The organism is Actinomadura verrucosospora (assembly GCF_039540335.1).
Classification (GTDB): domain Bacteria; phylum Actinomycetota; class Actinomycetes; order Streptosporangiales; family Streptosporangiaceae; genus Spirillospora; species Spirillospora verrucosospora.
The window spans coordinates 1-57,671 of the sequence record NZ_BAABEV010000042.1; the positions used below are offsets into that span (position 1 = coordinate 1).

Sequence of the window (57,671 nt, forward strand, 5' to 3'; positions counted from 1 at the left end):
GGCGGCGGCGTCGAAGGCGCCGCGGGCGGCGGCGGCATGGGCCCCGGCTGCGCCGGAACCAGCGGCGGCGGGGCGGGCTCGTAGACCCGGGTCCGGGGCTGCACGCCCCGCGGCGGGGACGGCGGGATCCAGGGCGGGGGCAGCGCGTCGGCCTGCCAGTTCCGGGTCAGCGCGGCGTCGACCGCGGCCTGGGCCGCGCTGGGCGAGGCCGCCCCGGGCGACGCGCCGGAGACCAGTTCGAGCAGCAGCTCCTGCGCCTCCGGACGGCGCGCCGGGTCGGGGTTCAGGGCCCGCTCGACGAGCGTCCGCAGCGGCTCGGCCAGGCCGGTCAGGTCGTGCTCGCCGTTCTCGGCGCGGGCCGCCATCGTCATGACCGTGCCCGTGCCGTGCGGGTGGCGTCCGGTCCCGGCGAAGGCCACCAGGCAGCCCCACGCGAAGACGTCGGCGGCCGTGGACACCTCGCCGAGCATCACCTGCTCGGGCGCCATCCACCCCGGCGTGCCGACGACGAACCCCGCCAGCGTGTGCCCGGAGGGCGCGTCGGCGGCCTTGGCGATACCGAAGTCGATCACCCGCGGACCCGACACCGACAGGATCACGTTGGGCGGCTTGAGGTCACGGTGGATCAGCCCGGCGGCGTGGATCGCGGTCAGCGCCGCGGCCACCCCCACCGCGACGCCGTTCAGGGTGCCGTCCGGCAGCGCCCCTCCGGTCTCCATGTAGGCGTCCAGCGGGGTGCCGTCCACGTACTCGGTGACCAGGTAGGGCCGCCCGGCCTCCTCACCGTGGTCCAGCACCTTCGCCGTGCAGAACGAGGCCACCCGGCGGGCGTTGCGCACCTCGTCGCGGAACCGGGCCCGGAATCCCTCGTCGGCCGCCAGCTCCGCGCGGATCACCTTGATCGCGACGTGTCGCCCGCCGCCGTCCCGGGCCAGGTAGACGGCGCCCATGCCGCCCTCCCCCAGCCGTCCGACCACCTCGTACTCCCCGATGGCCGGCGGGTCGCCGGGCCGGAGCGGCTCGCCACCGCTGGGCAGTCGCGTCCGCCTCGGCTGCTCCTGCACAGGGCGCACCTTTCTGGGTACTGACGATCACGTCTCGGGCAAAAGGCAAACCTATCCAAATCGCAGAGGTGGGCTTCGCGGTTTCGCTGAGCGACGCCCCTACGGCACGCCGAGCGGATTCCTTCCGGCCGGGGCGTCCGGTCGGGCGGGCGACGCGTTCGGCATGGAGGGTGATCCGGCTCGTGTCCTTCGCGAGTTCATGAGGCCATCACGCCACGTCAACCACGGGTGCCGGGCCCCGGTCTAGCGTCGCGGGAGTTGATCGGAGCACGACGGAGCGGAGGTCTCGATGTCCGTGCGCCTTGTCCTGACGAGCCTGGCCCTCGCGTCCGCGGTCGCCGCGCCGGCGCCCGCCCGCGCGGCGACCGCCGGAGGCCCCGGGGTACTTCCTCAGAAGACCCAGTTCGATCTACAGGCCCACCGTGGCGGCCTCGGCATGACGACGGAGGAGTCGCTGGAAGGGTTCGGCAAGGCGATGCGCCTGGGGGTCAGCACCCTGGAGCTCGACACCCACGTCACGAAGGACCAGAAGGTCGTCGTCAACCACGACCGGCAGATCAGCGCCCAGAAATGCCGCGACACCGGTCCGGTCGCCCCCGGCGACCCGATGTACCCCTACGTCGGCAAGTACATCAAGGATCTGACACTGGCCCAGATAAGGACGATGGACTGCGGATACCGGCAGTTGCCCGGCTTCCCCGAGCAGGAGGTCGTCCACGGCTTCCGGATGGTCGAGCTCAAGGACGTGCTGGACCTGGTCAAGCGCTACCGCGCCAAGCAGGTCAAGCTCAACATCGAGACCAAGGTCGAGGCGGGGGCGCCCGACCAGACCGCGCCGCGCGAGTTGTTCGTCCGCCGGGTCTTCGAGGAGATCCGCGCGTCAGGGATCGAGCGGCAGGTCACCATCCAGTCCTTCGACTGGGGCGCGTTGGAGCGCATGCACCGGCTCGCGCCGAGATGGCCGCTGGTGGCGCTGACGAACTACGACTTCCTCCAGGTCGGCCGGCCCGGCGCCTCTCCCTGGCTGGGCGGCCTCGACGTCGACGACTACGGGGGCGACTTCGTGAGGGCCGCCGCCGCCGTCAGGGGGGTCACCGCCCTGTCGCCCAACTACGGGTTCCCGCAGAACGGCCAGGTCGGCGACCCCGGGTTCCGCTTCTACCCCGACCGCGCGATGGTGTCGCGGGCCCACGCCCGGGGCCTGAAGGTCATCCCGTGGACCTGCGACGACCCCGCCACCGTCGAGGCCCTGATGGACATGGGCGTGGACGGCGTCATCACCGACTACCCCGACCGCGTACGCCGGATCATGGCCGAGCGCGGCATGCGGCTGCCCAAGGCGTATCAGTCGCCCTGACCCTTGCCCACATCGCTCCAGACGGCCTTCGCGCCGCTGTGCCCGATCCGGACCACCTGCACGCCCGAGACGACCGCCGCGCCGACCGCGATGACCACGGCCACAAGGGTCACCGCCTTGGTCCAGTTCGGCGGTCGTTCCGTCTTCCGCCGGACGTGGAAACCGATGGCGACGATGACGGCGAGCGCCACCCAGAGCGTGGCCACCAGCGGCAGCAGGGTGTCTCCCAGTTCCGCGTGCTCTTCCACCAGGGAAGAGCGGGGGACTTGCTCCTCCAGGTGTTCGCCGCTGTCGGTGGCCAGGGGGATCGTTATCAGGGCGATGGTGGCCAGGCCGAGAACCCAGGGAGCCCCCGGTCGCCGCGCCTTGGGCCAAAGCGTCACCGCCAGGGCGGCCACCACGGTCAGCGGAACCAGAAAGACCACAAGATGGACGATGAGCGGGTGGACGGGCAGGCCCCAGATGGTGTCCGGCACGGTCAGCCTTTCGGGTAACTGTTGATCGGCCGACCGTATCCGAGGGGTGGTCGCACCACTACCTTCACCGGATCTTTCAGAAGGTTTTCATAGGGACCGTTCCAGGCATTTTCGGAAGCTCGGGATATCGGCCGGGACGAACGGGGTTTTCTTCCTCGAAAGCGAGGATGCACACCGGATCCGAGCAACTTCGGCGCGCACCATTCGGGCGATGCGCCGCCCGCCGTCCGGGGGCGCGGCCCGGCGGCGGAGGGTCGCCGCGAGACTCCCCCGGCGGGCCGAGGCCGGGAAGTGGAAGGGTCTCCCCGGGGAACTGAAACCTGACCGCGGCGGTCAGGTGAAGTACTCGCATAGCGGGCTGGAAGCCTCTAAACGGCCGTCGAATTGGCCCGTTCTCCCGGTATCGGCGGATCGGCGCGGCCGACTTTCTCGCCATTGACCTGTCCCGCACCCCCTTGTTATGGTCACTCTGCGTAAAGGAATGCGCACGCAGAGTTTTCCTGATGTCCGTCCCGCGGGCCGCTCGAATGGCACCGAAGAATTGCGCGTCCGGCGGCCGAGAACGCAAGGAGGGTGAGCCGTGAGGTCTGGCCCGAAGCCGCCCAGCGACCTGACGAAGCACAAGGGCATCGAGACCGTCCGCCAGATCCAGTTCCTGATGGTCCTGTGCTCGGTGCTGCCCCCGGACGGAAAGGCGCGCGAGATGCTCAGGCTCGCGCTCGACGTCCGCAACGAGGAGTTCCCGGACGGTGTCGAGCCGATCCGCGACCTCCACCCGCAGGCCACCAAGACCTGGCTCGAGTTCTTCTGGACTCGGGTCGGCATTTCCCCCGAGGAAAGGGAGTTGATCGACTGGCAGAACGACAAGCCGAGCATGGACATCGCCGTCGAGGAGTTCCAGGAGGCCGAGCGCCGACTCGGCATCAGGCTGGCGCCTCGAACGGTCGAGTGAACAGCAACGAACCAGGAGGAAGAAATGTCACCCAGCACGATTCTGCGGCACGCCGCCGCCGACGCCGACATCCGCACGGAACTGCTCGCCGGAGCGGGACGGTTCGGGGTGCCCGCCGCCGCCGTCCCCGCCGCCGTCGCGCAGCCGGACACCGCCTCGCTGGGCTACTGGACCGAGGGCGTCGCCGCCGTCGACGCCTACGCCTGCGCGTCCACGTGCAGCTCGGGGCCGTTCACCTTCGCGTGCGACGGAAGCACCAAGTAACGCCTCGGCGTTAGCGCCCGGCCGTAGCGCCGGGCTCGCGGAAGCACCGATGGGCCGAAGCCATCGGCCCATCACCCCGAACTTTCCCAGGCGAGGAGCCCGCCCGAGTGAAGCCGACCTTTCCCGTGGACCTCGCGGCCCGGGCCGCGAACCTGTCCGAGCGGATCCGGATCGTGTCCGCCCTCGGCCCGCCGTCCGGCGCGGAGCCGCTGGAGGCCTTCGACGCCTGGAGGATCGACCGGCTGGCCGCCAAGCTGGCCGCCAAGTTCGGCGCGGAGACCAGCCCGCGACCGGAGCGCCACACCGAGGAGTCGCTGCGCGAGAACCTGCGGGCCTACCGCGCGCACGAACTCGGTCTCGCCGACCCCGGGAGCCCGCTGGGCCGGATGCTGGCCGACCTGCACCAGGGCTGGCTGCCCGTCTACCGGGAGACGCTGGAGGGGTTCGACCCCGGCGACGAGGCGTTCGCGGCGGCGGACTGGCGCGCGGACGACGTCTACCACGGCCGGCTCGCGACCGCCTGCGAGCCCTTCCTGGTGGAGCTCGGCCACCGCCTGACCCGGGCGATCGACGCCGGCGCGTCCGCGGTCCGCGTCGACTCCCGGCTGGTGACCGACTTCCAGGGTTACCTGCTCGACCGGTTCGAGCTGGCGCTGGCCTGGGCGGTGGAGACCGACGCGAAGGTGCACTGCCGGCTGCACGGGATCGACCCGGCGGCCGCCACCCGCGACGACTACCTCGCCTACCTCGACAAGACGTTCGCCGACGCCGCCGCCTACCACCGCTTCTACCTGGAGTTCCCCCTGCTGGGCCGCTGGCTCGCCCAGACGACCGGGCAGCTCGCCGAGCACGGCGCCCAGATGATCGGCAGGCTTCGCGACGGCGCCGCCGAGCTGTCCGAGGCGTTCTTCGGGCGGCCCGTCGCGGCCGTGCGCACCGCGCGGCTCGGCCGCTCCGACCACCACGCCGGGGGCCGCAGCGTCGCGATCGTCGAGGTCGAGCTCGCGGACGGCGCGCACGAGTCCGTGGTCTACAAGCCCCGCGGCCTTGAGGGCGAGGCCGGGTTCCAGGGGCTGCTGGCGCGGCTGCGCGACGACGGCGTCCTCGACTACGCCGAGCGGGCCGTGCTCCCCAAGGACGGCTACGGCTTCGAGGCGCTGATCCCGCCGGGGCGCAACCGGGTCGCCACCCGTGAGGAGGCCGAGCGCGTCTACGCCGAACTCGGCGGCTACCTGGCGATCTTCTACGTGTTGGGCGGCGGCGACCTGCACTTCGAGAACGTCCTCGTCGCGGACGGCCACGCCTTCATCTGCGACTGCGAGACGGTGCTCGGGGCGCTGCCCAAGGGGTGGCCGCGCCCGTCCGGGACCCTGATGGACTCGGTCTTCAGGACCGGCCTGATCGAGTGGCCGAGGAGCGGCGCGGCGCCCGAGGGCGAGATGCGGATCAGCGGGTACACCGGCGGCGGCGGTTACGAGATGCCGATGCCGGTGCCGCAGGTCGACCGCGCCGTGTCGTTCGCCTCGTCCGTCAGCTACCGCGAAGGGGTGCGGGTCGACCCGGGGGCCTCGAACCGGATCTTCGTCGGGGACGAGCTGACGCACGCCGAGGACTTCGTCGACGCCATCGGGTCCGGGTTCGACCAGGTCTACGAGTGGTTCCGGCGGCGGCCCGACGAGGCGACCGACTGCGTCCGCGAGCTGTTCTCCGGCTCGGGCGTGCGCTTCGTCAACTGGAGCACCCAGGTCTACTCGCAGCTGCTCGCGGCCGCCCTGCACCCCCGCTGCCTGCTGGAGCCGCTGGAGGCCGACCTGCTGATCGAGACCGTGCGCACCTTCCCGCGCAAGTGGGACCAGGACGCGGCCCTCCCCGACTGGGAGGTCGCGTCGATGTGGCGCCGGGACGTCCCGCTGTTCAGCGTCGAGGCGGGGAGCACCGGGCTCGTCCACGACCACGCGTCCGCGGTCGGCGCGGACCTGGAGACGAGCCCGCTCGACCACGCCGCTTCGCGGATCAGAGGCCTGTCGACGCGGAACCGCGCCCAGCAGCGCCAGTACATCGCCGCCGGGCTGTCCGGCGGCGACGTCACCAGCGCCGACTTCGCCGAGACGTGCGTCGGGCGCGCGGCCGCGCTCGGGGAGCAGCTCTGCGCGATGCTCCGCGAGCCGGGCGCCCCCGCCCCCTGGACGTCCTTCGTGATCACTCCCGACGGGCGGGACGAGGTCGACATCGAGGGCGACCTCTACAACGGCTCGGGCGGCATCGCGCTGTTCCTCGCCTACCTCGACGCCCTCGACCCGCGGCCCGAGTTCCGCGCGGCGGCGCGGCGGGCGCTCGACCACGCCGTCGCCGCCTGGGAGCGGCGGCGCATCGGGGCCTTCACCGGCCTCGGCGGCATGATCTACGTCCTCACGCACCTGTACCGCCTGTGGGGCGAGCGCCCCCTGCTCGACCACGCCCTCGAACTCAGCGACGAGCTGGCCGGGCGCATCGACGGGGACCACCACCTGGACGTCTTCCACGGCGCGGCCGGGCTCATCCCGGTGCTGATCGGCCTGGCCGGCGTGGCGGACGGGCGGGGCCTGGAGCAGGCGCACCACTGCGCCGCGCATCTGCTGCGCCGCGCGGAGGCCGAGGGCGACACCCTGTCCTGGCCCGGCTCCGACCTCGGCGCCGCCGGGGCCAACCTGACCGGGCTGTCCCACGGCGCCGGCGGTGTCGGCTGGGCGCTGATCACGTTGGGCCGGCTCACGGACCGGGCCGAGTACGTCTCGGCGGGGCGGCGCGCCTTCGCCTACGAGGCGCTCCACTTCGACCAGAGCGCGCAGGACTGGTACGACCTGCGCGAGTTCCCCGGCGGAATGCTCTGGGAGGGACGCCACTACGCCAACGCCTGGTGCAACGGCGCGGCGGGCATCGGGCTGAGCCGCATCCAGAGCTGGGCGGCGCTCGGCAAGGACGACGACGCGGTGCTCACCGAGGCGAGGAGCGCGCTCACGGCGACGATGCGCAACTTCCCCCGCCTCATGAACGACTCGCTGTGCCATGGCCGGTCCGGCAACGCCGAGCTGTTCCTGCGGTTCGCCCTGCTGGCGGACGAGCCCGCGTTCCGCCTGGAGGCCAACGTCCAGGTGCAGGCGCAGTGGCGCAACCTGGAGGACGCCCCGCCCGCGTCCGCCACCGGGTTCTTCCCCGGGCTGATGCTCGGCATGTCCGGGTTCGGAATGCACTTCCTGCGGCTGGCCCATCCGGAGCGGGTCCCCTCGGCGCTCCTGCTGGACCCCCCGCCCGCGTCGATCTGAGGAGTGAACTGACCTATGTCCGTCGAATCCTGCGCGGCGTTCCTGCGGTTCGCCGTCCACGACACCGGGATCAGGCAGCAGATGAAGGCCATGACCGCGGTCGCGGAGATGGTCCGCCTCGGCCGGGCGCACGGCTACCTGTTCGACGCCCGGGACCTCGCGGCGGCGTCGTCCTCGCCGGACTTCTCCGAGGCCGCGCCCGAGGCGGCGTCCGAGAAGACGGCCGGCCCGAAGCCCGGCGCGGCCGCATCGGAGGCGGCGCCCGCCACGGCGGCGCCCACCACGGAAGCGACCGCGTTCTACCACTACGAGTACGACATGGCCGACCTTCCCGGGTTCGACGCCGTGCTCGACGTGCTGCCCGCGCTGAAGATCAAGCCGTCCACGGTCGACCTCGCGGAGTTCGACGCCGAGTTCAGCGCGGACGACCTGCGCTCCACCTCCCTGGCCCCGAACAGCCCGGAGTACCGGCGGTGGCGCGCCGCGCTGGACACCCGGCGCCGGCGCGACTTCCACCTCGTCAACCTGGACTCCCACACCGACCACGCGGACTACGAGGACTACTACGCGGCCAAGATCCGGCTGGTGGACGCGCTGGAGAAGGTCTTCGGCGGCGAGGTCAGGCTGTCCGGCAACCTGTGGTACCCGCCGTCCAGCTACCGGCTGTGGCACACCAACGAGGACCAGCCGGGGTGGCGCATGTACCTGATCGACTTCGACGAGCCCTTCCCCGACGCCGAGCACACCTCGTTCTTCCGCTACCAGCACCCGGAGACCGCCGAGCTGGTCACCCTGCGGGAACGTCCCCGGCTGGCGCGGTTCTTCAAGGTGGAGCAGGACCCGGAGCGCCTGTTCTGGCACTGCATCGTCAACCCGACGCCCCGGCACCGGTGGAGCTTCGGCTGCCACGTCCCCGACACCTGGCTCGACGCCATCGCGGGCCGGTCGTGACGGCGCGTCCCGCCACCGCCGCGCCCGGCGCGGCCGCACCCGCCGCGGCGACGCCCGCGATCCGGGCGGTCGGGCTGCGCAAGCGGTACCCCGGCGTCGAGGCGGTGGCCGGGCTCGACCTGACGATCCCTCCCGGCGAGAGCTTCGGCTTCCTCGGACCCAACGGGGCGGGCAAGACCACCACGATCGCGATGCTGTGCACGCTGGCGGTGCCCACGTCCGGCCGGATCGAGATCGCCGGCCACGACACGCGGACGGACGCCGCCGCGGCGCGCCGCCGGATCGGGCTGATCTTCCAGGAGTCGACCCTGGACGTCCAGCTGACCGCGGCCGAGAACCTGCGGTTCCACGCCGACCTGTACAACGTCCCGCCCGGGCAGGTGGCGGCGCGCATCGAGGAAACGCTCGCCCTGGTCGGGCTGACCGACTGCCGCGACCGCGCCGTGCACACCTTCTCCGGCGGCATGCGCCGCCGCCTGGAGATCGCCCGCGCGCTGCTGCACCGCCCGCAGATCCTCTTCCTGGACGAGCCGACGATCGGGCTGGACCCGAACGCCCGCGCCCAGGTCTGGCGCCACCTGCGGCACGTGTGCGAGACCGAGTCCGTCACCCTCTTCCTGACGACCCACCACCTCGAAGAGGCCGAGCAGTGCGACCGCATCGCGATCATCGACGCGGGCCGGATCGTCGCGCAGGGCAGCCCCGCCGAGCTGAAGTCGGTGCTGGGCGCCGACCGGGTGCAACTGCGCACCGGCGACGACGCGGCCGCGGCGGCGCTGATCGCCGAGCGCCTCGGCCTGGACGTGACCCGCGACCGCCACGGGCTGCGCCTCCAGGTCCCCGACGGCGCCCGGGTGCTGCCGCGGCTGCTCACCGAGCTCGACGTCCCCGTGTACGAGGCGCGGGTCACCCCGCCCAGCCTGGACGACGTCTTCCTGCACCACACCGGGCACCGGATCCGCGACGAGGCCCCGCCGGAGCCGTCCGCCCGCCCGATGCGGGTCCAGTCGGCGGCCGAGCCGGGCAGGGGCGGGCTCCGCGCCGAGCTGCGCGCCCTGGGGATGGTGTGGCGGCGCGAGATGCTGCACTTCCGGCGCGACCGCGTCGGAGCCGCCCTCTCCCTGGTCCAGCCGCTGATCTTCCTGTTCGTCCTCGGCACCGGCCTGTCGAACCTGATGCCCGGCCCGAGCGGCGACGCCTACCAGCTCTTCCTCTTCTCGGGCGCGCTGGTGACGGCCGCGCAGGGGCCCGCGCTCGCCACCGGCACCTCGATCATGTGGGACCGGCAGGGCGGCTTCCTGCGCGAGATGCTCGCGGGCCCGGTCAGCCGCGCGTCGCTCCTGGTCGGCAAGTGCCTGGGAGGGACCACGGTGGCCACCTGCCAGGCCGCCATCCTCCTGGCCGCCGCCGCCCCGGTCGGCGTCCCCCTCGACGGCGCCCTGATCGCCCTCCTGCTGGGCGAACTGGTCCTGGTCTCGCTGGCCATGACCGTCCTGAGCGTCCTGCTGTCCACCATCCTCCGCCGACCGCAGACCTTCGGGACCGTCCTGACCGTGATCATGGCCCCGATGGTGTTCCTGTCCGGCGCGTTCTTCCCGCTGAGCGCGATGCCCGTCTGGATGAAGGGCCTGGCGCTGGCGAACCCGCTCACCTACGCCGTCGACGTGATGCGCCGCACCATCACCGCCTACCTGCCGGACGCCCCGCACCACCTGTTCCGCCCCCTGGCCCTGGGCTCCTGGCATCCGCCGCTCGTCCTCGAATGCGCCCTGATGGCCGCCCTGACGACCGCGGCCCTCCTCCACGCCGCCCACCGCTTCACCCGCCTCCCCTGACCTCCCTTTCCGGCGGGCGAGCCGCGGTGCGCGCTTCGCCCGACGGCTTTCCACCGGGGCCGGGCGTAGGGACCCGGTGGAAAGCCGAGTGGTGTCGTTCTAGGGAATGTCGTGCCGGCCTTGCTTGATCTGCTCGGCCAGAAGCCGCCACCGGGCAGAGGTGATGGCGATGTGCGGGCCGGACGGGTCCTTGCTGTCGCGGATCCCGACCGTGTGGCCGATCGAGTCCAGACGCGCGGTCTCGACGCAGTCGGTGCCGCCCAACGAGCGGCTGCTCTTACGCCAGACCGGCGGTGGAGCGAAGTGTCCGACGGTGGTCATTGGTTCGCGGAGTCGCGGGATTAGGGTGGGCATGAAGAGAACCTGCCTTTCTGGCATGCGGTGGGTTTCTCGATGAAAAGGAGCCGTCGCCTCGGTGCGACGAGGCGGCGATCCGGGCGGGGCCTTCTCGCTGCGCTTGTGGGCGCGAGAAGGCTCCCGTCTATCTCGGGACTGGCGAACGGCCGGTCATGCCTCGTCCGCGGAGGAGGCGCCGCCCGGCCGGATCGCCAGCCGGGCGTGGGCCTTGAGCCATTGGTCGATCTCGGCGTCGGTGCCTCCGGCCCCGGCGATGTAGGCGCGGACCAGGTCGTGACGCGGCAGCTTCCCGTTCTTGCCGATGGTGCAGAAGCTGGCGAACGCGTAGGGCCGCGGCACCGCCGGATGCCGGGCGCAGACCTTGGCCATCTCGCGGTAGGGCCGCTCGCCCTTGAGCAGGCGGAACTTCCGCATCAACGCCACGAACCCGCCGGGGTCACCGGCCGTCCACGGGTCGACCTCTATCTCTGCGTGATCGGCCTTCGCGGTTCCCGCCGAAGAAACGGGGGCCTGCGCCGCCGGGGTCGCCGCCTCGGTCGCGTCCTGGCATTCGACGTCCGCGCCGCCTGCGGTCGTGCCTCCGGCGGCGGCGATGCACCCCGGCACGTCCGGACCGCATCGCACCGACGACCCGGCACTCGCGCCTGCGGAGCCCGTGCTCCCGGTACCTGTGCTCTCTGCGTCGGGCGCCGCGTCCTGCGCTGGTGTGGGAACGGATGTCTTGGCGGGGGCCGGTCCGTTCGGCACCGCTTCGGCCGGGGTGTCCGGCCGGGGGTTCTCCTCCGGCCAGGCCCACGGTGGCGGGCCGGCCGGTTCGGTGCGGGAGGAACGGGGCCGGCGAGGAGGCTGGACGGGGGCCCAGTCGTCCAGCGGATCGACCAGGGGCGCGGCCTTGGCCGGCGGGATCGTGTGCGGATCGGCGGTCTGGACCTGGTTGAACAGCTCCTGGGCGACCGCGATGTCGGCCTGGAAGGCACCGCACGCCGTCAGGACGGCCTCCAGCGCCGACCACGTGATGCCGGTGAGGTCACCGGCGACGATCTGGCGGAGCTTGGCGGAGGTGACGCCTCGCGCCGCCGCCTTGCCGGCGACCGTCTGCCTGCTGCCCCGCCCCTCGAAGAGGGGAGCGTGGTAGACGCAGCAGATCAGAGCGTGCAGCCGGGTGTGGGCGTCCGCGCCGGGATGGGTCTCCGCCAGGAACGCCTCGACATCGCGAGGGCTCTTGCCCGGCGCCCGTAGCAAGCGGCTCATGAGCAGGTCGGGTGTGAACCGGCGCGTCTGTCATCGACCTCCCGCCGGCCTTGCCCCTGCTGGATTCCGCGGGGCCCGTGCCGAACTCGCGAGCGTTGGCTGGATGAGCTCCATTACACATCCTTGTCTTCGTCGGTGGCCGAGCGTGATTTCCGAAGAGCGGGCCGGTGGCGCCGACATCCGGTTCACCACGGGCATTGATCCGCCTCGGTATCGGGAGCATAGACCGCGCGACCGACAAGCAGCACATCTCACCCGCATCTCAACTCGGACGAAGTGGTGCATGTCGGAACGCCTACACCAAACTAAACATCACACCCGAATGACCTGCGAAAACAAACAAGTTCGCACGCGTTCAGATTTGTTCAATCGTGTCAGGTGACGCATACCGGGTGACGAATCTGAAGTACGTCGAGATAGCGAATTTGTGCATCACAAATTGCGAATGCCAATGCATGGGCATACGGACGATCCGGGGCGGGCCGGAGGGGAAGCCCTCCGACCGGCACACCTCCGGAACAGGGCGCATCTCGCGCATGCGTCCGGTCTGCGTCACGTCGCGGCGAGAGCGCCTGCGATCACGCCCCGCGGCTCGGGCGGTCGTCCGTCCCTAGGCCGGCGGGCGCGGCGTCCCGCCCTCGGGCCGGCCCTCCCGCAGCCGGGCGTTGATGCGCTGGGCCTCGGCGAGCTGGTCTTCGAGGATGATGATGCGGCAGGCCGCCTCCAGGGGGGTGCCCTGGTCGATCAGGTCGCGGGCGCGCTGCGCCAGGCGCAGCTGGTAGCGGGAGTAGCGGCGGTGCCCGCCGGACGAGCGCTGCGGGACGATCAACCGGGCGGTGTCGAGACTGCGGAGGAACGCCGGGGTCACGCCCAGCATCTCGGCGGCGCGGCCCATGCTGTAGGCGGGGTAGTCCTCGTCGTCGAACTTGTCCTCAAGCGCCGCGGAGTCGTCGGGCCGGTCGGGGCCGCCGGGCTGGTCGCCGGTCTGAGTCATGTGGAGTGCTTTCACAAAACCTTCCGTACTGCCGGGAAATCGGAAGGCGGCGACGGCAAGGGGCCCCGACGCCAGACTGCGGCGCCGGGGCCCAGAGGTACAACACCATCTACCGGCCTTGCTGAGCCGGTCTTCCGCGTCGGCCGCACAAGAGGCGGGGACGCGGGGATCGCGTATGCGTGACCGTAGACCACCGTCCAATCCGGGGAACTGCGGTACCCGCGCGGCGTGACTGGAGCCTGCTGCGGGCGATCCCGATGGCGCCGATCCCTCCTTTCCTCGACATCACTACCTGTACTGCGTGTTCGGGTACTTCGTTGTGTTGCGGTACTTCGTTGTGTTGCGGTACTTCCTTGTGTTGCGGTACTGCGTTCTTGCTGTTCACCACTACAGCCGGCGGCTCGTCCGCCACCGGTCCGACCGGCTGCCGAGGCCCCTTCCACTGCGCTGGCCCCGGCACGCCCGGCCGGTGTCATCCATCCGTACCGGCAGTTCGTCCTCTGCCGCTTCTCATGGACCCGTCTCTCTTCGATGGAAGGAACACTACCCGGTCCCGGCTCGAAAATCTACATCGGCTGCTACAGAGTTTCGTAGATCACATTCCTGGTTTCTCTCCACCGGCCGATGGCATCCGGACGGGTCCGCGCCGGGGCTACAGGCTCTCGCTCGTCCAGCGCCACGCGCCGTTCTCGTGCCGCGCGCGGACCAGTTGCGTACCGCTGGCGTCCGCGAGTTCGGCGATCAGCCGGATCAACTGGCGGTGGAAGTCCGCGGGCGGGCGGGTGCCGCCCGGCGAGCCTTCCAGGAGCGTCACGCTGACCTTCGCCTCGTCGCGGAGCTGCGCGGTCAGCCGGCCCGTCCTGTCCATGCGCATGATCACGATCGCGTCGGCACGGATCAGGTCGTCACCCTCGGCGGCGGAGATCCACACTTCGCTCATGTGCGTCCCCTGCCCGGATCGAGGGCCTCGTACGCCCTGTGTCCCGTGCCCGCACGCCCTGTCTCCCCTGCCGCGCGTTCCGCGCGCTCGTCCAGGCGGGCGGGTGCGGCTCACCGGCGTCGGCGCTGGTCAGCGCGGCGCCGTTCGCTTGTGCCGCCCCAAGGGCCGTCCGGCGAGGCGGCCGGGCGGCGGACTCCGGCGGGCTCGGGCCGGAAGGCGTAGACTCTGGTTGAGCCAGAGGTTCCCGATGCGGGCGGCCAAGCCGGCGTCCCCCTGGTTCCGACGATCGGTCTCCCCGAGGCCAGACAGGCCGGCGCGCATGACGCCGCTCCACCGTCCCTCTCGAACACGGACGCCCGTTTCCGGCGCCGGATCCGCCGCCCGGCCGGGCCGCGGAGCGGCGACCGCGGGTCTCTGAGCGGTCCCGGCCACACGCACACTCCTGATCGGAGCCCCAGATGGATACCGCAGGCACCGCCTTCCCTGAGGCCGGGCTGCGCCGCGAGACGCTCGCGGAACACACCGTCATCACCATCACCGGCGACCTCGACGTCTCCTCCGCGCCGTCCCTGCGCGAGCCCCTGGAGATCGCACTGCGCGACGCGGGACCCCACGTGGTCATCGACCTGTCCGAGGTGACGTTCTGCGACGCCGCCGGGCTGGCTCTGCTCACCGGCGCCCGCCGCCTCACGGAACCGGGGGGCGTCGCGCTCGTCCTCGCCGCGCCCCGCCCGCACATGGCCAGGCTCCTGCGGGTCAGCGGCCTGGCCCGGGTCTTCGCCGTCCGCCCCACCGTCGACGCCGCGCGCCTTCGATCGGCCGCGGCCTGAACGCGCGGCCAGGCCCGGGCGTAGCGGGCGGACGGGAGGACGACATGACGGGCGACCCGGGATCGATCGGGTGGGGCGCCGCCGGCACCGCACCCAGCGAGACGGACCGCCGGCGCCTCGCGGCCACGTTCGAGCTGATGAGCGCGGTGGTCCTGGACGGAACCGGCGTGCCGGGCATGCTGGCCCTCGTGGCGGCGCAGGCCCGGGAACTGGCGCGCGTGCCGCTGGCGTTCGTCGCCCTTCCGGGCGAGGACGGCAACACGCTGCGGGTCGAGGTCGCGGACGGACCCGGCGGCGAACGGATCCGCGGGTTGACGGTGCGGCGGGGCCGGTCGATGCTCGGCCGGGCGTTCACGTCCCGCCGGGCCGTGTCCGCGCGGATCGCCGCCGATCAGACGCTCACCGGCCTTCCGGCCGGCCCCATCCTGATCCTGCCGCTGGAGACGGGGGAGGCCACGCGGGGAGTGCTCGCCGTCCTCGGACGGGTCGGCGCGGAGCCCTTCAGCCCGGCGACCGCGCGCCAGATGCTCCTGTTCTCCGACATGGCCGCCCGGCTGATCGAGGTGGCGGGGGCGCGCCTCCCGGGCGCCCCGCCGGGAGTCACCGAGCCGCCCCTGCAACCGCGGTCGTCCGGCTGAGTCCGACGCGGCGGCGGCGCCTTCGCCGCCTGGGGAACGGCCTCCGCAGGCCTGTCCGGGCCCGGCCGACGGCGCCCGTCCCGTGGTTTCGGGCCCTGGCGCGCCGGGGGCTCCGGCGGTCTTCCTAGAGCCGGAAAAGCTTCGTGAACGGGGAGAGGATCTTTACTTTCCGCGTCCCGAAGTCGACCAGAACGGCGTTGCCCGGCTCGACCTCCAGGACGCGCCCGAGCCCGTACTTGTCGTGCGTGACCTGGTCGTCGAGGGTGAACTCCTTGGCCGGCGGGGCGGCGGGCGGAGGCGCGAAGGGGCTGGTGGGCAGGTGTCGCCGTCTGGCGGGACCGGTGGGTTTCATTACCTCATTATGCGCGTACCGGGCGGTTCCCTGAAGCCTTCTCGCAGACCAGGCTGGTAAATTATCGCGCCGGACACCGCCTCGATCGGCCGCCCGAAATCGTGTGGTACAGTAGATGGCAGTTGCGGTTCCCATAGACATGTGCGTGCGCCTGTTGGAAGTGACCTCAGGCGCACTTTTGTTTTTTCTGGATCTTCCGGATGGGCCATCGCGGCGTCCTCGCCCGCACACGGTGTGCGGACGGGGCACACCCTGAAGGAGACGACCATGGCCACCGGCACCGTCAAGTGGTTCAACGCGGAAAAGGGCTTCGGCTTCATCGAGCAGGACGGCGGCGGCGCCGACGTCTTCGCCCACTACTCCAACATCGCGGCCCAGGGCTTCCGTGAGCTCCAGGAGGGCCAGAAGGTGTCCTTCGACATCACGCAGGGCCAGAAGGGCCTGCAGGCGGAGAACATCGTCCCCGCCTGATAGCGGTATCGGCGGTGCGCGGCCCCGAGGGTCGCGCACCGCTCTGCGTCGGGCCCCTGGTCCGCGCCCTCTCTCTCCCGGCCCGCGGCGGAACCCCCCGCTGGGCCGCACCCGGTTCGTTCTTGAGAATCCTCCCCCCGGGCTCGCGTCGAGTCCGGGGTCTTGCATGACGGAGCACTTCCCTGACACGCACCGCTCCCAAGGAAGGCTTCACCATGCCCCGCACCCCTCGATCGAGCGCCCGAGGCTCCCGGTCTCGTCCCGCCCGCCGTCCGGCGGACGGGCAGCGAAGGCCCGCATCCGAGCCCGCGCCCGCCTCCGCCCCCGCCGCCAAGTCCACGCCCCCGGCCCCCGCCGTGGCGTCGTTCGCCGAGCTGGCGCTGCCCGCCCCGATCCAGGAGACGCTGGTCCGCCAGGGCGTGACCGCGCCGTTCCCCATCCAGGCCGCGGCCCTCCCGAACGCCCTCGCCGGACGCGACGTCCTCGGCCGGGGACGCACCGGCTCGGGCAAGACGCTCACGTTCGGCCTCGCGCTGCTGGCCCGCACCGCCGGCCTCCGCGCCCAGCCCCGCCGTCCCCTCGCCCTGGTCCTGGTCCCCACCCGGGAGCTCGCCCAGCAGGTCACCGCCGCGCTCGAACCGTACGCGGACGCCGTGGACCTGCGGACGACCACCGTGGTCGGAGGCCTGCCGATCGCGCGGCAGGCGAACGCGCTCGCGCGGGGCGCCGACGTCCTGATCGCCACCCCCGGGCGCCTCGCCGACCTGATCGAGCGCGGCGACTGCCGGCTCGACGCCGTGCGGACCACCGTGCTGGACGAGGCCGACCAGATGACCGACCTCGGCTTCCTGCCGCAGGTCACCCGGCTCATGGAGCAGACTCCGCAGGACGGGCAGCGGATGCTGTTCTCCGCCACGCTCGACGGCGGCGTCGACCGGCTCGTCCGCCGGTTCCTCAGCGACCCGGTCACCCACTCGGTCGACCCTCCGGCCGGAGCGGTCACCGCCATGGAGCACCACCTGCTGCACGTCGCCGACGAGGACAAGCACGAGACGACCGTGCACATCGCGGCCCGCGAGAGCCGCGTCATCATGTTCGTCGGCAAGAAGCACCAGGCGGACCGCCTCGTCCGCAAGCTGACCGCCCGCGGGATCAGCGCCGCGGCGATGCACGGCGGGAAGACGCAGTCGCAGCGCAACCGCGCGCTGAACGGCTTCCACAGCAAGGACGTCACCGTGCTGGTCGCCACCAACGTCGCCGCCCGCGGCATCCACATCGACGAGCTCGATCTCGTCGTCAACGTCGATCCGCCCGCCGACCACAAGGACTACCTCCACCGCGGCGGCCGCACCGCCCGCGCCGGGAACGCGGGGACCGTGGTCACCCTCGTCCTGCCCGAGCAGCGCCGCGAGATGGACGCCATGATGGCCAAGGCGGGCATCACCCCCCGCGTCTCCCGCGTCCGCCCCGGCGACGCCGACCTGGCCCGCATCACCGGCGCCCGCCCGCCGGCCCGCGCCGCCGCCGCTCCGAACGCCGCCCCGCCCCGCAAGCCGCGTCCCGCCGCCGGCTCCCAGCGCGGGAACTCCCACACGGCCGCCCCCTCTCGCAGGCCGCGACGGCGCACGTCCTCGCTCAACAGCTGACCCGGGGCGCTCAGGCCTCGCCGGCCGTCGTCCGCCGCCACAGCCGGCGGACGGACGGCGCGATGAGGGACGGCCCGCCCGCCAAGCACCAGAGGGCGATGACCGGGTCGCAGATGGCGCAGCCGAGCGAGGATCCGTGCGCGAACGGGACGATCGGGTTGCCCTTCACGTGGTGCACCACGTCCCAGGCCGTGTGGAGCAGCCATCCGACGCCGATGAACGTCCACGATTCGAGCCCGCGGTAGGCGCAGTAGGTCACGGCGGCGGTGAAGAGGAACTCCCAGCCGCCGAGACCGCCGCCGCTGAGGTAGGCGGCGCCCGCTCCGGCGACCATGACCGCGTTGAACCGGCGCCGGTGCGGCTCCCTGATCAACGACATCCCGGCGGCGTAGGCGGCGCCGATCAGGATCGGCGCCAGGACGGTCATCAGCATCGGCTCTCCTCGGTGGGCCCGGTCATGCGGGACCGAAGCTAACCGTCCGCGATCACACCGCCCAGTGGCGGAAATGCCACCTCCCAGCGGAATACCGCCAAGCCGCCCGGCACCCCCCTGACAGAGCCGAACGGCCGGAGACACCCGTGGCGGCGGCGCTGTGGTCGGCTACGTTCTCGCCATGCACACCGTCGCCGTCCTCGCGTTCCCCGGCGTGATCCCGTTCGACCTGTCGACCCCGATCGAGGTCTTCACCCGGACCCGCCTGCCGGACGGCCGCCCCGCCTACCGGGTCCGCGTCTGCGCCGAGACGCCCGAGGTCGACGCCGGGGCGTTCACGCTCCGCGCGCCCTGGGGACTGGACGGGCTCCGGGACGCCGACACCGTCATCGTCCCCGGCGCCGCGGACCCGACGGCGCCCCTGCCGCCCGCCGTGCACGACGCGCTGACGGCGGCCGCCGCCCGCGGCACCCGGATCGCCTCCATCTGCACCGGCGCGTTCCCCCTCGCCGCGACCGGGCTGCTCGACGGCCTGCGGGCGACGACGCACTGGTCAGCCGCCGCCCTGCTGGCCTCCGCCCATCCCGGGATCGAGGTGGATCCGGACGTCCTCTACGTCGACAACGGGCGGATCCTCACCTCGGCCGGGGCCGCCGCCGGGCTCGACCTCTGCCTGCACATGATCCGCCTGGACCACGGCTCGGCGGTCGCCGCCGACGCCGCCCGCCTGTCGGTCATGCCGCTCGAACGGGAGGGCGGGCAGGCCCAGTTCATCGCGCAGCCGTGCCCGGCCACGCCCCGCGGCTCCGTCCTCGAACCCCTGCTCGCCTGGCTCCAGGACGACCTGTCCCGTCCCCTCACCGTCGCCGACATGGCCGCGCGCGCCGGCATGAGCGCCCGCTCCCTCATACGCCACTTCCGCGAGCAGACCGGCACCACGCCTCTCCAGTGGCTCCACCGGGCCCGCGTCCACCAGGCGCAGCACCTGCTGGAGACCACCGAGCACACCGTCGAACGGATCGCCGCCCAGGTCGGCTTCGGCTCGCCGACCGCCTTCCGCGACCGCTTCAAGCGCACCACCGGCGTCAGCCCCCACGCCTACCGCCGAGCCTTCCGCGCCCGCGGCGGCGGAGCGCGTCAGCCCTCGACACCCAGGTATCCGCCCGTGTAGTCGATCATCTTCCGGACATGCGCGGCGATGCGGTGGGGACATCCCTCGCGGTCGTCCGCCCCCGCGGCGTCCGGCGCCACCGCCCGGGCAAGAGGCGGCACGTCGCGGAGACTGATCCCACGGTGCCCCTCCGGGTGCGGGCACGGCCGGTCGAGGACCGAGAGATCGAACGTCTGGAGGCCGTCGCGGTAGAGCGCGACCACGCCGGGGGCTGCGACGCCCCAGGCGCAGTGCTGTGCCAGGTGGCTCACGGCCAGTGCCAGCGACGCCCGCTCCCCGGGACGCGCGTCGCCGAGCAGCCGGCGTGCCGCCCACAGCGCCGCGGCCTCGGCCGTGGGATCGGTCCTGCTGCCCTTCTGCCGCTCGATGTCGGTCATCAGCGCGTCGATGTCGAGCCGGCCGTCCCCCGTCAGGAAGCGCTCGTCCAGGTGCCCGGTGTCCGGGGCGTCGAAGCGCTCCGCCCGCGCGTCCTTGAAGACCTGTTCCGCCTCGGCGGCCAGCCCCGCGAGGTAAGCGGGACACGCGTACGCCTCGATGTCCTCGTCGTCCGGGTGGCTTGCGAGCCACCCGTCCGGATCCCCGATGCGCGCCACGACGTCGCCCGCCTCCTCGGGATCGTCGGCGACCAGCGGGTGCTCGTGCTCGCCGGGCGCCGCGCAGCCCGCGGCCTCCAGCACCGTCCCGGCACGTCCGGCCGCCTCGATCAGGTCGTCGACGAGCGCGGGGTCGGTGACCTTCCACCTGGCGTACCAGCGGCTCGCCCAGAGCGCCGCGGTCATCGCCCGCCCGTGCCGCGAGCCGGGGTCGGACCTCACCTCCGCGGCGATCGAACCGAGCAGCGCGAAAGGATCGCAGTAGGGGTAGCCATGAGCCATGTTGGCGAGCTCGCGGGCCAGGTCCGCGTAGTCGACCGCACCGTCGTCAGAGATCATCGACCAAGCAAACCAGCCCGGCCAGGCACGAACGACCCGCCCTCAGGAACAACGCCAGACGGTGCCCACCTGAGTACCGGCCCAGACGGCCCTGGTGTGCGGCACCCGCGTCATCGAGTACGCGGTCACCGCGATAGGCGGGGTGGCACTGGTCCAGGAAGCACCGTCGAAGTGCAGCAGACGCGCGGGATCGAACGGGCTGGACACCCAGACGCCGCCCCGTCCATCGGAGGCGATCGAGCCGAGGAACCCCACCACGGACTTCGGCCGCACCTCGCCGAGCGGATCGGACGGATTCGGAAGCCGATGCACGGTGAACGCGGAGCCGTCCCAGTGGTGCAGCGTCGGCGGCGGGAACAACGGGCTCTGCTCAAGGGCGTAGAACCAGACGTCGTCCGGAGCGACGTACTCGATCTGCAGGATCCAGTGGGCCCATTCCGATCCCCACGGTGTGCGCGTCCAGTCCGTGCCGTCGAAGTGCCACAGCGGGGTCGGGCCGATCTGCGACTCGCCGAATCCCCCGGCCCAGATGTCCGAGGCGCTTCCGGCGGCGATGGCGTTGAGGCCCGAGGGTTGCGGAAGGGTGAGCGCCCTCGTCCACTCGCCGTGCCGCCGCACCGACACCGTCGTGGCGTCCCCGTGGATCCCGGTCGCCCACAGTCCGCCCGTCCGGTCGACGTCGATGGCCTGGAGCTGCTCGCCGACGGGACCTGCCACCGTCGTCCAGCGGCGCCCGTTCCAGTGCAGCAGGTCGGTGCGCTCCTTGGCGTTCTGACCTGCGGCAAGGGCCCACACGTCCGCGGCGTGGTGCGCGCGGACATCGTTGACGACAGCCAACCCCTCAGGCATCGCGACGCGCGTCCAGCCGCGCGGGGTCCGATGCAGCATGACGGCCCGCGAGTCCGGCTGGTACACGTTCTCGGCGCCCCCGGCGAAGACGTGCCACGGGTCCGGCGCGGCGATCCCGAGCAGATGATTCCGCCCAGCCAGCGGCGGCGCGGGCACATCCACCCACTCCCCCGCCGCCGGCGCCTCGGCCCGCGCAACCCCACCCAGCGGCCCGGCACAGGCGGCCCCGACCAGCGCAGCACCCCCCACCCCGAACACCCGACGCGACATCAGCGGATTAAGCGGGCTTCGATCCACAGCGCCTCCTAGAACGACCGACCAACAACGCCAGTATCCACTGGCAAGATCACCCCCCACCACCCCCTGACCTCAAACGGCCACCCATCCCCCGCCACCCCCACCCACACGGCCAGCACACCGGCCCCGCGAGGCCGGCGAGCCCCAGCGCCCGCATCCCGCTCGGCCGCTCTCCGCCAGACCTTCACCAGCGCCCCCGCCTGCGGTCACAGGAAACTGGGCCCTCGAGCTTCTGCAATCGCACACAGGCAGGTGTCCTCACCTGGCCGTCGGCAGGTGACCGACCACCGCGTTCCCTACAGTCCGAGACAGGGCCGTTCATCCTGAGATAAGACGCGTACACGTTTAACCCCGATATCGGGCTAACGATGGTGTCTGTCATCCCATGTAGGCATGGACGCGTCATACACACACCGCGCTCAAGGACGAGTCGGCTTCGGAGGTGGCGATGGGGCGGCAAACCGGTGGTCCGTGCGCTCATGAAGGGCCCGCCCCGTTAGGCCTTCTTGCGGGGCCCGACTGGGATTTCAGACCCGCGGGTCTCGCGGACGGCGTACTGGCCACCGTCGCCGCCGAGGACGTACAGGCACTCCTTCACGGCTGTCCGTCCAGAGTTCTCCGTGCGGTGCTGAGCCAGGTCGGCCTGCAGGACTCCCGAAGGATCTCGCTACGTACAGCGGAAATGGTGCTGCGCACGCTGCGCGGCGGAGAGCCGCGCCGCCGCGGAGCACTCCAGAAAGTGATCAGCGGAGGCTGCCTGCACTGCTTCGGGAATCAGGATGGCCTCACGGACTCCGACTGCCGGGCTCTGCTGTCTTCGTCCTCGGCGGCGAAAGTTCTCGCTCGTGCCCCCGTGATGCGCGCCTGCCTGGCCACCCCGCTCCCCATCTCCATCGTGACCTGGCGTCTCGCCCGTGTTGTCGAAGCCGATCGTCCCCTCGCTCCCGTGGCGCTCGGTCTACTCGCCGCCGATCCGGGACGTCTGGGCAGCGCGGCGGACGCCGTCTCCTCAGCATGGAGGGCCCTGCGTGAACGGCACCACGCCCTTCCGGAACGACCTGTCGGCCTCGTCGATCTGCAACAGATGGCTCGGCTTGATTCTCACGACCACGAAAGCGAATCCGCCTTGGTCTCGGACACGACCGCCCCTGCCGCCGCCCAGGACCACGCCAGCGCAGGGCACGATCTTCAGCAGATGACCGACGCGCTCGACAAGCTCCGGCTCGGGCTTCAGGAAGCGGCGGACGCAGCCGAAAGGGCAGCTGCCGATCTTCGCGCCGGACGACGCCCCGGGGAGCACGACCTCCTTCTGATCGGGAAGGCGGTGACCGATTTCGACGCTCTCCATGAACAGGTCGCGGCCATTGCGCACGTCGCTGAACCGGCGGCCGACCTGACGGCGCTGGCGACCGTCCTGGAGACCGCGCAGTCCGCCGAGGCGCAGGCCGGGCACATCCGCAGGCTGACGGGCCTTGAAGGACCCGAGGCGGTCGCCGAGGCCATCGAAGCGGTGCGCCGGATGGCCCGTACCGGATCGGGCGAAGGCCTGGCGGACCTCGCCGAACTGATCGAGCCGGCCGGGGGACCGGACGCCTTCGAGCGGAAGCACGCTCTCGCCGAATCCGCCCGGCAACTGTTGCCCGCCGGATGCCGCAAGCTCGTCGACCTAGCGTTGATGGGCGTTCTGAAGATCGGTCAACCGCCGACGGAAGCTGGGACAGCGGCGAAGGCATCCACCGCTGCCAAGATGCCCGTCGCTGCCGAGCCGGATGAGCCGGACGTTGAGGCTACTGGCGAGGCCTCGCCAGCGAACGACTCCGAACCGGCCCCCGCAGGCGATGCAGACCGGGCGGCCGAGGAGGACCTAGACGAGTTCGACGCGCACATCGCAGTAACCTTCCCCAGCCCCCGGATCGGGCGGTCCGAGGACCGCGACGATTCCGGTGACCATGCGGATGACGAGGTCATGGCTGAGAGCATCCATGACGGAATCGCGGAGGAGCGGGCGCCGGAGGAGAGGCCCGTCTCGAAGGAGGACACGCCGAGCTCACAGAGAACTGAGCCGGATGTGGCGGGAGAAGCGGACCAAGACGAAGGCGAGGCGGCTCGGAAGCTCTCCGCGGCCGCCGTCGCCGAGCCGGAGTTCGAGGCCGCCGAGGCAGCGGCGTTGAGCGCTGGGCGGCTCGGATTGGCGGGCTGGATGCGCACCGCGGCCGGCAGGCCGATCGCGGAGGAGGCGGCGCGGCGCTGCGCGGCGATCGCGGCGGAGATGACGGTCTTCGCGGGACCGCTGTCGGCCGAGTTCGTCGCAGCCGCCGTCGACGTGAGCGCCGAAGCCCTGGCCGACGATCCCGCGGGGCGCCTGCTGGCGTGGGGGGCCGCGATCCGAGGCGGCCTGATTCACCCCACGCCGGAGTCGACCAGGCTTCTGGAGGAACTCGGCGTCTTCGTCTCGGGCCATCCCACCCTGATGCTGTGCGGAGACGCGTTCGCGCGCGCGGCCCGCAGTGGGGCCTATCTCGGGTCGGGCGTCGTCGGCCGTGCGCGCGGCAGGGCCGAGGCAATGATGATCCGCTCACACGCGGCGCGCGAGGCGGCCCGCCTGCTGGAGGAGGAGCCTCGTCGCAAGATCAACTATCAGCTGGCCACCGAGGTTTGGAAGGCACTGGTCCTGCCCGAGGGCACGATCGGGAAGCTGCTGTCGATCGCCGCGCAGGACGACCCGGCCCGCGTCGTCGAGGCCACGGAGGAGATCACCCGACTGCGCACCAATGGCGAGATCGAGCGGATGATCGACGATACGCATCACCGCATCGCCGCGCGGCGACGCGCCAAAAAGATCATTGGTGGTGCCCGCGCACAGCTCATCGGCAAGGCCAAGACCGCCATCGACACGGTGGGCGAATGGGTCCGGGCCGTGAAGGAGACCGCCGCTCCGGACCCCACTGCCATTCAGGACTGGAGGCTCGGAGCTCTCGGGCAACTTCAGGAGTCCGTCATCGAGCACCGCGCCGAGATCATTTCCGCGTTCGACGAGTTGGCGTCCTCCCCGGAGAGTGTGTCGGCCGCCGCGGCCGAGGCCACCCGCGATCTCCTCACGCGAACCCTCGACATGCTCGACGGCGCGCCCGTTCCGCAGACCGAACCGGCAGCCGCCCACGTGCTGAACCGGGACCTACTGCTCGCCCCCGAAGTCGCGGTGCAACCGGCGTCGTTCGACCCCGTCGAACCACCTTCGGTGGACCAGCTCATTCCGGTCGCCCAAGCCGACGACCAGGCGTGGCGCGCGGCGTTCGAGCAGCGGGCGCAGCGCGGCGACCACGAGGGCACTCTGGGAATCATCAGTGTGCTGGAACACCGCCAGCCGGAATTCGCCGCAGAGTTGCGAGAACGCCGTGCCGCACTGATCGTGAGCACCCGGAAGGCCACCGACGCGCGAATCGATAAGCTCCGCGACTGCGTGGCCGGTTGGGCACGGGACGGAGTGCTGGCAGAGCATGAGGTTCGCCGCGCGGACGAGACCCTTGCCCCCCTCGCGGGCGAGCGGCGCGACTTCGATCGGATCAATCGCTCTCTGGACGAGCTGACCGCCCAGCTGGAGGAGTGGCGCGCGGCCGCGATCGAACGCGAGCGAACCAAGCTGGACGAACAGGCTCAGAACGACGCGCAGATCGCGGCGTTTCGCGACCGCATCGCCGAGCGCATACACGATGGCGACCTCACGACGGCGCGGGAGTACCTGGCCCAGATTCGGGCCGACCGGCAACTGCACGAGGCGCCGGAGGGCATCGACCACCTGGAGCGTTTCTACCCCGCCTTCCCGAGCGCGTTCGCCGACGACGCGGCCAGGGCCGGGAACCAGGCCCGAAGGCAGGAGTCCAGCGAGTACCTCAACGCCTTGAAGAACGCCCTGAACGCCAACAAGGACGTCGACGACCCGAGACTGGCGGAGCTGCTGCACAACGCAGGAATCAACATCCCGGCCATCCGCAACGCTCGTCGCGCGGAGGCAGGGGAGGCGCTCCGCCAGTGGGCCGCCTGCGGCCTCGGGTGGAACAAGACCTCGGGCAATCTGCGCACGGCGGTGGCCGGTATCCTCCGCATGATCGGGTTGGAGGGTGCCCAGCGCCACGGCGCCCAGGAGCCGCACCGCAAATGGATCGACCTGGAGCAGGTCCGCACGGTGGGCGACGCGCTGCTGCCGGCCTTCGGATCCCGGATGAGCCCGTCCGGCGATCGGCTCCGGCTCCTGCTCGTCTGGCGCCGTCCAGGCCCGCAGAAGCTCATCGAGTTGCTCAAGGAGCAGCCCGAAGACCAGACCGTCCTGGTGTGGTACTTCGGCGTCCTGTCCCCGGAGGAGCGGCAGCAACTCGCGGCAGCCGCGCGCCGGCGGCCCGCTCCGGTGGCAGGCGTGCTCGACGACGTCGCCATCGCCTACCTGGCCTGCATGCCCGAACCGCACTGGGCCACCGCCGTCGCGCTGATGGCGCCGTTCACCGGCACCGACCCGTACGCGCCGGTCGGCGACGTCCCGGACGAGATGTTCTATGGTCGCGCCGACCAGCTCCGCGAGGTGACCGACCGCACCGGGTCGTCGTTCGTCTACGGGGGCCGCCAGCTGGGCAAGTCGGCGCTGCTGCGCAAGGCAGAACGGCACATCCAGGCGACCGCCAAGGATCGAAAGATCATCCTCGAGAACATCCAGACGGTCGGCAAGGTGGCCCCGCTGGATTCGCTGTGGTCGAAGCTCGCGGACAAGCTCGTCCAAGCCGGCGTGTTCTCGGCGGGGCCAGTGCACCGCGAGCAGGTGCGAGACGCCGTGCGGGCCTGGATCCGCAAAGACCCGCAGCGCCAGTTGCTGATCCTGCTGGACGAGGCGGACCACTTCCTCAACTGGGACGCCAAGGGCGCGAAGTTCGAGAACGTCATCGCACTGCGCGACCTGATGAACGAGACCGACCGCCGTGTGAAGGTCGTCTTCGCCGGTCTCCATCAGACCGCCCGGTTCCAGAGCCTGACCAACCAGCCGCTCGCCCACCTCGGCACGCCCATCGCGGTGGGCCCGCTGGAGCCGCAGGACGCGTTCAACCTTCTTGTGCGCCCGTTGGAGACCCTCGGCTTCCGGTTCCCCGAAACCCTCGCCGCCCGGGTCATCGCCGAAGCCAACAACGCGCCCGCGCTCGTCCAACTCTTCGCGGAGGCGCTGCTGAAGCGGATGCGTCGAGACCCACGCGCGACCCGGCACTTCCCGTGCGAGATCACCCCTGCCGACGTGGCGGAGGTGTGGCGGGACAAGAAGCTGGCCCGCGGGTTCCGCGACCGCTTCGAGTGGACGCTCAACCTGGACAAGCGGTACAAGGTGATCGCGTACACGGTGGCGCTGCACGCTTTGGCGAACGGCGCGGACGCGACCCTGAGTGTCGGCGAGCTGTCGGAGCAGTGCCGCTACTGGTGGGAGTCCGGCTTCGAGGACTGCACCGGGGACGGTTTCCGCAGCCTGCTCGACGAATGCGTCAACCTCGGAGTCCTCGGGCTGGACGCCGACCGCTACCGGCTGCGGACCCCGCACATCCTCAACCTGCTCGGCGGCACCGCGGAGGTCGAGGACGTCCTGCAGAACGCGGGAGAGTTCGAGAAGCCCGACAGCTTCGACGCCCACTCCTACCGCGGGGTTTTCAAGAACGGTCCCGAGCGCTCGCCCCTGAGCAGCCGCCAGCTCACGGCGTTGCTCCGCCCCCATGATCTGGTCCACGTGGTGGCGGGATCACGTGCCCTGCATGTCGAACGGGTCACCGCCGCCCTGGAGTCGGAGGAGTCCGGGCATCCCGGGGTGAAGGTCCTTCCCGTCGGCACCGGCCAGGGCCTGTACTCCATGGCAGGTGCCCTCTCCCGGGCGAACCGCCATGACGGACACACCGTGATCGTTGCGAACATGACCGCGGGCAAGACGGCGCAGCAGTTCGCGACGCGTCTCCGCGAGGCGCGCGACGCGGTGGCCCGGCCTCGCCAGGGCACGCTCGCCATCGTGCTGGTCACCGGAGCGAACATGGCCTCCTCTTGGCTGGACCTGCTGTCCGAGGACGGCGTCGACGTGGTCGAGCTGCGCCGTTTCGACCAGCTCGCCATCCGCCAGTGGATGTGGGAGGACGCGAACGGGTTCCCCGGTGTGGGGGAGCAGGAGGACCTGCTCCGCCTTACCGGAGGGTGGCCGACGCTGATCGGCCAGGTGGTCAGCCGGCTCAACAACGGCGAAGACCGGGACCAGGCTCTCGCCTACTGCCGGGACCAGCTTCGCGCGCACCCCGCCGCCCTCATCTCGGACACCGGGGTGCAGGCGGACGCGTGTCTGGCCGCTGCGTGGCAGGTCCTGGTCTCGGACATCGCGCCCGAGGAGCCGCAGAGTTCTGATGATCTGGCCGACCTGCTGACAATGCACGGCGACGACGACACCCCGGACCTGACGCTCCCGGCACTGGCTTCACATGGGTACTCAGACACCGCCGACTTGGTGGAGATCCTACGCATTCTGGATGCCTTGGAGCCCTTCAAAGGACTGCTCCGCTGCGAACCGGTGCTGGCCGAGGCCACCCAGGTCGCGGAGGCACGTTGAAGTCCCAGGACGTCCGAACCGCTGCCGCGCCCATCCTCGACGCAGTGGCCCGGGTGGTGCGGTCTCGGCCAAGCACCGCGCATCTGCCCAGTGATCCCGACTGGCTGGTCCAGAATCAGCTGCCCTGGCTGCTGGAGACCATGCGGCGGTTCCCCGTCGTCCGGGCCAGGGCCGCCGAGAGCATGGCCACCGCCGGGCCCGACCACCGGACCCGCGCCCTCGTCGCGCTGCTGCTATCGCCTGACGGCGCCGTGGTGGAGGCCGCGATCGACGCGCTCGACCTGGCGACTCCACCGGCCAAGGACCGCGCCGCTCAACGATCCGCGCGCAATATCGCCGAACTCAGGAAGAAGCTCGCGGCTGAAAGGCAGCGGCGTGACTATGCCGAGGAGGATGTCCGGAAGGCCGAGCTGCTGCTGGCCGAGACCCGCGATGCCAATGCAGACCTGGAAGAGCGCGTCGACGAGCTCAACCGCCGACTCGCCATCGAACAGCGCCGTTTCCAGGACCCACAGGCGGTGGCCGCCGCACTGCTGCACCTCTTGGAGCAGCCGCCCTCCCCGCCGAAGGATGACTCCGCCACGAGAGACCCACACAACGAACCCGCTCCATCCGGCCACTACAACAAGACGCTTCTGAGAGCTGCGGAGGCCTCCGCGCTCCCACCAGAGAAGCTGCTGGCCGCCGTCCGCGCCATGGTCTCCCCGGGTCCGCGCTCGGTCCACGCCGTCCAAGAGCTCGATCTCCGAGTCACGCCTCTCGGCGGTGACACCGAGATCGGCGGCTCATGCCTGCTCGTCGAAGCGGGGGGCACCCGGCTACTGGTCGACGCCGGGCTGCGTCCCGGCGATCAGGCCAGGCCGCCTCGCGACATCGAGCGGGCCATGTCGGGTGAGCTCCACGGGATCGTGGTCACCCACGCCCATAGCGACCACTGCGGGTACGTGCCCGCATTGGCATCCCGGAATCCCGGTCTTCGTGTCCTGGCGACCCCCGAGACCGTACGGCTCATGCCGGTGATGTGGAACGACACCGCCAAGCTCATGCGCGGCCGGACGCGTCAGCTCAACCGCTGGGGAGCCGACGGAGCCGTGTTGTACGGCCCGGACGACGTCGACACGGCGGCCGCACGGTGCGAGGAGGTCCCCTACGGTGTTCCGCGCCGCATCGGTGAACTGACCGTCGAACTCTTCCCCGCCGGCCACATCCTGGGGGCGGCTGGAGTCGTCATCCGCGCCGGAGGCCGTCGTGTCGTCGTGACCGGCGACATCTCCGGCTTCCCGCAGGAAAGCGTGGACGGATACGCGCTACCCGAGTCGGCCATCGGCGCGGACATCCTCGTCATGGAAAGCACCTGCTGCGGTGAGGACCACGATGACCGGGGACGACGCGTCGGCGATTTCATCCGGGAGGTTCAGGAGATCCATCAGAACGGCGGCCGGGTGCTCATTCCCGCGTTCGCGCTCGGACGCGCCCAGGAGGTCGCTCTCCTGATGCGCCGCCATCTCCCCGAAGTGCCGGTGAGGATCGACGGAATGGCGGTCGAGCTGACCACCGCCTTCGAAACCGCAACTGCCTCCTCTGCTCGGCCGCTGAAAGTCTTCGGGCCGGCAGCGACTCCCGCGAACCGCCCCGCCGAACTGGACACCTTCCGGAGCGGCGTCATCATCACGACGTCCGGCATGCTGACCGGCGGCCCCGCTGTGCAATGGGCGGCGCGCATCTTGCCCGAGTCAGGTAGCGCACTCTTCCTCTCCGGTTATCAGGACGAGGAGTCACCCGGTGCGCAGCTGAGGCAGGTGCCTGAAGTAGGGGGCAGGTTCACCCTTCCAGATCACTCTGGCGAAGTGACGGTCCCCGTACGGGCGCGCGTTGCGGCCCTTCGCCTGTCCGCCCACGCCGACCGGCGAGGACTTCTGAACATCGCCGATGAGGTTTCCGCCGACCACACGATGCTCGTTCATGGGAACCAGCGCCGCCAGTTGCGTTTCCGCGAGACCCTACGAGTTCGCAACCACGAGACAGTCGAAGCCGCCTTGTGGCGTCCCACCTCCCGCTCTCGCGGGAAATGACCGGCGCGAGATGGTTCAGTGTCCCACGCCGCAGGCTGGCTGTACGTATCTCATTCGGCCCGTATGCAATCGCGACACAGCCGAGGCATTGGGAGCCCAGGCAGGTATGCCGCCGCGACTCGTGGAAGCTGAACTAGACATCTAGGGGTCGGCAGAAATAGACCTCAATCGCATGTCCTGGGGCTTGATACTGACGACCCACCGAGTGGCCGTGTGCCACGTTCTCCGTGGCAGTGGGGCGAGTCTTCTGTGAGCGGTGTCTTTGGGTACCGGATGGAAGTTGCCCCTGCTACTCATGTCGGTTTGGGTGGGCACGAGCGGCAGGGGCGGGGAGGGTGGGTCAGGCTGCGGCGGTGGCTTCTAGTTCTACTGTCAGGGTGGGGATTGCTAGGCGGGTTACGCCCAGCATTGTGGTGCTCGTGGCTGCGTTGGCGGCGGCCAAGCGGGAGGCCAGGATGCCGTAGTGCTGGAAGAGGAGGTCGACGTCGGTGGTGTAGACGTTGAGGCGGACGAGGTTCGCCAGGGACATGCCGGCCTCGGCGAGCACGGCCTCAAGGTTGTCGATGCTCAGTGCGAGCTGGGCAGCCATGTCGCCGGCATGCTGGGGCTTGCCGTCGCCGCTCATCGCGGTCTGGCCTGAGCAGTACAGGGTTCGGGTGTGTCCGGAGACGACCTCGCCCTGGTTGTAGCCCAGGTCCACCGACCACGTCCACGGGTTGACCGTCGTACGCTCCATTGCCTTTTAGCTCCATTCGATTCGTTGGAAGTGCATCATCGGACGGCTCGATGGCCGCCCTCTGGCGTTGGGAAGAGCCTTCCAACGAATCACGACATCCTGTGTCATGTATTTGAGTAGGTTCTTGGTGTGCGTGCTGACCGGTTGGTCTCGCTGGTGTTGTTGCTGCGTCAGCATGGTCGGCTGTCTGCGACCGCACTGGCCCGGGAGTTGGAGGTGTCGACGCGTACGGTGCTGCGCGACATCGAGGCGTTGTCCGCGGCGGGGGTCCCGGTCTACGCCGAACGTGGGCGGCACGGTGGTTTCGCGTTGCTGCCCGGTTTTCGGACCGAGCTCACCGGGCTGAACCATGAGGAGGCGCTCGCTCTGCTGGTCGCCGGATCGCGGCGCGGGGCGGAGGCGTTCGGCCTCGGCTCGGCGCTCGCATCGGCCATGCTCAAGGTGGTGGACGCGCTGCCCGAGAGCTATCGGGACACCGCGGCCGACGCGGCCCAGCGGCTGCTCATCGAACCCGACGCCGACCTTCTCGCGCGGCGGCTGGTCGCCGAGGAAGTGCCTGAGGCGGTGGTGGCCGAGGTCAGGCGCGCGGTGTTCGCCGGGCACAAGCTGCGCATCCACTACGCGGCGGTGGATCAGAGCCCGAAGTGGCGCACGGTGGACCCGGTCGGCCTCGTCACCGTCCGCGGCCTGGGCTACCTGCTGGCCACGAGGTCCGGCGAGGACCGGACGTACCGGCTGTCGCGGATCGGGGCCGCCGAGGAACTGGACGAACCCGCAGAGCGGAGGGAACGGGTCGATCTGGACCGGGCGTGGCAGGAGCGCAGCACGCGGTTCCGGACGGGCGGCGACCAGGTCGCCGTCCTCGCACGGGTTCACCCGGCGCGGCGCAAGGATCTGGTCGGCACCGCGCTGGCCGTCCTCGCCGAGGAGGACGACGCGGACGGCTGGCTGCGGCTGGAGGTGACCTTCCAGGATTCGAGGCACGCCGTCTGGGCGCTGTGGCAGGTCGCCGACAACGCGGAGGTTCTCGCCCCGCAGTGGTTGCGCACCTCGCTGCGCGACCGCGCCGCCGCCATCGCCGCGCGCTATGACGACTCGTGCTGATGCGCTGGTGCGGCCAATGGCGGGAGCAGGTATGTTCTCGCGGACGATCTCGCCTTTCGCTTCCAGCCGATCGGACGCCCCGATGGACAGTGCCTACTCCCCCGTGCCGGAGCTGAACCTGCTCAGCGAACTTGAGAAGAGCCTCGGCGGAGAGTTCATCTCGGACGGGTTCGAGATGCTCGAATTCGGAGAGCCGCAGCACGACTCATGGTCGGACGCCCCAGAGTTCGTCGAGGCGTTCCTCCCCTTCGCGGCCGCCACCGGCTCAGGCTCGTTCTATGCCTTGTGGCGGGTGGACGACCGCGCGGACCTCGCCGCCTTGCCGATCGCGGCGTTCGGCGACGAAGGGGGGATCCATCTCACCGCACGCGACCTTCGGGACCTGTTCCGCCAGCTCGCGAGCGACCGGCCGCTGTCCGTCGACTGGGGCGACGCCTACTTCGCCGAGTACGAGGGCTACCACCGCGAACGCGACGGCGCCCCCGAGGCGCACGCGGCTTATGTCGCATGGCTGAAGCAGCACTTCGGCCTGGACCCGGTGAGCGACCCCAACGACCTGATCAAAGCGGCCCGAGACGAATTCGGGGCACGCTTCGAGACCTGGCTCAAGCCGTTCATCTGACCGGCGCTCTGGCGCATTCGTTGAACTACGCGGATCGCTCGTGCGCGCTCACGATCAGGCTCGTGGCGCCAGGTCGAGTGACGACCAGGTGGGGCTTCCAGCAGTCCGACTCTTCGGTCCCGACCTCCCGTCCGCATCCTGAGCAGACGAGGTTCGGTCCGTCGAGTCCGGTGGGCCCGCAACAGCCGGCCGAACGCGCTTGGTCGGGGTGACGGACCGCTCCGACGATGTCGTCGCAGTTGACCACGAAACCGCCTTCCCAACTGGAGACGTAAGCACCTCGCGGAAGATAGGGCTGCCCGGGAACGTCTCCGCGGGCGGCTTCGGTCAGTTCGATCTCGGTGGTGAGCCTTCGGGTGCAGTGGGCGCATGCGAGGTGCGGCATAGCGTCAATGATCAATGCGCACGGGCGGGGCAGGGACCAGGTCGCGCATGAGCGCGACGCCCACGACGTCCTGACGGGCGGCACGGCCTGCCGCGGCGTTGGGTTTTCAGGCGGAGGATTGGGAATTGGCCGGCTTGAAGGAGAGGCTTCCGTCGGGGTGTTCCCCGTCTTCTGCGGATAGGACCACGCGGTAGGAGGCGACTCTGGTTTTGAAGCCCGGGCGGTAGAGGCTGTAGCAGCGGTAGGGCGTAGGCCCCGGGGGCATGACGGCCACCTCAGGGATGTCGGCGTCGCAGCGGTACTCGTCGTCGCCGCCGGACGGGTGGTAGCCCCACTGACGATGGACGCCTTCCCGGGTGAGCACGAGCTTCGTCGCGACGGCCGACAGCCTGTACCGGTATTCGGTGCCGCTTGGGAAGTCTTCCCCGGGCTTGGCCGTCAGCCGCTTCGACACTATGGAGACACTGGTGCGGAACTCGGCGGTCTTGCCTCTGTAGGACACCGTGCACGTGAAGGTTTCCGGGCGCGTGCCGATTCGGCTCGTGTTGGTGTCGCATCGGGTCTTGGTCTCCGCGGCCACGCCCCCGGCCCTGACGGTGGCCTTTTCCATCTCATGCATGAGCCGTTCTATGCGCGGGGCACCGACAGGCGGGGCGGAGGTAAGGGGCTGCGGCACTGCGAAGGTGCCCGTCTTCGGGACGCGGATGCCGGGCTTTTCGCCGCCGTCACCACAGCCCGCAGCCATCCCGGCCGCCAGGACCAGCGTGAATGTGAAGACGGGGCGTCTGCGCCCCGAGATTTGAAGAACACCGCAAGTCATTGGACGATTACAGCACGTTGGAGCGAGGCGGATCGACCGCTGAGGAAAGCCCGCTGCTTTGCCGCTGGAGCGAACCGGCGTCGCCTTCTCCCGCCGATCGCAAGAAGGGTCCCGGCGGTTTGTCTCCGCCGGGACCCTTTTTGATGCCTAGAGGTCGAAGGTCCCGGCCTTCACGCGAGCGAGGAGACCGGTGAACGCGGTGTGGTCGAGGGGGAGGTGACCGCCTTCGGGGTTCTTGCTGTCCCGGATACCGATGGAGGTCGGAAGCATCGCGACCTCCACGCACTCTTGTTCGGTGTTGCTGCGGCTGCTCTTGCGCCAGATGGCCGCAGCGGCGACGTCGGTGCTCATCGTCCGTTCATCTCCCTTGCTACCTGCCGGAAAAACGCCGAACTGTCCTCCTGGGGCAGAGCGTTGTCCCAGATGACCGTGAACGCCCCGGCGTAGCGGTCGATCTCGCGGGGTTTATCCAGATATAGAGCGCCGGTGAAGCCTTGTACAAACACCGTCGGCGGTTCGTGATCGCGCCCGTCCTCCTTGGTCGGGAACCGCAGGATGATGAACGCCCCCGTGTCGAGGCCGCGGTGCGAGCCCGCCGAGAACGGCACGAGGCGGATGGCCACGTTGGGGCAGTCGTTCAGTTGTGCCAGCCGGTCGAGCTGGGCCGCCATGACCGCGGGCCCGCCGATGACCCGGCGGACCACCGCCTCGCTCAGGACGACCTTCAGGTCAGGCGGGGCCGTGACGCGCGTGACCAGCGCCTGCCGTTGCATTCGCAGCCGGACCCGTCGTTCGACCTCTTCGGCTTGCAGATCTGGTCGGTTCTTCTTGAAGAGCGCGTAGAGGTAGTCGGGGGTCTGGAAGAGGCCCGGGACCAGCTCCGGCGAGTACTCCTCTCGGCTGCTCGCAGCCTCCTCCAGGCCGATGAAGAGATCGAATCCCTCAGGGATCACGTCGCCGTAGGCGTGCCACCATCCCTTTCCCTTGGTCTCCTTGGCCAAGCCCATCAGGGCGGTCTTCAGTTCCTCGGTTGCGCCGTACACGCGGCACATGGTCTCCACGTCGTGAGATCGCAGGGACGTTTGGCCTGTCTCGATCCTCCACATCTTTGCTTCGGACCATTCAAGCGCTTTCGCCGCAGCTTGTACGGTTAAGCGCGCATTTATCCGAAGTTCTCGGAGATACCGGCCGAGTTGCCGCCGGGGGACGGTCGAACCCGTGGTCGCCTCCGACACTCACATCACCTCCCTCTCGCATCTCGGGGCCGCCTTTCACCCGGAATGAAAGCATCCCCTCGCCCGGTCCGCAACAGGTCTCTGACCTGCGAAAATTCTCGCCAGGAGAATCGATCCGACCGCTTGCGGACCTTGCTTTCATGGTGCTCTACTCGGAGTCAGCACGGGAGTGAAACGCGATAATCCGCGATCACGGCGAGCCGGACATGGCGCCCGTTCCGCGCACATCGCCATATCAACAGGAAAAACCAGTCCCCCGCACCAGAAGAGGCCGATCATGAAGAACAACCGACGTTCCCCGGACGGCTCCCGCCGGGCGCCCGGAGCGTGATCCCGCAACGCGGGATCGAAAGCGGCGGCGGCATGACTCCATCGGTTCCAGACGGCGTCGGCGAGGGCTCGAAGGGCGCGGAGTTCACGACCACGCTCGGGAATCTGCTGCGAGGCCACAAGCTCGCGGTCGAGAACGTCGGCGCTCTACGCCTGCGCGTGGCGAAGGAGCCGGAGGCGTCCGGCGTGGAGGTCGAGTGCCGGCGCCGCGCGAACGACGGCGATCGCTGGTGGTTCGTCCAGCACGGTATCTGGATGTGCGAGGCCGACAGCCCCATGAACGCCGTCGTCCTGGTGAAGGCGGCTCTCGGGGCGGAGGAGGACCGGTGAACCGGCCGTACGCCGCTCATCCGCCCCGGCACGGCGAGGCACCGTAGCGATCACGCCCTGGGCACGCCTCCCCATACCCGGGGGCGTTTTCGATACGCCGACGATAGGTGCCGAGTCGTAGCGTTCGAGCCTGCCCAATCTGATCGCCGAGCAAGGTCCCCGAACGAGGGAGGCCGTGCGCGATGCTCCTTTCCCTTTGAGCGATCGCGGCAGGCATCGCCGTCCGACATCGCGGCGGAAGGGGCCACGAAAGGAGAAAGCCGTGGCTGATGACGGGAAGTGGGATCGACGTTCGCTGCTGCGAGGCGCCGCCGTGGTGGCCGGCGCATCCGCGACCGCGACGCCGGCGGGCGTCGCGGTCGCGGCCCACGCCGACGGTGGTGACGCGGACGCGCTGTTCAAGGCCGGGAAGTTCGAACAGGCCGGCCGCGCCTACGAGGCGATCCTGAAAAGAGACCCCGCCAACGTGCACGCGGCCCGTCGGCGCGGCCAGGTCGCGCTACTGACCAACCAGTTCTCCGACGCTGAGCACTATCTCGCCACGGCTCTGAGACTGGCGCCCAGCGACAAGGAGACCAATCGACTTCTGGGCGATTGCTACATCCGTCAGGACAAACTCTCCCAGTCCGTGCCGCACTGGCGAGCGGCCGGCAAGGACGTCTTCGCCACGTGGTTCGGGGCGGTTCAGGGCGAGCCGTACCAGGTCCACGGCGACGCCGCCCGGCTGCCGTGGCAGCAGATGGACCCGTCACCACAGGTCGAGGGGTCGGTCAACGGCGGACCGCCCAAGCGCTTCATGCTCTACACCGGCGCCCCATGGCTGGGCATGTCCGCGGAGGTGGCGAGGGAGGCCGGGCTGACCGCCGTGGCCGAGCAGCAGATCGACTACCTGGACGGCACCGCGTGGCAGTACTTCGGGGTGCTGGAATCCTTCAGGCTGGGCGACGTCGAACTGCGCAACATCCCCGTGGAGTGGTCGGAGACGGACCAGGCTTCGCCCGGGGGGCCCAGCGACGGCATCATCGGCACGTGGGTCTTCTACCACCTGCTGACCACCTTCGACTACGCGGGCCGGTCGCTGATCCTGCGCCGTCCCACTCCCGAAGCCGTCCGCCGGGTACGGCGCGACGCCGCGCGGGCGGGCGCCAGGCCCCTGCCGCTGTGGCTGGCCGATGAGCACGGCCTGTACAGCAGGGGCAGCATCGGCGGTTCCGGATCGCGATTGGTGGGACTGTCGATCGGTGGAACCAGCGAGAGCGCCGTGGCCATGCCCGAGGAGACGGCCAAGCGTCTGCGGATCCGTACCGACTACGACCGCCCGCTGGAGACTTTCGCGCACAGCCACCCGGTCGTCACCTATCCCTGCTACCCGGACGAGATCCGCCTTGGCGACGCCGTCGCCAGGGAGGTCTACTGCTTGGCGAATCCCTCCGGTAGACCCCCTCGCGCCGGGTTCGACTCGCTGGGGGCGTTCTTCCACCCCTTCTTCAAGCCGTACACCGTCACCCTCGACTTCACCGGCATGAATCTCTACATCGCCCGCGGCTAGGGCTCGTCCGAGGGGAAGTCGGTCGAGCGCGTCACGGCGGCCCACTGCTCGGCCTCGGCGGCGCGGGCCTCGGCGGACCTGCGGGCCAGGGCGAGGGCGTCGCCACCGAGGATGAGGCGGCGGGGCGGATCGTCGGCGGCGACCACGTCGATGACGGCCTTGGCGGCGCGGGCCGGGTCGCCTTGCTGGGTGCCGTCGTTGGCCTGCCGGTAGCTGTTGATGGCGCCGACCGTCTCCTCGTAGTCGGGGCCGACCGGGTGGAGTTCCATGGACGAGCCCTGCCAGTCGGTGCGGAACGCGCCCGGCTCGACGATGAGGACCTTCACGCCGAACGGCGCCACCTCGGCCGCGAGCACCTCGGAGAACCCTTCGACGGCGAACTTCGCGGCCTGGTAGGCGCCCATCCCGGGGGTGCCGCCCACGCGTCCGCCGATGGAGGAGACCTGCACGAAGGTCCCCGAGCGCTGGGCGCGCAGGACGGGCAGCGCGGCCCGCGTCACGTTCACGACGCCGAAGAAGTCGGTCTCGATCTGGGCGCGGAAGTCGTCCTCGGCCATCTCCTCAATGGGCGCGCTGTTGGCGTAGCCGGCGTTGTTGACGACGACGTCGAGACGGCCGAAGGCGACGGTGGCCTCCTCCACGGCACGGGCGGCCGCGGCGGGGTCGGTGACGTCCAGCGCGACCGCCCGGATCCGTTGGTCGTGCCTGGCCGCCAGGTCGTCCAACTGCTGCGGACGCCGGGCGGTCGCGACGACCTGGTCACCGGCGTCCAGGACCGCCTCGGTGAGGTGGCGTCCGAGTCCTCGCCACGCTCCGGTGATCAGCCATGTCCTTGCCATGAGTGGTTCCTCCGTTCGGTCGGGTGCGGTTCGCGGTCAGAGGCGGTGTGCGCCGGTGACGGCCTGGGCGAAGGCCGCGGCGTCCGGCAGGCCGGCCGGGGAGGCGGCGGCCCCGCCCGCGACCTGGCCGATCCCTTGCCGGACGCGCGTCTGTTGATCATGTTGCCCCTCCGTGCCGATTCCGTGCGTCGTCATCGACTCTCGCCCGAAGGGAGAGCGGCCACACCCGTCATTTGATGGTGAGACCCGATGTGAGTCGTTAGGGGTCAGCTGTCGCCGGCCCTCGCCAGGGCGTCGCGCAGGGCCGCCCGTCTCGGCCCCTGGACGTGCCTCAGCCGGACGCCGCGGGCGAGGCGGACGCGGGCCGGCTCGAACGGGAAGCCCGCCGCCGCCGGAGCGGACTCCGCCCGCGCGTACATGTCCTCCGCCTCCTTCTCGCCGGACGCGGTCATCGCGAGCGCGCCGTAGGTGATCAGCGCGAGGCGCGGCGAGATGCCGGGCAGGCCCGCGCCGAGCGCGGTTTCGGCGTGCAGGCGGGCCTGCTCCAGGCGGCCGGCCGCGCCGACCCGCCACGCGGCAGGGGGCAGGTTCACGAGGGTCGAACCGGAAGCCGGTGCCGGCGACCGGCGGCAGGGGCCGCTCGAGCCCGACGCCGCCGGACCGGGGGCGACACGCTCCGGCGCCCGCTGACCAGCGGCGACGTTGATCACCAGGCGGGTAACCTGTGCCGGTGGCAGACCTCCCGTGGCAGCGCCCGGCGATCACGCCCGAAACCCACCGGGCGACCTCCTTCGAGATCTTCTTCGACCTCGTCTTCGTGTTCGCGATCACCCGGGTCGTCTCGTTCATGGCGCACTCCCCGTCCGCCCTGTCCCTGGTGCGCGGGCTGATCCTCCTCCTGCTGCTCTGGTGGTCCTGGGCGGCGTACGCCTGGCTGGGCAACCGGGTGCGCGCCGATCGCGGCGTGGTCCGGACCGGGATGCTGGCGGTGATGGCGGCCCTGTTCGTCGCGGCCCTGGTCATGCCGGACGCCTTCGGCCGCCACGCCGCGGGGGTCGACGCCCCGCTCGTCCTGGCGGGCGCCTTCTGCGTCGTCCGGGTGGTCTACTTCGGGCTGTACCTGTCGTCGGTGGCGGGCGACCGCGGGCTGCGCGACCAACTGCTCCTCGACGCGGTCCCCCAGACGATCTCCCTGTCCGCCCTCATCGCGGGGGCGGTGCTCGGCGGGACCTGGCAGACCGTGCTGTGGGCCGCCGCGTTCGCCGTCGACTTCGGTGGGGGCCGGATCGCCTCCGGCCTCGGCGGCTGGACGGTCCGCAGCGCCGGCCACTTCGCCGAACGGCACCGCATGGTGCTGATCATCGCGCTGGGCGAGTCCCTGATCTCCGCCGGCGCGGGGGCGGGCGACTCGATCGCCGGTGCCATGGTGCTCCTGGCGGCGCTGGTCGGGTTCGTCGCCGTCGTGTGCCTGTGGCTGCTGTACTTCCGCGGCCTGGCGGACGCCGCCGAGGGCGTCCTGGAACGCGCGTCCGGCCTGCGCCGTGCTCAGATCGCCCGCGACGCCTACACCATGGTCCACTTCCCGCTCATCGCCGGCGCCCTCTACATCGCCCTCGGCGCCCACGAAGTCCTGGCAGAGTTGTCCGGCGACGCCGCCGACCACGGTCGGGCCCTGGAGTGGCCCGTCCTGACCGCCTTGTACGCGGGGGCCGCCGTGTTCCTCCTGGGGCGGGCTGCCTTCGCCAGGCTCACCGTCCGTTCCGTTCCGGCGGCGCCGCTGGTCGTCGCCGCGGCGTTCTTCCTGCTGATCCCCGCCGCCCGGCTCCTGCCCGCGCTCGCCGCACTCGGCCTGGTGAGCGGGCTGCTCCTCGGCCTGGTCGCCTTCGAGAGGCGGGCGGCCGTCCGGTACGGCGCCGCGGACCCTGAATGAGGGCCCGCGGCAGAAGGCCGCGGCCGTCGGCCAGGGGGACGGCGCTCGGGCGCCACGGCCGCGGAGCCGCCACATCCCATGGCCACGGTGACTCCGGTCGCCTGGGCGAGCCGCACCGGCGCGCGGGGGCGGCGGCCCGGGTCGGCGCCGTATCCGGCCTCCTGGACGACCGGCTCGGCGACATAATGGCGCGAACTGTCATGTAACAGGTGCGTCCCCCGGACTCGTTCAGGGCCGGCGGTTATGCGGGCGCGGGGCGGGAAGACGATCTCTAATACGTGGCGGTGGACGGGTTGCCCGCAGGGGAGTTCAGGGGAGGGTGGTCCGCCGTGACGGAAGCAGAAGAGGGACGTCCCTTAGACGGACGCGTGTCTCCGCGCGTACTCCGTGATCCGGTCGTGCTGGCGTTAATCTCGGCGCTCGTTCTGGTCGGCGCGTGCTCGACGTCCCGCCGCTCGTCCGCCGACCGGCCGGGCAAGGCGGGCGCGGCGACCGTGGAGACGCCCGAGAACGCCAAGCCCGGCACGACGGACTGGCAGGTCCGCCGCAGGGGGGCCGAGCACGAGATCGAGGGGTACGCCGATCGCGTGAGCGTGCTGCCGGGCCAGTCGTTCCGGCTGTTCGTCTCGACCACGACCTCCGGGTTCAGCGCGGAGGCGTTCCGGATGGGCTGGTACGGGGGCGCGAACGCGCGCCGCGTGTGGCGGTCGGGGCAGGTCGCCGGGGTGCGGCAGGCGGCGGCCCGGATCGACCGGAAGACGCGCACCGTCTCGGCGCCGTGGCGGCCGTCGATGACGGTCGCCACGTCCGGCTGGCCCGCGGGCAGCTACCTGGTCAGGCTGACCGCCGTGTCGGGCGCCCAGCGGTACGTGCCGGTGACCGTCCGCTCGCCGGACACCGCCGGGCGGGTCGTGGTGCTGAACGCGACCACCACCTGGCAGGCGTACAACATGTGGGGCGGCCACGACCTGTACGAGGGGCCGTCCGGGTACGACGACCGGTCCTACGCGGTCAGCTTCGACCGGCCCTACGACAAGACCGGGGCGGGCAAGTTCCTGACCTACGAGCAGCCCGCGATCGCCTTGGCCGAGAAGGCGGGCGTGCCGCTGGCGTACGCCACCGACAACGACCTGCACAGCGATCCCGCTCTGCTGAGCAAGGCGCGCGGCCTGCTCACGCTGGGGCATGACGAGTACTGGTCGTCGGCCATGCGCCAGCGCGCCACGGAGGCCCGCGACCACGGCGTCAACATCGCGTTCCTCGGCGCCAACGCGGTGAACCGGCACATCCGGTTCGAGGCGACGGCACTGGGGGCCGACCGGCTGGTGGTCTGCTACAAGGACTCCTCCGCCGACCCCGTCGCCCGGACGAACCCGGCCGAGTCGACGCAGGACTGGCGGCTGCCGCCGAAGCCGCGCCCGGAGAGCGACATCATCGGCATCCAGTACATGTGCTTTCCGGCGGAAGGCGCGTTCACCGTCTACCGGCCCGATTTCTGGCTGTTCCGCGGCACCGGCGTGCGTGCGGGAACCCGGTTCCCCGGCATGGTCGGCCCCGAGGCCGACGCGATCGCCCCCGGCGGCCCGACGCCGCCGACACTGGAGATCGTCGGACGGTCCCCGATCAGCTGCGGGACCGGGAGCGCCGTCGCGCACGCGTCCTACTACACGACCCGCAGCGGGGCCGGGGTCTTCGCCACCGGCACCATGCGCTGGGTGTGCGCGATGCGGGGACGCGCCTGCGGCCACGGCGTCAACGAGGCGGGCCGCGCCTTCGTCACGCGGGTGACCGACACGCTCGTCCGGGCGATGGCCGCCGGACCGCTCGCGCGCAGCCATCCGTCCCGTCCCAACTCCAAGGAGCTCGCGGTCGCGCCCTGAAGCGCGCCGCCCAACGCCAGTCCGTGGGGCGATCGCGTCAGGCGGCGATGACGGCGCCGGCTTTTCTGTCCACAGGGTGTGGACGGTGTGGAGGCGCCTCCGAAGGACGGGCCTTCGGGGGCGCCTCCGCCCGGTGCTCCGCCGCTAGCGGCGGGCCTTCATCCTGTAGGTGGCCTTCTTCGGGGCCGGGGTGGGGGCCTTGGCCGTCTTGCGCGGGGTCTTGCCGGACTTGAGGATCTGCTTGAGCTTGGCGGCGACCGGGCCGGACGCCAGGCTCTGCGGGGTGTTGCTCGCGTTGATCCCGTTGCCCAGGTTGAGGACGCCGGTCAGCTTCATGGAGTTCTGCGAGGCGGGCGACGGCAGCCCCATGAGCTGGTTGATGACGCCGTCGAGCATGCCGAACGGGCCGCAGCCCTTCGCGGCGGGGACCTCGATCGGCGCCTCCAGGGAGACGGCCGCCGGGACGAAGCCGAGGTGCGGGTCGCCGTTCGGGGAGCCGGCCAGGAAGGTGGTCGGCAGGCTCGCGGTGATCGGGCCGATGACGCAGGTCGTGCCGAGCAGCTGGTTGTTCAGGTGGACGTTGAGCGGCACGCGGACGCCGAGCCCGGTGTCGGTGAGGTAGGCGTGCACCTTGCCGGCCAGCGTCTGGCTGATCGTGAGGCGGTTGACGTCCCACATCGCGGCGGGCGACTTGCCGAGGATCGGGCCGATCAGCGGCAGCTGCGCGATGAGGCCGCCCGGCACCTCCACCTGCTTGGAGATGAGCTGCTCGCCGACCACGGGCGGGTCGAGGACGAAGTCGCCGGTCTCGTCGGGCGCCCCGAGGGAGCCGGTGATGCGGATGGCGCCGCTCGGCAGGCTCTGCCGGAAGGTGCCGATCTTGACGTCGCCGCCGGTGGTGACCTGCGTCTGGCAGAGGGACTCCACCGCGCACTGGTTCTGGAAGCGCGCGGCGGGGGTGGGGCTGCTGCCCGGGGCCGCGGCCGGAAGCGCCGGGTGGGACGTGCCGGACGGCGGGGCGGCCGGGTCGAAGTGCCCGATCAGGCCGCGGCCCGGCTCGGTGAACCACAGGTGGCCACCGGGGCCGTTGACGATGCGGGTCGGCGCCGAGAGGGTCGCCGGCAGCGGGTACTCGGCGATCTCGCCGGTGGCGGGGTCGAGGCTGCCGATGTTGCTGGCGGCGGCCTCGGTGAACCACAGCTTGCCGTCCCGCGCGACGATGCCGGTCGGGTCGGAGTCGGGGCGCGGCGTGGCGTACTCGGCGACCTCGCCGGTGGCCGGGTCGATGCTGCCGATCCGGCTGACGCCGGGCTGCGTGAACCACAGCTTGCCGTCCGGGCCGGACACGATGTCGCCCATGCCCGGGTAGCCCTGGAAGGTGAACGGCGTGTCGTAGGGGGTGACCTGGCCGGTGGCGGGGTCGAGCCGGCCGATCCGGCCGCTGGTGTCGGTGAACCACACCGCCTGGTCCGGGCCCACGGTGACCGCGTACGGGGACAGGCCCGTGGCGTACGCCGTGACGTTCCCGGACGGGTCGACCCGGCCGATCGTGCCGGAGTACCCGCCGGTGATCCACACCGATCCGTCCGGGCCCGGCGCGACACCGTTGACCTGGGCGTTGGCGAAGTTCACGTCGCCCGTCACCGGCAGCTCGAAGAGCGTCGCGGCGCCGTTCGCCGGGTTCACGCGCCCCACCCGCGGGACGCTGTAGGACATGTCGGTGAACCAGAGCGCGCCGTCGCTCGCGGCCGTCATCGCGTCGGGGACGCCGGCCTGGTGCTGCGAGTTCTCACTGATCGTGAACTCGGTGACCTTGCCGTCGGCGCCGACGCGGCCGATGCCGCCGGCGTTCGCGGCGTACCAGAGGGTGCCGGACGGTCCGGCGGCGAGCCCGACCGGCGCGACGTCGGGCACCGGCAGCGCCACCTCGGTCACCTGGCCGTCGGCCGACGCCGGCGGCACCGCCGCGAGCGGGCTCAGGCCCAGCACCGCGGTGAGGGCGAGCGATCCCGCCCGTGTACGTCGATGGCGCATGCCATCGCCTCCCATGGTTCCTCATCCCCGAAAGCCGACAGGAGTAGCGGTGGTCGCGAAGGAGCACGGTGGCCGCGAGGGACCACGGTGATCGTGAACGACCACGGGGGCCAATAGAAACGCTGGAGTGTCCGGAGTCAAGCAAGATCGTCGGAACGGGCCGCTACCGGCCAACCGGTCCACCGGAACGTTCCCGGCCGCACCGCCGGGCGCGGGCCACGCCCGCGCTCGGAGGCGTCCCCCGGACAGGCGGCGAGCCGGAAACGCGTCGGCGTTTCCGGCTCGCCTGTGCGGTACGGAGGCCTAGGGGGTGGGCGGTCTCCGCGGTCGTGCGCGGATCAGGGCGTCACGGGGAGGTGACGTTGATCTGCGGGAAGGTGCCGCCGCTGTTCTTGACGATGTAGGCGCCGTTCAGCGAGGCGGAGTCCCCGTTGTGCGCGATGCCGAGGCAGCCCGAGGTGACGTTGCTGACCGTGAGCCCGCTGCCGGTGGCCGTCAGCTTGCCGGTGCTGTTGGTGTAGGTGCCGGAGGCCGTGCCGGCGATGTCCAGCTGGCAGAGCCCGCCCGCCGCCGAGGCGTGCGCGGAGATGCCGCTCAGGCTGCCCGGGGTGACGCCGCCCGACGTGGCGCCGGTGACGTTTACCTTCCAGGGGAGGGCCTTCGGCGTCACGGTGAAGGAGAACCCGCCGCCGTTGCAGTTGGTGAACGAGATCGCGCTGATCGTTCCGACCTGGAGCGGCGAGGCGCCGCTCTTGGTCCCGTTCGGGATGCTGCCGGAGCCGGTGGACGTGGTGCAGGTCACCGCGATGCCGGTGCTGGTGTCGGTGATGACGAGGTTGCCGGAGTTCGTGGCGGTCACCGAGCCGCCGTTCGTCACGGTCGCGGTGAGGTTGGCCGCGTGGGCCGGGGCGGCGAGGAACAGGGCGAGGGCGGAGGCGCTCGTGGCGGCGAGGGCCGCAGAGGTGATCTTGCGCACGGGAATGACCTTTCCTGGGGGTGGGACCGGGTGCCTGGGGAGAGGCACGGGCCTTCCTGCGTGGGTGGGTGTGAGCTCACCATTCACCTACTAGCCGGTACGGTAAGCGGAGATTTTCACGGCGGACAAGGTTCGGACGCGGGGTCGACGCCGATTCCGGCAAGGTCTGTCAACGGATGAGTAAATCGCTTCGCGGAGTTTGTGCGCCGATGAGGAGGCGCCGGGGCCCTCGAAGCGGTCGGACCGGAATACACCATGGAGCCTCACCGATACTGGCGACGCCGTTGACTTTCCGCAACAAATGCCTGTGAGTGACCCTATGACCTTTCACGCCGCCGTTCCGGGGCCTTTTCCGACTAGGGGCCCATGGGTATTTTGAACGGCATGTCGCTTCCGGTGGGGCAGCCCGCTTCGGCGCTCGGGCGGGAGGGCGCGCTCGTGCCACCCGAGCCGGCGCCTCCCGAACTCGTGGAGGTCCTGCGGTCCGGGCTCCCCGGACTGGCCGAGGAGATCTACACGGCCGTCCGCGCCACCGTCCCCGACTTCGCGGTCGCCGACGGCGGACCGCCCAGCCCGGAACGGGTCGTGCGGGAGGCCATGCGCACCTACGTGGCGCGCTTCGCCGATCCCGCGGAGCCGCTGGACGGGCTGCTGGAGCTGCTGCACTCGTTCGGCCGCAGGGAGGTCACGGGCAACCGGAGCCTGGAGACCCTGCACGCCGCGATCCACATCGCCTTCGACACCTCCTGGCACCGGATCACCGAGGTGTGCGTCCGCAACAAGGTGTCGGGCGCCGACCTGGCCCGCGTCGCGGAATTCCAAATGGCCTTCATGGACCAGATAATCGACCCGATAGTCGAGGCTTATCTGGACCAGGGACTGAAGGCGCCGGTCGACCTCGTCCATTCGCGCAGGCTGCTGATGCGGGGCCTTTCCACACGCCCGGTCGCCTCCCGCGAGGCGATCGAGCACCTCGCTGCGAAACTCGGCTGGAACGTGCCGGAGACCGCGACGCCGGTCGCGGTCCGCCGCGGCACGCGGTGGCGGCCCGCCGCCGCGCGCCGCGACGTCCTGTCGGCCCTCGGCGGGACCGCGCCCTGGCTGCTCGTGCCCGGCGGGGTGGACGAGGCCCGGCGCGCCCTCCTCGGCGCGGCGCTCGACCGCGGGCCGGCCGTGGTCGGCCTGACCGTGCCGCTCGGCGAGATCCCCGACGCGCTGCGCTGGGCGCGCGGCGTGCTCGCCCTCGCCGAGGACGGCGTGATCGACCCCGCGCCGCTGATTCGCGCCGAGGACCACCTGCTGGACCTGTGGCTGACGTGCGACCCGCCCCTCGTGGAGGAGATCGCGAGGCGCCGGCTCGGCGGCCTGGCCGGCCTGCCCGAGGGCAAGCGGCGCGCGCTCACCGAGACGCTGCGGGTCTGGCTGGAGCAGTGGAGCACGGCGGCGGACGTCGGACGCCGGCTGCACCTGCACCCCCAGACCGTCCGGTACCGGCTCCGCCAGATCAGGAAGGAGATCGGCGGCCGGCTCGACGACCCCGAGACGCGCTTCGTCCTGGAGGCGGTCCTGAAGGCCCGCCGGCGGACGCCGCCGGGCCGCCCTGCCTCCTGAAACCCCGCCTCCTGACACCCACCCCCACGGAGCGTGTGCGATGCCGAGGCCGTTCTCTCCGGGCGGCTTGTCGCCGCAGGAGTCCGCCGAGCTGCGCGAGCTCGTCGCGGCGCTGTCGCCGGACGTCCGGGCGACCGTCGTCCCGGGCCTGGTCGACGAGATCGTGGAGAGGATCCGTGCCGCGATCCCCGCCTACGCCCGGCCGCCCGGAAGCGCGTACAACCACGTCATCCGCATGGCCGTCGAACGCAACGTGCTGGGCTTCCTGGACTGGCTGGCCGACCCGGCACAGCCGCTCGACCGCCGCGACGAGCTGTGCCGCAAGATGGGCGCGTTCGAGGTGATGGAGGGGCGCCCGCTCACGGTGCTCCAGTCGGCCTACCGTGCCGCGATGCAGGTGGCCTGGTCCCGGATCCGGGCGATGCTGGACGACCGGGTCGCGTCCGTCCTGGCGGTCTCGGCCCTCGCCGAGGCCGTGATCGCCTACATGGACGACGCGGCGGCCCTGTCCCGGGAGGGCTACGAGCGGGCCAAGGCGGAAGCGTGCCAGGCGCGCGACGACGCCCGGCTGGCCCTCCTGCGCGCGCTCGCCGGCTCCGCGTCGCCGGTCGAGCCCGACCCGGCCGCCGACTGGCCGCTCCCGGACGAGGTCACGCTCGTCGCCCTGCCCTCCGGGACGCTGCCCGTCTGCCCCCTGCTGGACGCCGACGTCCTGCTCGACCCGGCGGAACCGGCGCCCTACCTCCTCGTCCCCGGCCCGCTCACCGGCGACCGGCGGGCGATGCTCGAAGCGGCGCTGGCCGGGGAGCGCGCCGCGGTGGGCCTGACCGTCCCGCGCGCCCGCGCCGCCGACTCGCTCCGCTGGGCCAGGCGCCTCCTCGACCTGAAGGACGTCCTGCACGACGGCACCCTCACCCTGTGCGAGGACCATCTGATGAGCCTGTGGCTGCTGGCCGACGGCGCCCTGATGGAGCAGATCACGCGCCGCGGCCTGGCGCCCCTCGCCCCGCTCAGCGAGCGGCGCAGGCTGCCGCTCGTCGACACGCTCGCCGTCTGGCTGCGGACCCGCGCGCCCGCGACGCGGATCAGCGAGGAGCTCGGTGTGCACGTGCAGACCGTCCGGTACCGGATGCGCGTGCTCGAACACCTTCTCGGCGACGAGCTCGCCGACCCCGGCACCCGGTTCGCCATCGAGGCCGCGCTGCGCACCCGCAGGCTCCGGGCCCGGCACCTCGACGCGACAACTTGATCAACGATTGACCGCGGACTGCCTTTCTCCGGCCGGACGGCCGGGAAACCTGCCCAGTGCGCGCCCGCCGGGGGCGGCCTCCCGACGGCGCTCCGCCGCCGAGATCTCCGACGACGGGAAGGAAGCGGGGTGGAGACGACAGCGGTGCTCGACCGGTGGCAGTTCGCGGTCACCATCGTGTACCACTTCCTGTTCGTGCCGCTCACCATCGGCCTGGCCTGGTTCGTCGCGGGCATGCAGACCGCCTGGTACCGCACCGGCCGGGAGCACCACCTGCGGATGACGCGGTTCTTCGGGAAGCTCTTCCTGATCAACTTCGCGCTGGGGGTCGTCACCGGGATCGTGCAGGAGTTCCAGTTCGGCATGAACTGGTCGGTCTACTCCAGGTTCGTCGGATCGGTGTTCGGGGCGCCGCTGGCGATCGAGGGCCTGGTGGCGTTCTTCCTGGAGTCCACCTTCATCGGGCTGTGGCTGTTCGGCTGGAACCGGCTGTCCCCGCGCGTCCACCTCGCGATGATCTGGCTCGTGGTGGCGGGCACGTCGTCGTCCGCCTACTTCATCCTGGCGGCGAACAGCTGGATGCAGCACCCGGTCGGCTACGCGATGAAGGGCGGGCGCGCCGAGATGACGTCGCTCGGCGACGTCCTCCTCCAGCCGCTGCAGATCACCCACTTCTTCCACACGATCGCCGCCTCGCTGGTGACGGCCGGGCTCCTGGTCGTCGCCGTGGCCGCGTACCGGCTCCGCAAGGCCCGGCGGGAGGACGCCGGGCCGGACGACCCGGACGTGACGCTGTTCCGGGCCGCCGCGCACGGGGCGCTCTGGGTGACGGCGGTGGCGTCCGTCGTGGTGATCGGCGTGGGGCACTTCCAGGCGCAGCTCCTGGTCAGGTACCAGCCGATGAAGATGGCCGCGGCCGAGGCCCTGTACGAGACGCAGGCGCCGGCGCCGCTGTCCCTGCTGGCGATCGGGCCCTGGGAGAAGCACCCCGATCGCACCAACGTCGACATCGTCATCCCGCACGGCCTGTCGGTGCTGTCCACCAACGACTGGAACGGGGAGATCCGCGGGATCAACGACATCCAGCGCGAGTACGAGCGGCGGTACGGCCCCGGCGACTACACGCCGGTCATCGGCAGCGTCTACTGGTCGTGGCGGGTGATGCTCACCGTCGGGTTCCTCGTGCTGCTGTACAGCGCCGCGTGGCTGTGGATCATCCATCGGCGCGGGTGGGCGTCGCCCCGCTGGTTCGCGTGGACGGCCTACGCGTTCCTCGCGCTGCCGTTCCTCGCCAACACGGCCGGCTGGCTGGTCACCGAGATGGGACGCCAGCCGTGGATCGTCCACGGGCTGCTGAGGACGCACGACGCGATCTCCCCGACGGTCGGCACCGGCCACGTGATCGCCACGCTGGCCGGCTTCGCCGCCCTCTACGGGGTGCTCGCCGCGATCATGGGCTGGCTGATGGTCCGGGCGGTCCGCGCCGGCCCGGAACGCCCCGCCCCGGAGGTGACCCGCGAGGACGCGCTCCCGCCCATGCTCCACTGACCTGCCATCCGGAAGGTGCACTCACCATGGAGACCGCAGGGCATCTCGATCTCCAGACGCTGTGGTTCGTGCTGATCGCGGTGCTCTGGATGGGGTTCTTCCTGCTGGACGGCTTCGACTTCGGCGTCGGGATGCTCTACCCGTTCCTCGGCCGCGACGACCCGGAGCGGCACGCGCTGCTCGCCACGATCCTGCCTGTGTGGGACAGCTACGAGGTGTGGATCATCGTGGCGGGCGGCGCGACCTTCGCGGCGTTCCCCGGCTGGTACGCGAGCATGTTCTCCGGCTTCTACCTGGTGTTCTTCGGGATCCTCGTCGCGCTCATCGTGCGCGGCGTCGCGATCGAGTACCGCAACAAGCATGACGCGCCTGCCTGGCGCCGGCGCTGGGACGTCGCGATGCCGGTCTCCAGCCTGGCCATCCCGTTCCTGCTCGGCGTCGTGTTCGCCTCGATCACGCGCGGCGTGCCGATGGACCCGCGCGGCGAGGTCACCGGCGGGCAGGGCGTGCTGTTCGGCGGCTACTCGGTGCTGGCCGGGTGCGCGCTCGTGGCGGCGTTCGCGCTGCACGGCGCGCTGTTCCTCGCCGTCCGCACCCACGGCGGCCTCGAGGAGCGGGCGCGCGGCTTCGCGCTGGCGCTCTACCCGGTCGCGGCGGTGCTGCTGATCGGGTTCACGGTGTGGACGGCGGTGCAGGCGTCGTCGTCGGCGCCCTATCCCGTACCGGTCTACGCGCTGCTCGGGCTGGGCCTGGTCGCGGCCGCCGCGTCCGGGCCGCTGGCCCTGGTGAGGCGCCCGCTGGCCGCGTTCGCCGGGACGTCCGCCGCGACCGTGCTGCTGGTCGCCGCCCTGTTCGCCCGGCTGTACCCGCGGGTCATGGTGTCGTCCACGGCCGGTTCGCCCAGCCTGACGATCTACGGCACCGCGTCCAACCACTACTCGCTGGTGGCGATGACGATCATCGCCGGCGTGTTCGTGCCCGTCGTGCTCGTCTACCAGGTCTGGGCGCTGTGGGTCTTCCGGGCGCGGCTCTCGCGGGAGGACTTCGCGCGCCCGCCGACCCCGCTGCACATGATCACGCGGGGGGCGAAGGGGCCCGGGTCGTCGTCGGGGGGCGCGCCCGCCGAGGGCGGGGAGTAGGGCGCGGATGCGGGCGCTCGATCCCTGGCTGCCCCGGGACGTCCCCGGCGTCCGCCGGTTCCTGGCGGCGGCGGGGGCGGCAGCCGCGTGCTCGGCGGCGCTCACCGTCGCGCAGGCCGCGCTGTTCTCCCACCTCGTCGTCGCCGGTTTCCTCGGGGGCCGCGACGCCCGGGACGTCCTGCCCGCCCTGCTCGGCTTCGCGGGGGTGGGCGCGGCGCGCGCCGCTCTCGGCTGGGCGGCGGAGACCGGCGCCCGCACGGCCGCGTCCCGGATGGTCGGCGAGCTGCGCGGGCGGGTGCTGCGCCGGATCGTCCGGGCGCGCCCGGGGAGCGTGCCGTCCGGCGAGGCGGTGACCGTCACCACGGACGGCGTCGAGGCGCTGGAGGTCTACGTCGCCCGGGTCCTGCCGTCGCTGGCGACCGCCGCGCTCGCGCCGCCCGCGATCCTCGCGTGGGCCGCCTTCCGGGACGCCCCGTCGGCGCTGGTCATGGCCGCCACCCTGCCGCTCGTGCCGCTGTTCGGGGCGTTGATCGGCGCGTCGACCAGGGCGCGGACCCGGGAGCGGTGGCGGGCCCTCGCCCTGATGAGCGGGCACTTCCTGGACGTGGTGAGCGGGCTGACGACCCTGCGCGCGCACCGCCGGGGCCGTGCCCAGGCGACCGCGATCGCCGCTACCGGCGACCGCTACCGGCGGGAGACGATGCGCGTCCTGCGCACGGCCTTCCTGTCGGCGTTCGTCCTGGAGCTGGCCGCCACCCTCGGCACGGCGCTGGTCGCGGTCGGCGTCGGCCTCCGGCTGACGACCGGCGGCATCGGCCTGGAGGCGGGCCTCGCCGTCCTCGTCCTCGCGCCGGAGCTGTACGGGCCGCTGCGCGCGCTCGCGGCCGACTTCCACGCCGGCGCGGACGGCCTGACCGCGTCGCGGCGGCTGTCCGCGCTGCTCGCGCTGCCGCCCGCCGTGCCGCCCCCGGCGCGCCCTCGCCCGGCCGTGTTCGGGACCGTCCGGCTGGAGGACGTCACCGCCGCGTACGACGGCCCGCCCGTGCTGTCCGGGCTCTCGCTGGAGATCCGCCCCGGCGGGTTCACCGCGCTCGTCGGAGAGAGCGGCGCGGGCAAGAGCACCCTGCTCGCGCTGCTCATGCGCTTCGTCGAGCCGGCGTCTGGGCTCATCACCGTGGACGGCGCGGACCTCGCCGGCTTCGACCCGGACGAATGGCGGCGCCTGATCACCTGGCTTCCGCAGCGCCCGCGCCTGCGCCCCGGGCCGGTACTGGAGGCGATCGCCCCGGCCGGGCCCGGCGGGATGAGCCCGGTCGCCGCGGCCGAACTCGCCGGAGCCGGGTCGCTGGTGCACCGCACGGTGGGCGAAGCGGGCGACGGGCTCTCCGCCGGAGAGGTGCGGCGCGTCGCCCTGGCGCGGGCACTGGCCCGTCCCGCGCCGCTCCTCCTGCTGGACGAGCCCACCGCCCACCTCGACCGGGCCACCGCCCGGCAGGTGACCGACGCCGTACTGGCCCTGAGCGGCCGGACGGTCGTGGTCGCCACCCACGACCCGCGGCTCGCCGCAGGCGCCGACCACGTGATCGACCTGCCCGTCTCCCGCGCGGAGGCCCTCACATGAGCCGGGCGCCGTTGGCGGAGTCGGTGGCGGCCGCGCGGCCGGTCGCGCACCGGTTCGCCGGGGCCGCGCTGTGCGGCGCGCTCGCCTTCGGGTCGGGCGTCGCCCTGATGGCGACCTCCGGTTACCTCATCTCCCGGGCCGCGCTCCGCCCGCAGGTCGTCGCGCTGGCCGTGGCGATCACGGCGGTGCGCGCGTTCAGCCTGGCGCGGGCCGCGTTCCGGTACGCCGAGCGCCTGGTCTCGCACGACGCGTCCCTGCGGCTGCTGCGGGAGCTGCGGGTGCGGTGGTTCCGGCGGCTGGAGCCGCTCGTCCCCGGCGGTCTGCCGGGCGCCCGGTCGGGCGACCTGCTCAGCGGGTTCGTCGCCGACGTCGAAGCCGTCCAGCATCTGTACCTGCGCGGGTTCGCCCCGCCGCTCGTCGCGCTGACCGTCGGCGCCGGGACGGTCGCCGCCCTCGCGTGGCTGCTTCCCGCCGCCGGGTTCTGGCTCGCGCTGGGGCTGCTCCCGGCCGCGCTCGTCCTGCCCGCCGCGGCCGCCGCGCTCATGCGCACCGCCGCGTCCCGGCGGACCGAGGCGCGGGCGGTGCGCGCCGCCGAGACCGTGGAGCTGCTGCACGGCGCCCCCGACCTGGTCGCCTTCGGGCGGGTGGACGAGCAGCTCGGCCGGATCGGCGCCGCCGACGCCGCCCTGGCCGGGATCGCGCGCCGCGACGCCCGCACCGCGGGCTTCACCTCGGCGTCGATCACCCTGCTCACCGCCGCGGCGACGCTCGCCGTCCTGGTCGTGGGGCTGAACGCCGCCCATCGGGGCGCGCTGCCCGGAGTCCTGCTCGCCGCCCTCGCGCTGGCGGCCGCCGCGGCGTTCGAGGCCGTCCGGCCGCTGCCGGAGGCGGCCCGCGACCTGCTCACCGCGCACGGCGCGGCCGCCCGGCTGGGCGCGCTGACCGCCCGTCCGGCGCCCGCCGCCGACGCGCCCCGCCCGCTTCCCGCGCCGCGCGGAGACCTGCTCCGGATGCGCGGCGTGCGCGCCCGCCACGCCGGCTCGCCCTGGGTGCTGGACGGCGTCGACCTCGATCTGCGCCCCGGCGAGCGGGTCGCGCTGCTCGGTCCGAGCGGCGCGGGCAAGAGCACGCTCGCGCACCTGCTCGTCCGGTTCCGCGACCCCGACGAGGGTGCCGTCACCCTCGACGGCCACGACCTGCGCGACTACGCGCAGGACGACGTCCGGCGCGCGGTCTGCCTGGTCGACCAGCACGCCCACCTGTTCGGCACCACGATCCGCGCCAACGTCGCGCTCGCCCGGCCGGACGCCGCCGAACCCGAGATCGTCGACGCGCTGCGCCGCGCCCGCGTCTGGGACTGGGTCTCCGGCCTCCCCGGCGGCCTGGACGCCCACGTGGGCGAGCACGGCGCCCGCGTCTCCGGCGGCCAGCGCCAGCGGATCGCGCTGGCCCGCGCCTTCCTGTCCGGCGCGCGGCTGCTGGTCCTGGACGAGCCGACCGCCCACCTCGACCCCGCGACCGCCCGCGACCTGCTCACCGACGTTCTGCGTGACACGTCCGGGACGGGGATCCTGCTCATCACCCACACACCGCCGCCGCCCGGAACCGCGGACCGGGTCCTGCACCTGCGGTCGGGCCGCCTCCAGGAGGCGGGCGCCGGAGGAGAGGACCCGTAGTCAGGGTGCGGCGCCGGGGTCGCGCCGCCGGGCGTCGCTCAGCACCTCGTCCAGGTCGCCGAGGCGGTCCATCTGCTTGACGGCGCGGGCGGTGCGGTGGTTGTGAGCCAGCCGCTCGCGGTGGCGGTGGACGAACTCCCAGTACCCGGCGGTGTAGGGGCAGGCACGCTCCCCCGTGCGTTCGGTGGGCCGGTACACGCAGGGGCCGCACAGGTCGCTCATGGTGTTGATGTAGGCGCCGCCCGAGGTGTACGGCTTTGTGGTGATCCGGCCGCCGTCGGCGTACTGCGACATGCCGATCACGTTGGTCAGCATCACCCAGTCGTAGCCGTCCACGAAGCAGCGGTGGAACCAGTCCGTCACCGCCGCCGGGTCCCAGCCGCGCTGGAGGGCGTGGTTGCCCAGGATCATCAGCCGGGGGATGTGGTGCACCCAGCCCCGGTCGCGGACCTGCGCCAGGGTCGTCGAGAGGCAGCGGGCCCGGACGGCGCCGGCGTCCAGTTCGGCGAACCAGCCCGGCAGCGGCGCGTCGTGGCCCAGGGCGTTGGACTCGCGGTAGCGGGGGCCGAAGTGCCAGTAGAGGTTCCACATGTACTCGCGCCACCCGGCGACCTGCCGGACATAGCCCTCGACGGAGTTGAGCGGCGCGTCGCCCGCGCGGAAGGCGGCCTCGGCGGCCTCGACGCACTCGGCCGGGTCGAGCAGCCCGAGGTTGAGCGACGCGGACAGCAGGCTGTGGCTCATGGCCCAGTCCTCGGCCAGCACCGCGTCCTCCCACAGGCCGAAGGTGGGAAGGCGCTTCTCCACGAAGGTGCGGAGGGCGCGCCGGGCCTCGGCGCGGGCGGCCGGGAAGAGCCTCGGGCCGTCCCGGCCGACGAACGAGACGTCCCCGCTCCGCTCCCAGCGGTCCAGGTCAGCCCTGACCCGCTCGTCGATCTCGTCTTCGCGCGGGCGGTAGGGGGCGGGCACCGGCAGCCTCGCCTCGCCCTTGGGCGGGGGCTCGCGGTTCTCCCTGTCCAGGTTCCATTTCCCGCCGACGGGCTGGTCGCCGTCCATCAGCAGGTCGTGGTCCTGGCGCACCTGCCGGTAGAAGCCCTCCATCCGCAGCCGCCCGCCGGCGGACTCCGCCCACCGGCCGAACGCGTCCGGCTGGACGAGGAAACCGCGCGGCGGAAGGACCTCCACCTGCCGGAGGCCCCGCACGAAGGCGAGGGCCGCGTGGGACGTGGGGTGGTGGACGGTCACCGGGGCGCCGCCCACGGCTCGTTCCAAGCCGTCGCGGTACGTCTCCGCCTGGACGTAGCGGACGCGGTCCCCGAGTTCGGCCGCGCGGTGCCGCATCGCGGACAGGACCAGGTGCGCCTTGGCGCGGTGGAAGCGGCGCCGCCGGAAGACCGCCCGCGACTCGATCATGACGATCTCGGCGTCCGGCCGCAGGAAGTGCGGGCCCAGCTGGTCACCGAACAGCCAGTGGAAGCGGGCGGCCGAGCGGTCCTTCGAGCGGTCGTGGGCCACGCGGATCCTCCCCCTGGACGCCCGGACTCCCGCTCAGTGTGGTGCACGGCCCGTCGCGGACGAAGGCGGCGCGCGACGCCGTCCGTTACGGGCGGACTCACGAAGGTCCGGCGACCTGCGGACTTTCGTCCCTAATCGGACGCAGGCCCGCTGTACAGGCTGTCTACATGAAGCCGGACGAGACAATCGCCAGCGAGACCCTGCGTCGGCTCTGCTCCGAAGGGCCGGTGACCTCGGTCTACTTCAACCTGACCGCGCCTCCCGGGGAGGAGGACGCCGCGCTGCGCTGGGAACGCCTGGCCAGACGGCTCCGCGCGCAGGGGGCCGACGGCGCCGTCGTGGAGGCGCTGGGCCGGCTGGTCGCGAGGGTGGAGCCGGGGTCCGGAACGCTCGCCGCGTTCGCCTCCGACGGCGACCCGGAGCCCGTCGTGGTCGAGATGGCGGACGCGCGGCAGCCCGATCTCGCCGTCCGCGGGCCCGTGCCGCGGCTCCTGCCGCTGCTGGCGTGGCTCCAGGAGCGTCCGCCGTACGTGCTCACCCTCGTCGACCGCAAGGGCGCCGACATCGAGACGTGCCGGGGCGGGACGAGGACCGCGACCACGAGGACGATCGACGGCCCCGACGACGAGATCGTGCGCAACGCGCCGGGCGGCTGGTCCCAGTCGCGCCACCAGCACCGCGCCGAGGACTCCTGGGAGCACAACGCGACCAGGGTGGCGCACGCGCTCGCGGACGACCTCGCCGAGACCGGCGCCCACGTGCTGCTCGTCGGCGGCGACGTGCGCGCCGTGCAGTACCTCACCAAGCACCTTCCCGAGGGCGTCCGCCATGAGGTGTCCGTCGGCCACGTCTCCGGAGGGCGGAACCGGGACGGCGCGCGGCGGCGCCGCCAGACGCAGGTCCGGGACCACGTGACCCGGTGGGCGGACGACGAGACCCGCGGGCTGCTCGAACGGCTGGACGAGGCGCGGGGCCCGTCCGGCCTCGCGGTGGAGGGCGCGGCCGCCACCCTGCGGGCGCTGGCCCGCGGCCGGGTCGGCACGCTGCTGGTCGCCGACGACCCCGCCGACCGGCGGACGGCCTGGTTCGGCCCCGCGCCGACGCAGGTGTCCGACCGGCGGGCGACCTTCGCCGAGTCGGGCGGGGGGCCGGTGGAGCACGGCCGGCTGGTGGACGTCGCCGTCCGCGCCGCGGTGCTCACCGGAGCCGAGGTGCGCGTCCTCGAACCCGGGGCGCCGGACCTTCCCGCGCAGGGCATCGGCGCCCTGTGCCGCTATGCCTGAACTGCCGGGACCTCCCAGGCTCCGCGGCCAGGGTGAGGGGACGGATGTGCCATGCGCGTCAACGACGAGGTGGGAGCCCTCCTGGACGAGTACGCCGACCTGCTGGCGATCACCGGCGGGGAGGCGTTCAAGGTGCGCGTCTACCAGAAGGCGGCCCGGTCGGTGGCAGGCGACCCCGCGGACCTCGCGCGCCTGGACGACGCGGGCCTGCGGGGCATCCCGAACGTGGGGAGATCGATCGCGACGAAGATCGAGGAGTACCTGTCCACCGGGAGCATCCACGAGCTGGAGGAGCTGCGGGCGCGGATCCCGGCGGGCGTCCGGCAGCTGACGCTGGTACCGACGCTCGGCCCGAAGAAGGCGATGGTCCTCTACCACGAGCGCGGCATCGACTCGGTGGAGGCGCTGGCACGGGCCCTCGACACCGGGCGCCTGCACGGCCTGGCCGGCTTCGGAGCCAGGACCGAGGAGAACCTGCGGCACGGGATCGAGATCCTGGACAAGGCGGGGCAGCGGGTGCCGCTCGGGACGGCGATGGAGCTGGCCGAGACCATCGTCGCCGGCCTGGCGGCGGTCGCCGGCTGCGAGAGCTGCGCGTTCGCCGGGTCCCTGCGGCGCATGAAGGACACGGTCGGGGACATCGACGTGCTCGCCACGTCCGACCGCCCGGCGGAGCTGATGCGGTCCTTCACGGGGCTGCCGCTGGTCGAGCAGGTCATCGCGGCCGGGGACACCAAGACCTCCATCAGGACCGGCTCCGGCCTCCAGGTGGACCTGCGGGTGGTGCCGCCCGAGGACTGGGGCGCGGCCCTGCAGTACTTCACCGGGTCCCGGGCGCACAACATCCGCACCCGGGAGATCGCCGTCCACGCCGGGCTCAAGCTGTCGGAGTACGGGCTGTTCGACGTCGAGAGCGGAGCCAAGATCGTGTCAGCGGCGGAGGAGGAGGTGTACGCCAGGCTCGGCCTGCCGTGGATCCCGCCGCCGCTGCGCGAGGACGGCGGGGAGATCGAGGCGGCGCTGCGCGGGGAGCTGCCCGACCTGGTCGCCGAGACCGACGTCCGCGGAGACCTGCACACCCACACCGACCTGTCCGACGGGCTGGCCGGCCTGCCGGACATGGTCGCCGCCGCGGCGGCGCGCGGGTACTCCTACTACGCCGTCACCGACCACGCGCCGGGCCTGGCCATGCAGCGGATGACCGACGAGAAGACG

Annotated in this window: 47 protein-coding genes (1 of these 47 running past the window's edge); 27 read left to right on the top strand and 20 right to left on the bottom strand. The window is 71.8% G+C overall.

Translation table 11 applies throughout. The features are described 5' to 3' along the window. Positions 1-1,064, bottom strand: a 1,064-nt coding sequence (locus tag ABD944_RS32930; protein WP_345183378.1) for a serine/threonine-protein kinase, incomplete at its 3' end; no start/stop codon positions are given. 289 nt (positions 1,065-1,353) lie between these two features. Between ABD944_RS32930 and ABD944_RS32935 the strand changes: the two genes are divergently transcribed. Then, positions 1,354-2,421, top strand: coding sequence for a glycerophosphodiester phosphodiesterase family protein (locus ABD944_RS32935; RefSeq protein ID WP_345183380.1), 1,068 nt, complete (start codon positions 1,354-1,356; stop codon positions 2,419-2,421). On the opposite strand, the gene ABD944_RS32940 is transcribed toward ABD944_RS32935, so the two are convergent. Continuing rightward, the gene (locus ABD944_RS32940; RefSeq protein WP_345183382.1) at positions 2,409-2,897 is read right to left on the bottom strand and encodes a DUF2231 domain-containing protein; all 489 of its coding nucleotides are present in this window, start codon (positions 2,895-2,897) and stop codon (positions 2,409-2,411) included. The two genes, ABD944_RS32935 and ABD944_RS32940, sit on opposite strands and share 13 nt — an antisense overlap. Positions 2,898-3,477: 580 nt before the next feature. Between ABD944_RS32940 and ABD944_RS32945 the strand changes: the two genes are divergently transcribed. The 5 genes from ABD944_RS32945 (at position 3,478) to ABD944_RS32965 (ending at position 10,201) form a co-directional block, all read left to right on the top strand. Further along, positions 3,478-3,849 carry a DurN family substrate-assisted peptide maturase gene (locus ABD944_RS32945; RefSeq protein ID WP_345183385.1) on the top strand — a complete coding sequence of 124 codons (372 nt, stop codon included), beginning with the start codon at positions 3,478-3,480 and terminating at the stop codon, positions 3,847-3,849. A gap of 24 nt (positions 3,850-3,873) precedes the next feature. Further along, complete coding sequence (locus ABD944_RS32950; RefSeq protein ID WP_185028960.1) at positions 3,874-4,113, top strand: cinnamycin family lantibiotic; 240 nt, start codon at positions 3,874-3,876, stop codon at positions 4,111-4,113. 107 nt (positions 4,114-4,220) lie between these two features. Then, positions 4,221-7,415 carry a type 2 lanthipeptide synthetase LanM family protein gene (locus tag ABD944_RS32955; RefSeq protein ID WP_345183392.1) on the top strand — a complete coding sequence of 1,065 codons (3,195 nt, stop codon included), beginning with the start codon at positions 4,221-4,223 and terminating at the stop codon, positions 7,413-7,415. Between the two features lie 15 nt (positions 7,416-7,430). Further along, positions 7,431-8,366 carry a Nif11-like leader peptide family natural product precursor gene (locus tag ABD944_RS32960; protein WP_345183394.1) on the top strand — a complete coding sequence of 312 codons (936 nt, stop codon included), beginning with the start codon at positions 7,431-7,433 and terminating at the stop codon, positions 8,364-8,366. Then, on the top strand, positions 8,363-10,201 hold the full coding sequence (locus ABD944_RS32965) for an ATP-binding cassette domain-containing protein (protein ID WP_345183397.1): 1,839 nt from the start codon (positions 8,363-8,365) through the stop codon (positions 10,199-10,201). Before ABD944_RS32960 ends, ABD944_RS32965 begins: the two co-directional genes overlap by 4 nt. 99 nt (positions 10,202-10,300) lie before the next feature. On the opposite strand, the gene ABD944_RS32970 is transcribed toward ABD944_RS32965, so the two are convergent. The 4 genes from ABD944_RS32970 to ABD944_RS32985 form a co-directional block, all read right to left on the bottom strand. Then, on the bottom strand, positions 10,301-10,522 hold the full coding sequence (locus ABD944_RS32970; RefSeq protein WP_345183399.1) for a DUF397 domain-containing protein: 222 nt from the start codon (positions 10,520-10,522) through the stop codon (positions 10,301-10,303). Positions 10,523-10,708: 186 nt separating this feature from the next. Beyond that, positions 10,709-11,809 (bottom strand): hypothetical protein, encoded by a 1,101-nt coding sequence (locus ABD944_RS32975; RefSeq protein WP_345183402.1) that lies wholly within the window; start codon positions 11,807-11,809, stop codon positions 10,709-10,711. 610 nt (positions 11,810-12,419) lie between these two features. Then, entirely contained in the window at positions 12,420-12,803 is a 384-nt protein-coding gene (locus ABD944_RS32980) for a MerR family transcriptional regulator (RefSeq protein WP_345183405.1), read from the bottom strand. Positions 12,804-13,455: 652 nt separating this feature from the next. After that, a complete protein-coding gene (locus ABD944_RS32985) occupies positions 13,456-13,743 on the bottom strand; it encodes a hypothetical protein (RefSeq protein ID WP_345183408.1) in 288 nt (95 codons plus the stop codon). Between the two features lie 458 nt (positions 13,744-14,201). Here ABD944_RS32985 and ABD944_RS32990 point away from each other — a divergent pair, with 458 nt between their 5' ends. After that, positions 14,202-14,573 carry an STAS domain-containing protein gene (locus ABD944_RS32990; protein WP_345183411.1) on the top strand — a complete coding sequence of 124 codons (372 nt, stop codon included), beginning with the start codon at positions 14,202-14,204 and terminating at the stop codon, positions 14,571-14,573. 44 nt (positions 14,574-14,617) lie between these two features. Continuing rightward, complete coding sequence (locus ABD944_RS32995) at positions 14,618-15,211, top strand: GAF domain-containing protein (protein ID WP_345183413.1); 594 nt, start codon at positions 14,618-14,620, stop codon at positions 15,209-15,211. Positions 15,212-15,335: 124 nt separating this feature from the next. On the opposite strand, the gene ABD944_RS33000 is transcribed toward ABD944_RS32995, so the two are convergent. After that, complete coding sequence (locus ABD944_RS33000; RefSeq protein ID WP_345183416.1) at positions 15,336-15,563, bottom strand: hypothetical protein; 228 nt, start codon at positions 15,561-15,563, stop codon at positions 15,336-15,338. Between the two features lie 267 nt (positions 15,564-15,830). Here ABD944_RS33000 and ABD944_RS33005 point away from each other — a divergent pair, with 267 nt between their 5' ends. Both ABD944_RS33005 and ABD944_RS33010 read left to right on the top strand, forming a co-directional pair. Next, a complete protein-coding gene (locus ABD944_RS33005; RefSeq protein ID WP_024936225.1) occupies positions 15,831-16,034 on the top strand; it encodes a cold-shock protein in 204 nt (67 codons plus the stop codon). Between the two features lie 215 nt (positions 16,035-16,249). Next, the gene (locus tag ABD944_RS33010; protein ID WP_345183418.1) at positions 16,250-17,680 is read left to right on the top strand and encodes a DEAD/DEAH box helicase; all 1,431 of its coding nucleotides are present in this window, start codon (positions 16,250-16,252) and stop codon (positions 17,678-17,680) included. 10 nt (positions 17,681-17,690) lie between these two features. On the opposite strand, the gene ABD944_RS33015 is transcribed toward ABD944_RS33010, so the two are convergent. Continuing rightward, positions 17,691-18,113 (bottom strand): DUF6010 family protein, encoded by a 423-nt coding sequence (locus ABD944_RS33015; protein ID WP_345183421.1) that lies wholly within the window; start codon positions 18,111-18,113, stop codon positions 17,691-17,693. A 181-nt stretch (positions 18,114-18,294) separates the two neighbouring features. On the opposite strand from ABD944_RS33015, the gene ABD944_RS33020 reads away from it, so the two are divergent. Continuing rightward, positions 18,295-19,284, top strand: a complete 990-nt coding sequence (locus tag ABD944_RS33020; protein WP_345183424.1) for a GlxA family transcriptional regulator — start codon at positions 18,295-18,297, stop codon at positions 19,282-19,284. Here ABD944_RS33020 and ABD944_RS33025 read toward each other — a convergent pair. Then, positions 19,251-20,216, bottom strand: coding sequence for a hypothetical protein (locus ABD944_RS33025; RefSeq protein WP_345183426.1), 966 nt, complete (start codon positions 20,214-20,216; stop codon positions 19,251-19,253). The two genes, ABD944_RS33020 and ABD944_RS33025, sit on opposite strands and share 34 nt — an antisense overlap. 42 nt (positions 20,217-20,258) lie before the next feature. Continuing rightward, complete coding sequence (locus tag ABD944_RS33030; protein WP_345183428.1) at positions 20,259-21,227, bottom strand: beta propeller repeat protein; 969 nt, start codon at positions 21,225-21,227, stop codon at positions 20,259-20,261. Positions 21,228-21,987: 760 nt separating this feature from the next. Between ABD944_RS33030 and ABD944_RS33035 the strand changes: the two genes are divergently transcribed. Beyond that, on the top strand, positions 21,988-27,972 hold the full coding sequence (locus ABD944_RS33035) for an AAA family ATPase (protein ID WP_345183430.1): 5,985 nt from the start codon (positions 21,988-21,990) through the stop codon (positions 27,970-27,972). Then, a complete protein-coding gene (locus ABD944_RS33040) occupies positions 27,969-30,044 on the top strand; it encodes an MBL fold metallo-hydrolase (RefSeq protein ID WP_345183432.1) in 2,076 nt (691 codons plus the stop codon). Before ABD944_RS33035 ends, ABD944_RS33040 begins: the two co-directional genes overlap by 4 nt. A gap of 340 nt (positions 30,045-30,384) precedes the next feature. Here ABD944_RS33040 and ABD944_RS33045 read toward each other — a convergent pair whose 3' ends face one another. Further along, the gene (locus ABD944_RS33045; RefSeq protein ID WP_345183434.1) at positions 30,385-30,780 is read right to left on the bottom strand and encodes a RidA family protein; all 396 of its coding nucleotides are present in this window, start codon (positions 30,778-30,780) and stop codon (positions 30,385-30,387) included. A gap of 129 nt (positions 30,781-30,909) precedes the next feature. Between ABD944_RS33045 and ABD944_RS33050 the strand changes: the two genes are divergently transcribed. Beyond that, the gene (locus tag ABD944_RS33050) at positions 30,910-31,884 is read left to right on the top strand and encodes a helix-turn-helix transcriptional regulator (protein ID WP_345183436.1); all 975 of its coding nucleotides are present in this window, start codon (positions 30,910-30,912) and stop codon (positions 31,882-31,884) included. A 31-nt stretch (positions 31,885-31,915) separates the two neighbouring features. Continuing rightward, a complete protein-coding gene (locus ABD944_RS33055; RefSeq protein WP_345183438.1) occupies positions 31,916-32,506 on the top strand; it encodes a hypothetical protein in 591 nt (196 codons plus the stop codon). A 491-nt stretch (positions 32,507-32,997) separates the two neighbouring features. Here the strand turns inward: ABD944_RS33055 and ABD944_RS33060 are convergent, their stop codons facing one another. From ABD944_RS33060 to ABD944_RS33070, 3 genes are all read right to left on the bottom strand, one after another. Then, positions 32,998-33,510, bottom strand: a complete 513-nt coding sequence (locus tag ABD944_RS33060) for a hypothetical protein (protein ID WP_345183440.1) — start codon at positions 33,508-33,510, stop codon at positions 32,998-33,000. Positions 33,511-33,858: 348 nt separating this feature from the next. Further along, entirely contained in the window at positions 33,859-34,062 is a 204-nt protein-coding gene (locus ABD944_RS33065; RefSeq protein WP_345183442.1) for a DUF397 domain-containing protein, read from the bottom strand. After that, positions 34,059-34,946: a helix-turn-helix domain-containing protein gene (locus tag ABD944_RS33070; protein WP_345183444.1), complete on the bottom strand. Its 888-nt coding sequence runs from the start codon at positions 34,944-34,946 to the stop codon at positions 34,059-34,061. The genes ABD944_RS33065 and ABD944_RS33070 overlap by 4 nt, the downstream gene beginning before the upstream one ends. A 363-nt stretch (positions 34,947-35,309) precedes the next feature. On the opposite strand from ABD944_RS33070, the gene ABD944_RS33075 reads away from it, so the two are divergent. Continuing rightward, complete coding sequence (locus ABD944_RS33075; RefSeq protein ID WP_345183447.1) at positions 35,310-35,606, top strand: hypothetical protein; 297 nt, start codon at positions 35,310-35,312, stop codon at positions 35,604-35,606. 262 nt (positions 35,607-35,868) lie between these two features. Next, positions 35,869-37,155 carry an aspartyl protease family protein gene (locus tag ABD944_RS33080; RefSeq protein WP_345183450.1) on the top strand — a complete coding sequence of 429 codons (1,287 nt, stop codon included), beginning with the start codon at positions 35,869-35,871 and terminating at the stop codon, positions 37,153-37,155. Here the strand turns inward: ABD944_RS33080 and ABD944_RS33085 are convergent. The 3 genes from ABD944_RS33085 to ABD944_RS33095 all read right to left on the bottom strand — a co-directional run bounded on the left by ABD944_RS33085 (position 37,152) and on the right by ABD944_RS33095 (position 38,587). Next, a complete protein-coding gene (locus ABD944_RS33085; protein ID WP_345183452.1) occupies positions 37,152-37,994 on the bottom strand; it encodes an oxidoreductase in 843 nt (280 codons plus the stop codon). The genes ABD944_RS33080 and ABD944_RS33085 overlap by 4 nt on opposite strands. Positions 37,995-38,030: 36 nt before the next feature. After that, positions 38,031-38,189 carry a hypothetical protein gene (locus tag ABD944_RS33090; RefSeq protein ID WP_345183454.1) on the bottom strand — a complete coding sequence of 53 codons (159 nt, stop codon included), beginning with the start codon at positions 38,187-38,189 and terminating at the stop codon, positions 38,031-38,033. 71 nt (positions 38,190-38,260) lie between these two features. Further along, positions 38,261-38,587: a hypothetical protein gene (locus tag ABD944_RS33095; RefSeq protein WP_345183457.1), complete on the bottom strand. Its 327-nt coding sequence runs from the start codon at positions 38,585-38,587 to the stop codon at positions 38,261-38,263. Between the two features lie 137 nt (positions 38,588-38,724). On the opposite strand from ABD944_RS33095, the gene ABD944_RS33100 reads away from it, so the two are divergent. Together ABD944_RS33100 and ABD944_RS33105 are read left to right on the top strand one after the other, a co-directional pair. Next, positions 38,725-39,924, top strand: coding sequence for a low temperature requirement protein A (locus tag ABD944_RS33100; RefSeq protein WP_345183459.1), 1,200 nt, complete (start codon positions 38,725-38,727; stop codon positions 39,922-39,924). Between the two features lie 398 nt (positions 39,925-40,322). Beyond that, the gene (locus ABD944_RS33105) at positions 40,323-41,804 is read left to right on the top strand and encodes a N,N-dimethylformamidase beta subunit family domain-containing protein (protein ID WP_345183462.1); all 1,482 of its coding nucleotides are present in this window, start codon (positions 40,323-40,325) and stop codon (positions 41,802-41,804) included. Between the two features lie 144 nt (positions 41,805-41,948). Here the strand turns inward: ABD944_RS33105 and ABD944_RS33110 are convergent, their stop codons facing one another. Together ABD944_RS33110 and ABD944_RS33115 are read right to left on the bottom strand one after the other, a co-directional pair. Continuing rightward, entirely contained in the window at positions 41,949-43,838 is a 1,890-nt protein-coding gene (locus ABD944_RS33110; protein ID WP_345183464.1) for a Vgb family protein, read from the bottom strand. 346 nt (positions 43,839-44,184) lie between these two features. Beyond that, on the bottom strand, positions 44,185-44,814 hold the full coding sequence (locus ABD944_RS33115) for a hypothetical protein (protein ID WP_345183467.1): 630 nt from the start codon (positions 44,812-44,814) through the stop codon (positions 44,185-44,187). Positions 44,815-45,198: 384 nt separating this feature from the next. Between ABD944_RS33115 and ABD944_RS33120 the strand changes: the two genes are divergently transcribed. The 6 genes from ABD944_RS33120 to cydC all read left to right on the top strand — a co-directional run bounded on the left by ABD944_RS33120 (position 45,199) and on the right by cydC (position 53,658). After that, a complete protein-coding gene (locus tag ABD944_RS33120; protein WP_345183469.1) occupies positions 45,199-46,425 on the top strand; it encodes a PucR family transcriptional regulator in 1,227 nt (408 codons plus the stop codon). 40 nt (positions 46,426-46,465) lie between these two features. After that, positions 46,466-47,674: a PucR-like N-terminal domain-containing protein gene (locus ABD944_RS33125; protein WP_345183472.1), complete on the top strand. Its 1,209-nt coding sequence runs from the start codon at positions 46,466-46,468 to the stop codon at positions 47,672-47,674. Between the two features lie 129 nt (positions 47,675-47,803). Then, on the top strand, positions 47,804-49,222 hold the full coding sequence (locus tag ABD944_RS33130; protein ID WP_345183474.1) for a cytochrome ubiquinol oxidase subunit I: 1,419 nt from the start codon (positions 47,804-47,806) through the stop codon (positions 49,220-49,222). Positions 49,223-49,248: 26 nt separating this feature from the next. Then, positions 49,249-50,361 (top strand): cytochrome d ubiquinol oxidase subunit II, encoded by a 1,113-nt coding sequence (gene cydB, locus ABD944_RS33135; protein WP_345183477.1) that lies wholly within the window; start codon positions 49,249-49,251, stop codon positions 50,359-50,361. Between the two features lie 7 nt (positions 50,362-50,368). Continuing rightward, on the top strand, positions 50,369-51,982 hold the full coding sequence (cydD, locus tag ABD944_RS33140; protein ID WP_345183480.1) for a thiol reductant ABC exporter subunit CydD: 1,614 nt from the start codon (positions 50,369-50,371) through the stop codon (positions 51,980-51,982). Continuing rightward, positions 51,979-53,658 (top strand): thiol reductant ABC exporter subunit CydC, encoded by a 1,680-nt coding sequence (gene cydC / locus ABD944_RS33145; RefSeq protein ID WP_345183483.1) that lies wholly within the window; start codon positions 51,979-51,981, stop codon positions 53,656-53,658. The genes cydD and cydC overlap by 4 nt, the downstream gene beginning before the upstream one ends. Here cydC and ABD944_RS33150 read toward each other — a convergent pair whose 3' ends face one another. Beyond that, positions 53,659-55,173, bottom strand: coding sequence for a cryptochrome/photolyase family protein (locus ABD944_RS33150; protein ID WP_345183486.1), 1,515 nt, complete (start codon positions 55,171-55,173; stop codon positions 53,659-53,661). It abuts the gene before it with no gap. A gap of 167 nt (positions 55,174-55,340) precedes the next feature. On the opposite strand from ABD944_RS33150, the gene ABD944_RS33155 reads away from it, so the two are divergent. Together ABD944_RS33155 and polX are read left to right on the top strand one after the other, a co-directional pair. Then, entirely contained in the window at positions 55,341-56,456 is a 1,116-nt protein-coding gene (locus ABD944_RS33155; RefSeq protein WP_345183489.1) for a baeRF2 domain-containing protein, read from the top strand. Between the two features lie 51 nt (positions 56,457-56,507). Continuing rightward, a protein-coding gene (gene polX, locus ABD944_RS33160; protein WP_345183491.1) for a DNA polymerase/3'-5' exonuclease PolX crosses the window boundary here: on the top strand, positions 56,508-57,671 show its 5' portion. The gene runs 564 nt beyond the window's last position; only the first 1,164 of its 1,728 coding nucleotides appear in the window; it begins with the start codon at positions 56,508-56,510; its stop codon lies beyond the right edge, outside the window.

Excerpts from the sequence above, each read along its gene's own strand:
- ABD944_RS32935 (WP_345183380.1), top strand. The coding sequence starts at position 1,354 with ATGTCCGTGCGCCTTGTCCTGACGAGCCTGGCCCTCGCGTCCGCGGTC.
- ABD944_RS32950 (WP_185028960.1), top strand. The coding sequence starts at position 3,874 with ATGTCACCCAGCACGATTCTGCGGCACGCCGCCGCCGACGCCGACATC.
- ABD944_RS32960 (WP_345183394.1), top strand. The coding sequence starts at position 7,431 with ATGTCCGTCGAATCCTGCGCGGCGTTCCTGCGGTTCGCCGTCCACGAC.
- ABD944_RS32970 (WP_345183399.1), bottom strand. The coding sequence starts at position 10,522 with ATGACCACCGTCGGACACTTCGCTCCACCGCCGGTCTGGCGTAAGAGC.
- ABD944_RS32975 (WP_345183402.1), bottom strand. The coding sequence starts at position 11,809 with ATGAGCCGCTTGCTACGGGCGCCGGGCAAGAGCCCTCGCGATGTCGAG.
- ABD944_RS32980 (WP_345183405.1), bottom strand. The coding sequence starts at position 12,803 with ATGACTCAGACCGGCGACCAGCCCGGCGGCCCCGACCGGCCCGACGAC.
- ABD944_RS32985 (WP_345183408.1), bottom strand. The coding sequence starts at position 13,743 with ATGAGCGAAGTGTGGATCTCCGCCGCCGAGGGTGACGACCTGATCCGT.
- ABD944_RS32990 (WP_345183411.1), top strand. The coding sequence starts at position 14,202 with ATGGATACCGCAGGCACCGCCTTCCCTGAGGCCGGGCTGCGCCGCGAG.
- ABD944_RS32995 (WP_345183413.1), top strand. The coding sequence starts at position 14,618 with ATGACGGGCGACCCGGGATCGATCGGGTGGGGCGCCGCCGGCACCGCA.
- ABD944_RS33000 (WP_345183416.1), bottom strand. The coding sequence starts at position 15,563 with ATGAAACCCACCGGTCCCGCCAGACGGCGACACCTGCCCACCAGCCCC.
- ABD944_RS33005 (WP_024936225.1), top strand. The coding sequence starts at position 15,831 with ATGGCCACCGGCACCGTCAAGTGGTTCAACGCGGAAAAGGGCTTCGGC.
- ABD944_RS33010 (WP_345183418.1), top strand. The coding sequence starts at position 16,250 with ATGCCCCGCACCCCTCGATCGAGCGCCCGAGGCTCCCGGTCTCGTCCC.
- ABD944_RS33015 (WP_345183421.1), bottom strand. The coding sequence starts at position 18,113 with ATGCTGATGACCGTCCTGGCGCCGATCCTGATCGGCGCCGCCTACGCC.
- ABD944_RS33020 (WP_345183424.1), top strand. The coding sequence starts at position 18,295 with ATGCACACCGTCGCCGTCCTCGCGTTCCCCGGCGTGATCCCGTTCGAC.
- ABD944_RS33025 (WP_345183426.1), bottom strand. The coding sequence starts at position 20,216 with ATGATCTCTGACGACGGTGCGGTCGACTACGCGGACCTGGCCCGCGAG.
- ABD944_RS33045 (WP_345183434.1), bottom strand. The coding sequence starts at position 30,780 with ATGGAGCGTACGACGGTCAACCCGTGGACGTGGTCGGTGGACCTGGGC.
- ABD944_RS33055 (WP_345183438.1), top strand. The coding sequence starts at position 31,916 with ATGTTCTCGCGGACGATCTCGCCTTTCGCTTCCAGCCGATCGGACGCC.
- ABD944_RS33060 (WP_345183440.1), bottom strand. The coding sequence starts at position 33,510 with ATGCATGAGATGGAAAAGGCCACCGTCAGGGCCGGGGGCGTGGCCGCG.
- ABD944_RS33065 (WP_345183442.1), bottom strand. The coding sequence starts at position 34,062 with ATGAGCACCGACGTCGCCGCTGCGGCCATCTGGCGCAAGAGCAGCCGC.
- ABD944_RS33075 (WP_345183447.1), top strand. The coding sequence starts at position 35,310 with ATGACTCCATCGGTTCCAGACGGCGTCGGCGAGGGCTCGAAGGGCGCG.
- ABD944_RS33085 (WP_345183452.1), bottom strand. The coding sequence starts at position 37,994 with ATGGCAAGGACATGGCTGATCACCGGAGCGTGGCGAGGACTCGGACGC.
- ABD944_RS33090 (WP_345183454.1), bottom strand. The coding sequence starts at position 38,189 with ATGACGACGCACGGAATCGGCACGGAGGGGCAACATGATCAACAGACG.
- ABD944_RS33110 (WP_345183464.1), bottom strand. The coding sequence starts at position 43,838 with ATGCGCCATCGACGTACACGGGCGGGATCGCTCGCCCTCACCGCGGTG.
- ABD944_RS33120 (WP_345183469.1), top strand. The coding sequence starts at position 45,199 with ATGTCGCTTCCGGTGGGGCAGCCCGCTTCGGCGCTCGGGCGGGAGGGC.
- ABD944_RS33125 (WP_345183472.1), top strand. The coding sequence starts at position 46,466 with ATGCCGAGGCCGTTCTCTCCGGGCGGCTTGTCGCCGCAGGAGTCCGCC.
- cydB (WP_345183477.1), top strand. The coding sequence starts at position 49,249 with ATGGAGACCGCAGGGCATCTCGATCTCCAGACGCTGTGGTTCGTGCTG.
- cydD (WP_345183480.1), top strand. The coding sequence starts at position 50,369 with ATGCGGGCGCTCGATCCCTGGCTGCCCCGGGACGTCCCCGGCGTCCGC.
- cydC (WP_345183483.1), top strand. The coding sequence starts at position 51,979 with ATGAGCCGGGCGCCGTTGGCGGAGTCGGTGGCGGCCGCGCGGCCGGTC.
- ABD944_RS33155 (WP_345183489.1), top strand. The coding sequence starts at position 55,341 with ATGAAGCCGGACGAGACAATCGCCAGCGAGACCCTGCGTCGGCTCTGC.